The sequence below is a fragment of the Desulfovirgula thermocuniculi DSM 16036 genome (genome assembly GCF_000429345.1).
GTDB lineage: Bacteria > Bacillota > Desulfotomaculia > Desulfotomaculales > Desulfovirgulaceae > Desulfovirgula > Desulfovirgula thermocuniculi.
In genome coordinates this window covers 1-54,918 of the sequence record NZ_AUBR01000008.1, presented here as the reverse complement: position 1 = coordinate 54,918, position 54,918 = coordinate 1, and the positions used below count along the sequence as shown (strand labels likewise).

Sequence of the window (54,918 nt, the reverse complement as noted above, 5' to 3'; positions counted from 1 at the left end):
ATCGCTCTGTCGAAGAACTTCTTTGCTTTTGGACTGCTTTTCCAGTAATCTCTGCAGGCCTCGAGCACAGCAATAAACGAATCTCTCCCGGGAAAGCGCTCAGCAGAAAGGTGGTGGAGTCTGAAGTGGACCTCTACGGGCCTCCCTGAATTAGGAAGCCCCGCATCCAGAGAGTTCTGGATCACCTCACGGGCCAGCGATCCCCAGGGATTTCCCTTGAAGGTCTCGATGCCCGCATCGTTGAGGCCGTATTCCTGTCCGTAGTCGTTCAGAGGAAAATTCCACCCTATCATGCCTCTCCCCTTTCTTAAAATTTTGAGGGGTCTGATGGGCAGTCCGGCTGAGAAGAGCCGGCCGAATGGTCGAACAATCCTTAAAACAAAACATCCCCTTAATTAGTAGGCAGACTTATCAACAGCGCAGCATTAAGGTGTTTTCTTCCAGCACACCTCACCAGACACTTCTTCTCTTAGGAGCACAGATTCCTGCTTGGGGAAAGGAAGGCCTCCCTACCTGCCGCAACAGCCAGGCTCTCAGCCTGCTGCCGCCATCTGCTCGAAGCCCAAAATCTCAGCTGCAACATAACGTATTGTATCGGCCACCGCCAAGACGATATCGCTGTTCATTCTTTCCGGCGGATTCGAATTTCTGAGCCCAGACCAGCCGACAAGAATACCCCTCACTCCCCTGATGTCCCTCATGCAGTCCTCAAAATCCCTGAGGTAGCCCATCAGCTTGTAGGCTCCGTCTGCAAGGTACTGCCTTGATGCAGAGCGCTTTACTTCGATGATGCAGAATCTCCTCTCCCGCCCCTGCGTCCAGTCGAGCACAATATCGGGCCTCCTGAGGGAGAAGCTCAATCCGCAGCTCTCCAGAAGCGCTCCGTACCTGCTGGCCTGCGCCATCTCTGGAGGAAGGCGCTGGTAGTAAACCCTCAGCAGGTCTCCTCCGCGTTCGTATTCCGCAACAGTCCTGCTGGCGCCGCCGATCAGGCCGACCCTGACAGTCCTCCAGCCGCTGGACTCAGCAGCCTCCAGGACCTCAAACAGCACATAGAGCTCATACAGCACATCCCAGCTGAGCGGCTCAAGAAAGCGCCGCTTCAGCACCTCCCTGAGGAATCCCCTGCTGTTCCTGAAAGCCCTGAGAAAGAGCTTTGCCGTCTCAGCAAGTTCTGAGTACCAGCGCCCCCTAGCCCTCTCTGCACGGTCAACTGCATCCCACGTTACGCTGTGGAGATCCCCCATCTGCTTCAAATATACATTTCTCAGCAACCGGACCGCTTTGCTGCCGATCCTCCGCACATCATCAGCCCATGTTCTGCACTCCTCTCTTGTGAGTCCCTCATGCTCCAGCGTGGCCCCTGCTGTGCCCCGGGCCAGCTCAGCGATTCTCACCAGCAGAAACTTCAGAAGCCGATTCTCAGGAAGATCAAACCGAGAGGATCGGCTCCAGACGGCAAGCATGCAGGGATCCCCTCCCGCAGCTGACTGCAGCTTTACTGTCGCTCCCGGGTCAAACCTGCCCCTTACGGTTCCCCTGAAGATGGACCTTTCCCTAACGCTGGTCTTGGAGAGGCTGTACAGGATCTTCGGTGCCGTACTGTCCAGGAAGCGCTCAACCGCCGGATCCAGAAGAAAGTGAATGGTGGACAGAAGCCTCAGGTCCTCCTTTGACAGGTTCAGGACGGCTGCGCAGAGCTCATCCGCCTCGGCCAGCCTGGCATTTCTCCCAACAAACCTCCACAGCTTCTCGGAGGTGCGCTCGAGAACTTCCCTGTGGCATTCGGCAGTCCAGCAGTCACTCGTTTTCAAAACCCTCCTCCTCTCCCTCTCCGCCATCTGCAGAATCTGCTGCAGCATGACTCCAGGAGGCAAGCCGCTTCAGGCTTATGCCGAACATGCTTGAAACAGCTTTTTTTAGGGACTCTCTCTGGTCGCCGCCCAAAAGAGCTGCGGCCTCCCGGCAGAACGAAGCTATGCGTGCTTCTGAAAGCCCTTCAAGCTGGGGCAGAATAAGTGCGACCAGGCCCGAAACTGCGCCATCCATCCCCCGCCGCTCAAGGTACTCTGCGAGATCCCTAAGCAGAGCGGGCCCCAGAGGTACAGGGGAGACCTTCACGATGTGCCTGAGAAAATTCCTCACGGAGGAATCTGAAGCTGTCTCATCAATGAGCTCATTCAGAAGGCCCTCTTCCGGAATCGGTACCTCCACAAAAGCAAAGCGCCGCATGAAGGCATGCGACAGAGCAAACAGTGCATTTTTGTCATAGGTGTTCATGGTTGCCAGCACTCTCCAGTTGCGGCCTATCCAGTACACTGCCTCCGCGCTGTCGAAATAGCTGGTGCGGGCATCGGTGAAGTCAATCCTGTATGGTCTTCCTCTCTCATCCTTGTACGGCAGAACAGCCGGCTTCCTGGAGAGAATGGTCAGCACCTCACCGAAGGCTTTGTCGGCATCTGCGCGGTTTATCTCACCAATCACCAGCCAGGCATTCCTGCGGATGCTCTGAAGCACTATGCCCTCTGCAAACCTTGTGGATCCGCCCCCTTCAAGCATGTAGCCGCCCACCGTATCGAACGTGGTCCAGTCTGAGGTGGCGGTGCTCATTATGTAGTCCGAAATATAATTCAGCCGCACAGCTTCCCTGCAGGCATTCTCAGCGAGCGTTGTCTTCCCCGTCCCGGGAGGTCCCGCAAGAATGATGTGCTTTCCGATGTTGATCAGGGCCTGCATGCTCAGCACAGTCTCCCTGTTCATTTTCAGTGGTCCGATTATATTCTCCACTTCCGGCTCCCACTGCTCAGCAGCCGCTTCCTCTCCTGCGCCAGCAGCCGGTCCCTCTCCATACCTCACCATCATCGGAACAAGAATTTCTGTAGCATCCTTTGCCCTGTTCATGAACTCCTCCCCAAAGACGCGGCGGAGTTCGTCTTCAAGCTCCGGAAAATAGTCGAGTATGGCTCTCACCAGCGTGACCGCTTTTTCCTCCGGAATCAGTTGATTGGCCTGGTTGGGCTCCCATTTGGTCATGGGGCCGATCAGCATGATGTTGAAGCAGTTTCTGTACGGAACCAGATCCTCCCGGGTGAGCGCGCGCGGAAGGACGAGCTCAACCGCCACCTTAATGCGGAAGTACCTCGGATTGTTCTGATCATATCCCTGATCGTAGGGCGGCTGTTTAATCGTGCACACAGCCCTCAGTCCCGGATCCCAGGGAGGCCTGTCGCCGCCGAAGGCAAGAAAAACAACGTCTCCCGCTCTCATTTCAGATTCCAGCTGACGTAGCCCCCCAATGACTACCTCCGGCTCACCCCTTAGAACCGCCTCAACAATTTCACCCTCCCTTGTCCTGACCGAAAAGTAGTTTCTCCGTCCTGCAGGGGCTTCAGCCGCAGTGAGCTCTTCCGGAAGATCTACAGGCCTGACGATAAACTCCCCACTCTCAGTTTCTTCCGATATGAGGCCGAGGCCGAGGCACCTGTTTATGCCTCTGCCGACATTTTCAATTATTCCTATTGGAATTTTCCGCCTCATTGCCGCGCGGGCAGCCTCTATGTCGCTGATGGCTCTTCTGTCGCCCGGCTTCCCAGGCGGCTTCATGATTATCTTCTCAAATTCCCCCCTCTCTCTGTCAGACCAGACAATCTGCTCACCGTAGTTTTCACCCCTCTCCGTCGCCAGATATGAGAGCATGCAGTCCCATCCTCTGGGCTTGTAAAAGCCTCTTATCAGGTCGTGCAGGCGGTGCTGCGCCGGTACAAGGTCGTCCGCCGGAAGTCCCGAATTATCGGAGCCCTTTATGGCTTCTCTGCCTCTCAGGACCTGATTTTTCAATTTTTGAAATTTCCTCAGCAAACCAAGATGTACAGGATCCTGAGGCAGGTTGAATTCCGGCAAATTCCTTCCCCCTCCCCAGCGGCGGAATTTCTCAGCGCATATCGAAAAGGAACAATTCGGGTCGATTTCCGGAACCCCCGATGGGTATGCTACCTACTTCTGCCGGCCGCCTTCCATCCTGCTTCCGCCGGAACCACACACCAGCTTCTTCTGAAGAAGCCTCCTTTTTACCTCCTCCGCAATCGGCACATCAGCTGGAGCAAAATCAATTCCGTCCAGCTCAGACGGCAGCACCCACCTAATCTGCCTGTGCTCAGCCGGCCTCAAACTGCCGCCCAGCCACTCCGCAAAATACCCCGTCAGCCTTACGGAAATGTGTTCATACTCAAATTCAGATGCACATATGCAGTCTCCCACCGAAATGTCAATAGAAAACTCCTCCCGCATCTCCCGCACCAGGCATTCTTCTGGAGTTTCACCAGCTTCTACTTTCCCGCCGGGAAACTCCCACTTGAGGGGAAGCTTATCGTCCTCCCTCCTCTGCGCAATCAGGACCCTGCCGTTCTTGACGATCACAGCTGCCGCTACTTCCACCATCCTCACGAACCGCCCTTTCACATAAAGAAGCTGTCCAGGTACCCAACCTCTGCACCACATCCGCCGGGGGCGTTCAGGGCCTGCATACCCTGCAGGCTTCATACCCAGCCCCCAATGCTTCTTCCCGCGTCGCAAAGTAGACCCGGTTGCCGGGGGCGATTTTGGCCGCCCACTCGCAGTCCGGGCGGTGGAACTTCTTCGAGTTCATGTTGCCGACGTAGTGAATATTGCTGCCCCCCTGGCCCGCCTTCCCCTGGTTCCCCTGGGCCGGCAGGCCCCACAGGCCCCTGCCCTGCTCCCTGGCCTCCCGCTGGAGCTTCGCGAAGAGATCCGCGTACTTCACGTTGGGCGGCACGGTCAGCACCTGGGCGTAGCCCTCGAGGAGCAGCCGGGCGTTGAACATCTTCGCCCGCACTTCGGCCTCCGAGCCGTCCCGGGGCTCCGCCAGCCACACGTAGGCCAGAAGCCGCCCGTACTGGTCCCGCTCCTGGACGTCCAGCTCAAGCCACACCGTGCGCCCATTGATGCTTTTGGCGGTGAAGGACGCGGCTTCGCGGCCGTACGGCTCCTCGCCGACGGTCGGGTGGTGCGTCTCCGGCGTGTCCACACCGATGAAGCGGACCCTTTCGGTGCGCCCATCGCCGAGGCGCACGACCACGGTATCGCCGTCCACGGCCTCAACAACGGTGGCAGGGATGAGGGAGGGCGCACCCTGGTGGGAGGGCTGGGTCTTTCCTTGGGGCTCTTGGATCTGCTGGGAGGGCCGAGGCTCTCCCTGTGGTTCCTGGGCCTGCTGGGAGGCGGCAGGTAGACTGGGTGCTGCAGGTGCGGAGCTGCCGAGTGTACCGCCGCAGCCGGCCGTTAAAAGGGCGAGGACCAGAAGGAGGACGGCAGGCATACCGCGCAACCTCTGTTCCTTTAAAAATGCCACTTTTACACCACCTTTTCAGGAAAACGCCTCTACCCCTGCCTAGAGCCCAGTACATAAGCTCAGAAAACACCCCGGTTTCAGTTGCCTAACTCAGCAGTTTCAGCTCCACATCCCCTAAAATCCGAGAGCGCAGTTATCAGGATTATACCCCTTAAGTTCAGCAGAGCCGGTGCTGGAGGGAACTGAATCGCCAGAATTGCCCCCTCTTTGGGCTCATTTTTCTGCCCAACCTACCCCCCACATGTTAGATGCCACCTCTCTGACCGCGCTGTAGAATCCCGGATTCCTGACAACGTTTACTGCTTTTAAGTAGCCCTTCAGCCCCTCCTTAACGGTGATGGCCGCCGGATCCGCATCGTACGGCACCACCATAACGCTGAGCGGATCGATATAAACCACATGCCGGAAGTCATCCCCCATTGCGCCCCTATACTTTTCATCGGCGGTATCGAAATCGTAGCAACTCCTCTCCGAACCCGCGCGGGCGCGGCACAGCACAAAGGCATCCGGTCGGGGCATATTGGGTATCACTATAAGATCGCCCGGGGCAATCTCTGTGAGCGGCTTAAGAATGCTGTACCGCTTCGCCGCTTCCTCCTCAGTGATAGTTTCGCCCCAGACCCGCTGTGCCGAGGAAATGTAGTTGCCCACCCACTGGTAAAGCGGCTGCCGGAGATCAGTTCCCGATATTCCCCAGCCCTGACGCACCGCTCCTTCTCTAATGCTGGCCCAGAGAGCGTCAAAAACAGGGTCCTGCTCCCTGTACTGCCTGATGACGTAACACATAACTGCTTCGGGAACCAGTCTTGTTACCACGCCCGCGCCCACTGCCGCACTTTGGCTCACCGTATCCTGGACCGCCAGCAGAATCGAGGCAACATCTATTCCGTTGCCTTCGAGGAAGCCTGCGGCGGGCGGCCCGAGATAGTCCACTATGCCCCGGCAGAATGTGTGCTCAGACTGGTACAGGTGCCAGTCCCGGTACCCAGGCCCCGTGTAGGTGAAGATCCGTGAGACGAACTCACCGAGCAGAGGTTTACTTACGGGGTGCTTCACTCCTCCCTCCAACCAGGTCCGGCAGATGTGGCGGTAGCTCGCGGCGACAGCCAGCGCCTCCTCCTGGTCACGCTCGTAGGCGCTCCCGAAGAGGTGCCGGCAGATATCTGCAAAGAAGTGAAAAACTTCGTGCACATAAGTTTTGGCTACGGCTACCGTGGCCAGGGCGCAAAGGTCTGCTCTCCTTATCCGCCACCCGCTGTGCAACAGAGAAAGGATGTGGTGCCAGAACAAGCTACCGATGCGCTCCCAGTAGAGGGTGATGATACCCGGGCTCTTCATTCGGCGGTAAGTACCAAGAACTTCCTCACCCTCTGCGGCTACTGCCTCCGGATGCGGCTCCATCCGAGTGATGGCCGCCACAGCATGCTCAGGCAGGTATATCGGCGCTCCTTCAGGAATGCCGAAAGGCTCATCTGTACTTTCAATCCTTTCCCCGACGCCGTACTCCACCATCTTCAGTATTCTGGAAGAAACGAGGCTCAGAAGGTCATGCACGGATATTCCCCCTCCTCCAACACCGCAGGCCCGCAGTCGGCCGCCTTCTGAATGAGCGGCACCTCTAAACCTCAAGCAGGGCAGACGAATAGAACGATTTTGTCCGGCGGCAGGCACTCCACTGCACCGGTGCGACTCCAGAGGCTGGCAGAACCGCTTAAGGGGCTGCCCGCGCGGGTAGACTTCTTCCACCCCTAAGACCACGCCGGTGCCGCCGAATTCTCCTGCCGGGCGGGCTACCCCGCCCTTGAAGACGCCAGAGGGTTTTCCGAAGAAAATGAGCGGCAGGGTGCAGTCCATGAACCTGAGCGCGGTTACGATCCATGCATCCTGCGGACCGCCTCCCAGAGTCAGCTTTCCAGAGGGTGTGCAACATCGCTGCGGCTGTCAACAGTAAAGCCGCAGAGAGGCAAACCTTTCTCATCATCCCGTACTCCCACCCGCCAGGCTGCAGGCCCTCGGGGGACCAATCCGGCATTTCCCGGATCATTTTTCTACACTCTTCCACCATTTCCTTCTAATAAATCAAAATAATGTCCGTTAATGACCACATGCAGATTTTGCGGGCAACAAAAATCCCGGGAGGTCCGGGCTCCCGGGAATGCTGGTTTCAGAAGCTCAAAAGTTGATGGCGGCACGCCGGCGGGCCGGCCGGGCACTGCACGCACACCGCAAGGCCGACGCAAGCCGGGTGCGGCACGCCCGCCCGCTTGGCCGCCGCAGGTGGGCACCGCGCGCCCGCCTGCCGCGGAGCCTCCTCAGCCGGCCGGCGCTACCGCTCACCTTCCACGATCCTCTTCATGTCCTCCACGTCCAGGTTCGACTGCCTGGCCACCACCAGGGTGAGCAGGGTGATGGACTTCTGCAGCTCCTTGATCAGCGGCTCCAACCGCACCAGCAGGTACCCGGCCACCACCATCGGGAAGCCGTAGTTGGCGGCCAGCCTGAAGAGATCCTCCACCGCCGTCACCTCCCAAATTCTTGTGAAAAAATGGCGGGTGGGGGAGAAAACCCGCCCACCCGCCCGGCGCGGGGGTAAGCTTAAGACGACACTTCGAAGAGCACGTTGGTCGTGCGGTCGACGATGCTGGCATCCACCTTGCCCACCAGGCCCCCACCGTTGGTCACGAAGACGTTTTTGGCAATGATCAGGTCCATCACTCCCTGCACGTCGGCCGCGGTCAGGTTGTTGCGCGGGTTGTCCAGGCTTAAAGTGACGATGCTGCCGGCCTCGTTCCTGAAGCGCATGCGCAGGGTTTGGGTGGTTGTTACAGCCATCCCCTTCACACCTCCTCTACCCGAAAATTACCTGCTCCGGCGCACTACGGCTGCTTACTAACTTAGGCTTGGATCAGGCGGTCGTTCTTGATGTGGTGGATGGCGCTTAAAGCGTACTCCTGCAGGCCGGCCAGGGCCTGGGCCACGTCGAAGAGGTCCTGGTCCTGGGCATCGGTGCGCAGGTTCGTGAGGTTCCTGTTGCGGTAGACGGGGTTGCCCTCGCTGTCCACGCCGGTCTGGAGCACCAGGCGCAGGACGGCGCCGGACGGCACGCGGACCACAGCCATGCTTTCCACCTCCTGGAAGGTTTTTACCGGGCGGAGCCGGACCGGGACGGCCCCGCCCAAAAAGCAAAAAGACCGGGCAGCATTCCCGGTCGGGCAGAGTATAGCACTTTTCTCTACCCGCAGGCAAGCCCCATCCCACACTTTTCCCGGCGACGGCAATCCACCGCCCCTGCGCCCTAGCGTGGCCCCCACACCGGGCGCCGGCCGCAGGCACCCCCAGGGGCGGCGGCTGCCGCCACAGCCGGCGTCGCGGAGCGAAGCGGAGCGTCGCCGGCCCCGCCGCGGCCACCCGGGCAGGGCGCGGCCGCTCCGCCGCCTTTTGCCGGTAAAACGGCCGCGCTCTGCCCGGGCCCTCCGGGTGAGGCGGCACGCAGCCGCCCTGCCGCCAAGCCGCGGCGGCCGCCGCCCCACCGCGTGCGGCGGCCCGAGACGCAAAAAAAGCCGGGCTAGCGCCCGGCCCCGGCACGGCGGCGCGGCTGCTGGCGGCGGGCCTCCCCGCCCCCGCGGGCCGCCGCACGCTCAACGCGCTCCGCCACAACGAACATGGCCACCATGAGCACGTGCTTGCATGCTCTCCCACCGCCACGCTCGTAATCCGGGCACGTGCAGCGGTGGACCAGCTGATCATCCGCCACAAAAAGCTCCACTGCGTAGGGGGTCTTTGCCTCCACATGCCCCACCACCGCGCGCAGGTAGCCCTTCCGGCGGGACACAACCCGCACCGCATACTGGCGGGCAAGCAGCCCCTGCACCGCACGGCCAAAGCGCACCTCGTCCGCACCCGCGAAAAGCTCACGCAGCATGAAAAAACACCTCCACAAACGTTTTTTACCGGGCCTGCTGCCGCGCCCGGCAGTGCGGGCATACCGGCGCGTGGGCCGGAGCCCAAGGCCGCCCGGCCCGCCGCGCCCCGAGGCGGTGTGCCGGTTTGCGGCGGGCCCTGCACGGTGAGGCCAGCCGAGGTTGGCGCGGCGAGGCCCGGGCGCCGCGAGGAATAGCGGAGCGGGGCGGCCGGGTGGTGCGCAGGCAAACGTTGGGCAGGGAGTTTTGCGGCTTCCACATCGGCGCCCGCGCCCGGCGGGGGGCAGGAGCCCCACGAGCATATGCCGCAGCGGCTTGGCCTTGGGCGGAGGTCCCGAGGACGTCCACCGCACAGGCCGCGAGCTTTGGTGGGCTTTTCTTCAGGGCAAGGTGCTGCGGCGCAAGCGGCACACCGACGAGAGCGCCGGTAAAATGGTGTTGAGCGGGCGGCGAGGGCTTTTTTGGGGTCCAGGGGGGCACTGCGCCCCCCTGGCGGGGGTGCGGGGGCGGAGCCCCCGGGACGCTCGGCGCTGCGCCTGCGGCCGGAGCGGTGCACTGCGGGAAGGAGGCGGGCGCAGGCGGTTTACCGCCCCGCGGTATGGGGGCGGGCGGGGAAATGGAAAGGCCGGGCAGAACACCCGGCCCATTGCGCTTCTTGAAGGTTTTCTCCGGCCCTACCGGCCCACCACCTCCTCCCACCTGCCGCTACCGCACCCGCGGCCTGACGGTGCGAACAGTCGTACGCCCACGACCTCCCCGCCTCTGCAGGTGTAGCAGAGGGACGTATATACCTTCCCGCACTTCAGGCACCTCCACCGGCGCCTGCCCCCGTTCAGGCAGGCCACTTCCAGCGGGCACCCGCACCCCGGGCACTCCAGTCTCACTAAAACTTCCACTCCCTCACCACCCGGCCGGGCGGCTCCTCACCGCCGTCCTCTTCAATGACGATCAGCTCTTCTTCGCCGCCCTGCCCGCCCCGTGGGGGCTTTCCTCTTCCTTTTTTGAGGTAATCAAAGATGGTCGCCTGGGCGGGGGTAATGACCACCATTACTGCTTCGTTTGGTTTAAATTGGCGCAGCTCCAAAAGGTTTTCGTCGGTCAGCTCGATGTCGGAGAGCACCAGCGTTATGGACTGGTCCCAGTCCTCCGCGCGCACGCGGTTGGTGATCAGGATCTTCTGCACTCTGGCTGTAAAATCGGCCTTCCTCAAAATGATAACCTCCTCACGGTTATTTCGGCCCTCTCCTCCGACCTGGGGGCGGCGCGCTTTTCCGCCTTTATGCGCACCACCTGGCCGTCGTCCCGCCAGGCCACGCCGTTTAGGGCGTCGGCGATCGACTTTACATAGTTGTCCAGGTCGCCGCCGGGGCCGGCCAGGTACACCTTCACCGAGAGGGCCACCGGCCCCTCGTACGGCGCACGGAAGGCTTTCCTGGCCAGCGCGGCCACCTTTGCCTCGTAGTCCCGGCACCGCCTGGGGATGTAGACGGCGCCGTTTTTACCGACCCGCGGCCGCGCCTTTGGCACCGGCCTGCCGGGCACGGTCAGCGTGGGCACCGACGATCCCCTCCTCCGCGAGCCTCGCCAAAACCTTCTTTGCCGCATCGTGCTTTGCGCCCACCCTCCTGGCGGCGGCATAGAGACTCGCCCCGCCCTCTATGAGCTTTACCAGCCGGTACAGCCGGCGCGGGCCCCAGCTCCTGAACCTGCGGTTTGCCGCCAGCCAGGCACAAAGGCGCTCCAGCAGCTCCCCGTCCGCCCGCCGGGCCGCTTCCCGGGCCGCCGGCGCCCTGCCCGCCGCTCCTTGGCGCGGCTCCTCCGGCTCACGGGCCAGCCCTTCCTTTGCCCACAGCTCCGCCAGGCGGTCTTCGAGCACTTCGCCCGTAAGCACGTCCACCTTTATGATGGGCCTTCCCCCCGCCGCGGCGGCCGCGGCGCGGTGTGCGTTCTCCCCCATACATCCCTCCCCTTTCTAGCTGAGGTAGAGGCTCCTCAAAAGCTTTCTCTTTTCCTCCTCGTCCTGGCCCCAGTCGGAGGCGCCACGCGCGCGCCCCTGCCGGCGCCCGGACTCAGCTCGTGCGGCCCGCTCCGGGGCGGTCACGCCGGCCTGGCGCCTAAGGATTCCCCCCACGTAGGCCAGGGTGCGCTTGTCCTGGAGTACCGCCCGGGCCAGAGCCTCGCGCACCATTTCCGGACCGTACCCCGCCAGCCAGTTATCCAGCTGGTTAGTCTCAATTGGCGAGAGGGCCCGGCCGAACTCGGCTTCAAAGAGTTTTTGGATTTGCTCCCTGCCGTCATTGACCACTACACCTACACCAAGATCAATATTCTTATCATTATTCTTGGGCGCTCCGGAAGCCGCGCCGTTTCTGGGCTCAGGGCCTTTCCCGGGTACTCTGAGAGAACTAGTCTGGTACTCTGAGAGTACTGGGCCTGGTACATTTTCCGTACTAGAGGAGGCGGGAAGCCGCGCCGCGCCTGGCTTTCCCTCCGGTACACTTTCTGTACTGGCGGCTGGCCCAGCTGGTACACTTTCTGTACCAGCGGCACACTGGTACCTGTCCCAGTTTACGACCCGGGCCCTGATGCCCTTAAAGGCGGCCGCCTCCAGGCTGAGATAGCCGTGCTCCTCCAGGTAGCGCAGCGCCCGGGAGATGGTGCTCCTGCTCATTTTGGTGCCGGGCCGGCCGAGCTCCCGCTGGATCTCGCTGTAGGATAGATACAGCTCCCCGGGCGCAAGCCCGTCCGCGGGGAAAGGGCTGGCCTTCAGCAGGCAGTATATCCACAGCTTGAAGGCCAGATCCGGCATTTTGAAGTGGCCGTTGTCGGCAAGCTGGCGCCACAGCTTGATCCAGCCCGGCATGCCCCTCCTCCTTTTCTACCCGGGCAGCGGCGAGCCCGCGCAGGCGGGCCAGATCCTGAGCTGCCCGTCTTTTGACAGTGTCTCAAACCACCTGACGAACTGGGCGAAGCGCTCTGCCTTCCAGATGGGCAGCGCGGAGTCCACCGAATCTGCACCCGCGTCATGGGCGCGCCGCAGCTTGCGGAAGGTGCCTGCCCGGCCGTAGTGGAACCTTTTCCCGTGGCGGTGGGCAAGAGCCGCCCAGTGGGGAGCCGTGGCTTTGAAGGCGTCGGTGCCGCCCATAAAGATGCCGGCAAAGAGGTGGATTACCGGTTCAACGTCGGACAGGCCCATTCCATCCTGCACAGCCAGAAACCAGGGCCAGCTTTCCGGCAACCTCTCCAGCCATTTAATTGAGAACTCAAGGCTCCCAAGGCCTCCGGCAACCACGTCCGGGGCTACCGCCAGGTATGGTGTGCCCGCCCGGTATGCCCGTTCAAGCCGGCGCAGGAAACGGTCCCCGTCGAAGGCCCGCCCGGCCAGCCAGTCCCGGAAAGCCCCGTTGTCGAACCCCCACCTCTCGCCAGTGTATGGTTGCGGGGTTTTGGTGACGAACATGCGGCCCCACCCCAGCTTCTGCAGTGCCGCCAGGTGCCGCCTGTCGCCGGTTTCCCCCACGAGCACGTGCATGCCCTCACCAACGCAGGACAAAAGCCACCAGGTGGCCGGTCAGGTAGATCACGGCCAGGGCCAGGACGAGGTAAGCCGCCGCCAGCTCCGCCGGGCCGTCCGGAGCCTCCAGCCACTCCTCCGCCCAAGTGGCCGGCTTGTCCACCGCCTTAAGGCGCCCGCGGGCCCAGGTAGCCAGCCTCCCTGCCGCCCCGGCGCCCCACCCGGCGGGACCAGATCCGCCCCCCGGGTGGCCGCGCTGTGCACCCGCCCTCATTCCGCCACCAGCCTCAGCTGCCGCCCGAACCTGTCCCCGGCGATCTTCTCTAAGGCCCGGGCCCGGCGGAAGATGGCCGCTGCCCGGGGCTTTAAGTGCCGCGTGGCAACTTCTAAGTCCTCTTCGTCCTGGATGAGGAAGTAGCCCCCGCTGTGCGGCTCCGTGCAGCTCCCTACGGGCACCCCGCGGTTGACCACCAGGCTGTAGATGATCTCCCGCACTTCCCGCTCGCTCATACCGGCCAGCTCGGCCAGCTTACGCTTGTGGATGGCCCTTTTGTGGCCGGCAGGAAGGCACTCCAGCACGACCCGCTCGCGCTCGCTCAGTCCTGCCCAGTCCGCCAATTTAATACCTCCTCCCAAACGAGTAAATCTGTCGTGTTCTGGGGCTTGAAAAAGACCTCCAGATCGTTCCTGGAGGGTGAGGGCTCAGTTAATTAATAAAGCCCCGTACAACTGCAGAAACTTATATGTTTTTGGCTCAAAAAACTGAAGATAAACGTCTTTGGTGGGCGGACAGCCAATTAAAAGATTTAAAATACTTTCAAAAGGAGGTTTTTTATCTATGGCATACGTAAAAATTTTAAATGAAGTCAGGCAACACGATGACCAGGACTGGTGCCTCTGCTTCCAGGAATGCACCTACCACTACAGCCCCACCTGTTCAGAGGAAGGGTACAGGTTCATCTGGCGCCGCCCCGACGGCTCACTGCAGCCGGCCAGGGGCCAGGCAAGAATTCCTTCCGTAATCTGCATTTTTGAGCTTTTATGCAAGGCCTACAGGGAAGGCTGGCTTTCCAAGAAGTCGCTGGAAGAGGGCATAAGCATGCTCAATGATGTACTAAATAAAACGTGCTCAAGCATTGGAACACGCCCCTCAAGTGAATAGAAGCCACCCGCTTTCACCGGCAGAAGGCCCGGAACCGCACGCACCGGCTGGCTGAGGCGTCGGGCCGGCAGGCCGCCCGCTCCGGGGTCGGGGAAATCCTCCGCCAGGAGCGGGCGCCTCCTGTGCCCGCGGGGTGAAAACCTGCACCCCACCCGACCTCAGCCTGCCACTCCTGTCTTCCAGCCTAAAGGAGCCGCTTCCTGGCAGCCCCCGGAGCACCGCCGGCGCCGCCCGGCAGGGCCACACCCTCCCCGCCCTTCCTGCGCCCCTCCCCTGCGCCCTCCTCCCTGACTGCACTGGCCTCCGGCACATCCGCCGCAGTGCCCCCGAGGAGGTCAATTTCTCCCCGGCAGGCCTGCCGCAGGCCGGCAAGTTCCCCCTGGCCGGAATCCTCATCGATGCCCATCTCCTCCACCGGGGTAAGGGCCACGTCGAAGGCCCTCCGCAGGGCGAACACCTCCGCCGTCTTGGTCAGCATGGCCCTGGGGTGGGTCTTCCAGGCCCCCCTGGGCTCCTGGGCGTACTCGTTCATGTACACTCGGTAGCGGAAAGGGCGGCTCATGTCCTTCCTGTACACGGCGCACTCCGCCCACTCGCCAAGCTCATCTTTGCCCAGCGTCACCTCAATGCCGTCCAGGAGCCCGGTGGAGTGCGCGATGTGCAGCAGGCCGTCCCTGGTGATGTAGGCATCGTACCTTTTAGTCCACTGCCCGGTTACTTCATCTTTAGCGTTTTTGGCAATGAGGACCACATGCCGCAGAAGCGGGTCGAGGCCGTACTTCTGGCATATGGCCAGGGCCAGCGCCACGTCGTCATCGGGGATGCCGGCGTAGATCTTGCGGCGCGCCAGCTCCCCGGCGCTCGCCGTAACCCGGGCCGGGGCGGGCACCGCCCCTAAGTCCTGCAGCCTGTCCAGAGCCACTTCCCTCACCTCCTTTTGCAGTACGGCGTCTTCGCGACCTCGTTTTTGGGCCGCCACTGGACGCCGAGGGCGGTGCGGTGAACGTCCCATTCCGCGCCGCACCGGCGGCAGTACGCTACGGCGCGGCTGAGGGTGCGGCCGAATTCCCTCGGCAGTGCAAAGTCGTGGGTGTACTTCACGGTGTCACCTCCCCCTAGTGCCCGCCGCGGCGGTTTCCGCCGCACGGTCAGCCGCCAGGTGCTCTTTTAAGAGCCGGTAGCACCACCCGCAGAGCACGATGTTCAGCAGGTAGTAAAACTCGCCCGGCTCAAGGTAAATCCTGCAGTTGGCGCAGGTCATGCTCCTTCCCCCTCCTTTTTGCTGTTGACCACTCCCTGGTGACCGCCGGGGCCAGTATCCTGGCCGTCCGGCTAATGAACTCGTCCGCCTCCTCACGGCATATGCCCACCACCTCCCGCCGGATCGTCTCAAGCCCCTCCCTCGTGCGCCGCGCCGTCACCCGCACCAGCACCACCTGCACCGCACCCGACCTCCCCCTGCCGCCCCGCCTGCTCGGTATTTTCGTAACTCGCGGCCAAAAAAATTTCGTCCATAGAGAGGCCCAGGGCCCTGCAGATCCTGGCCACGGTCTCCGTGGTCCCGGTGGCCAGGCCCCGCTCGATGTCGCTTATGTACTGCGTGCTGAGCCCCGTCGCCGAGGCCAGCTCGCGCTGGGTCATCCCGAGCCTCTGCCTGGCCTCCCTCACGCGGCCGCCGAACTCCACTCCCCAGCCACCTCCGCTGACGATTTATGCTTACATTGTACAATTATACCGAGCAGGGCGCAAATACGAAATCTTCGTATTGTGTCCGCTTTTCTCGTAAACAAACGTTCGTTCGCCGCAGATCTCCCCCGCACGCCGTTTTGGCCGCGGGCGCCCCCTGCGGTATACTATCCGTAACAAGCGGAACGGGGGGAGCACCACGATGACCATCGGGGAAAACATCAGGAAGCTGCGCGAGGAGAGGGGCTTGAACCAGCGCGAGCTGGCCAGGCTGGCCGGGGTGTCCCACTCGTACGTCTCCGACGTGGAAAGGGGCGACGTCACCCCCAGCTTAAAGTTCCTGGAGAAAGTGGCGGCGGCCCTCGGCGTGAGCGTGTCCAGCCTCATCAGCAGGCGCAGTGCCCAGTGGGAGGTCATCGAGGTGCCCGTCGTCGGCTCCGTGCCGGCGGGCGGCCCGGTCATTGAAGAGGAGAACCTCCTGGGCCACATGCCGCTGCCCAAGGAGTTCGTCAAAGGGAGGTGCTTTGCGCTCAAGGTCAGCGGCGACAGCATGCAGGACGTGGGCATAGAAGACGGGGACTACGTCCTGGTGGAGATGACGCACGAGGCCAAAAACGGCCAGACCGTGGTGGCCAGGATAAGAAACGAGGTGACCATCAAGCGGTTCTACCGCATCGACGGCCAGGTGCGCTTAGAACCTGCCAACCCCAAATACCGCGCCCTCACACCCAGCGAGCTGGAGATCATCGGCGTCGTCAGGAAGGTCATCAAGGACGTACGCTAGGGTGAGGGGGGTTGCAAGCGGTGAGAGCCGTCATCTACGCCCGCTACTCCAGCGACAACCAGCGGGAGGAATCCATCACGGCCCAGGTGCGGGCCTGCGAGGAGTACGCCCGGCGGCGGGGCTACACGGTGGTGAAGGTTTACACCGACGAGGCCCGCTCGGCCACCACCGACGACCGGCCGGGGTTCTTGAAGATGGTCGAGGAGATCAAGAGCGGCCTTGTGCAGGCGGATGTGCTCTTGGTGCATAAGCTGGACCGCTTCGCCCGCAACCGCTACGACAGCGCGTTCTACAAGCGCGAGCTGCGCCGGGCCGGCGTGCGCGTGGAGTCGGTGCTGGAGCACCTGGACGACAGCCCGGAGTCCATTTTAATGGAGTCGATCATAGAGGGCATGGCGGAATATTACAGCCGCAACCTGGCCCGGGAAGTGATGAAGGGGATGAGGGAAACGGCACTGCAGGGAAAGCACACGGGAGGGAGGCCGCCGCTGGGTTACGACGTGAACAGCGAGGGCAGGTATGTAATCAACGAGGTGGAGGCCCGGGCAGTAAGGCTCATTTTCGAAATGTACAGCCAGGGGCACAGCTACGGTGAAATTATAGATTACCTGAACTCCCGCGGGTATAGGACAAAAAGCGGACGGCCGTTCGGCAAAAACAGCCTCTACGAAATCCTCCGGAACAAGAAGTACACCGGCACCTACATCTTCAACCGCAGTGCGGCCAAAAGGGACGGTCGCAGGAACAACCACCTCAGCAAGTCCCGGGACGAAATCATCGAAATTCCCGGCGCCATACCCGCAATTATAGACCATGAAACGTTTGCCCGGGTGCAGGAGCGCATGGACGAAAACCGCACCGGCCCGGGGCGCTTCAAGGCAAAGGTAGTCTACCTGCTCTCGGGCCTTATCTGGTGCGGGGAATGCGGCCACCGCATGAACGGCGATTCCTCCGCCTACCTGACCAAGAAGAGCAGGCAGCACAGGAAAAGGTATTACTACGCCTGCAACTACGGGAACAGGACCGGGCAGTGCTCCAACGAGAAAGTCAGCAAGGAGCTCTTGGAAGCCTTTGTTTTAGCCCAGCTGGAAGTGCAGATCTTTAACGAAGAGGTCATACCGCGCCTGGCAGAAAAAATCGTCCACTACCACCGCCTGCAGCAGGAAGATTATGCTGGGGAACTGCGGCACCTGGAAAGAGAACTGGCAGACGCACAGAGAAAAATCGATAATCTGGTAGAGGCGCTGGCCGCCGGCGGGGTTACCGTACACCCCGTCTTGGAAAAGATTAAAGCCCTTGAGGCAAAAAAGGCCCTTCTGGAAGGACAATTCCATGAACTGCGGATCAAAGCAGAAGCAAACACTGTCACTTTAGAAGCGGTCACAAAATACCTGAAGGAAAACATGCGCCTTCTTAAAAACAAAAACCTGGACGCCTGCAAGAGGCTGGTCCAGGAATTCGTAGAAAAAGTAATCGTGACCAGGGAAAAAATTGAAGTGGTCTTTAAAATAACTGTGGATTTGAATGGTGGAGGCGGGGGGATTCGAACCCACCGTCCGAGAGAACAGCCACAGGAGCTTCTCCGAGCGCAGGCTGTGCTTTAGCTTTCGCCCCTTTGGCGGCCACAGCCAGCCTCCGCGGGGGCTAGCCCGGTTGCCGTCCCGCTGCCGGCCGGGCACCGGCCAGCGGCCAGCCCGTTAAGTCGACACCCTGTCCAGCGCCACGGGCCCGGCGCCGGCAGGATGTGGCCGCTTAATTAAGCAGCCAGAGCGTATTCTTCGTTGGCAGTTATTTTTTTCCCCACCGTTTTACGGGCAGATGGGAACCCCGGCTCGCTACTCCTGCCACCGCTTCCCCCGTCGAAACCTTTCGCCCCCATGCTATATTTTGCCCCGCAGGGCCCGCTCGATTTCCCGGCGGGCGTCCCGCGCGGCTATGTCTTCCCGCTTGTCAATGGCTTTCTTGCCCCGCGCCAGGGCCAGCTCCACCTTGGCCTTACCCCGCTCGTTAAAGTACACCTTCAACGGCACGAGGGTGAGACCCTTTTCACGGCTCTTGCCCAAAAGGCGCATGATTTCCCTTTTGTGCATGAGGAGCTTCCTGGTACGCTTGGGCTCGTGGTTAAAGCGGTTCCCCTGGTCGTAGGGGCTGATGTGCATGTTGTACAGGAACAGCTCGCCGTTTTCCACGCGGGCGTAGCTGTCCTGCAGGTTGGCCCGTCCGGCCCGCAGGGACTTCACCTCGGTGCCGGTAAGGACGATGCCCGCTTCGTAGGTTTCCAGGATGTGATAGTCATGGCGGGCCCGCCTGTTGACCGTGACCACCTTACCCACCATGACCACCCCTTTTCCGCCGATAAACTAAGCCCGCACCGCCTGTGGTGGGGCTTACACCGTGCCTAAGTAAATTATAGCAGACTGGCCCGCGCCGTCAAGGGCCCTGCGCCCGGGCCGCCGCCGTTTTTTGCCCGGCGCCCGGCTCCCGCCCGCCCGCGCCCCCCCGCTCACGATAAATCGCAGAGCTCGCCGCCGGTGATGGCCAGCAACTGCTCCACCGTCACCGGGGCGGCTGAGCGGGGGCTGCCGGCGGCAATGTACACGCAGGGAAATCTCTTCATGCTCACGTCAATGAGCACGCGCACGGGCCGCTTTAAGGCAAAGGGGCACACGCCGCCGGGCGGGAAGCCGGTGACCTCTTCAATGGTCCGGGCGTCGGCCAGCTTCACCTTGCCCTTTACCCCCAGGTGGGCCTTTAGCTTGGACTGGCTTACCTTCACGTCGCCGCTGGTGACCACCATGACCATCTGGCCGCCCACCTCAAAGAGCACCGACTTGGCAATCTGCCCCACCTCCACCCCCACGGCGCGGGCGGCCAGCTCCGCCGTGTGGGTGCTCTCGTCAAACTCGCGCACCTCAATGTTAAAGGGGAAGCGGGCGAGAAAAGCCCGCACCCTCTCCACCGGGTTCTCCAACGCCATAAGCCTCCCGCCAAGAGTTCTTAAAAACGCCTGCCCTGCTGCCCTACACCTTGAGACCCTTTTCCACCTTGTCCAGGTGCTCAAACATGGCCCGCCGGGCGTCCCCGTCCCGGCCCTCCCGGATGGCCTGGTAGATGGCGCGGTGCTCGTTTAAGAGGCGCTGCGGGGTGCCGGGAGTGCGGTAGAGCTCCATGCGGGCCTTGCGCAGCACCTTTTGCATGGTGCCGGCAATGGTGTTCATGAGCTCCACCACCAGGGAGTTGTGGGTGGCTACGGCCACGGCGTAGTGGAACTTCCAGTCGGCCTTTTCCCCCAGGTTGCCGGCCCGAATGTCCGCCTCCATTTCCGCCAGGGCCTCCTCCATCCTGGCCAGGTCCTCGGGAGTGTGCCTTAAGGAGGCCAGGCCGGCGGACTCCACCTCCAGGATGCGGCGGAGCTCCATGAGCTCTTTCGTGGTGTTTTTGTCCATCAGGAGCGCCAGGGCCAGCATTTCCGTAAAGGCCTGGGGCTCCACGCGGCGGATGAAGGCCCCCTCGCCCGGCTTCACCTCCAGGATGCCCAGGGCCTCCAGGGCGCGAAAGGCCTCCCGCACCGCCGAGCGGCCTACCTGGAGCTTTTCCGCCAGCTCCTTTTCCGAAACCAGCTTGTCGCCGGGAGCCAGCACCCCTTCGGCAATCAGCTGCTTGACCTGCTCGACGATCTCCTCGTAAATTTTCTTGTTCCTCACCGGCTTCAGCTCGTACACGGCCCGCCCACCGCCGCTCCGCAAAATACTACAGGGGCTTTAGTTCCCCCACGTCCAGGCTGATGTCCAGGGCCCTGGCCGAGTGGGTGAGGGCGCCCAGGGAAATGAAGTCCACGCCCGTTTTGGCCACCTCCACGATGTTTTGCTCGGTGATGCCGCCGGAGGCCTCCAGGAGGGCGCGCCCGGCGGCCATCTCCACGGCCCTGGCGATTGTCTGGACGTCCATGTTGTCCAGCATGATTACGTCCGCCCCGGCGGCCAGCGCCTCTTCCACCCCGGCCAGGTCCTCCACCTCCACCTCCACCTTCATGGTGTGGGGGATGCTCGCCCTGGCCAGCTCCACCGCCCGGGTGATGCTGCCGGCAATCTTGATGTGGTTGTCCTTAATTAACACGGCGTCAAAGAGGCCGAAGCGGTGGTTCTGGCCTCCGCCCACGCGCACGGCGTACTTTTCCAGGAGACGCAGGCCCGGTGTGGTCTTGCGGGTGTCCACGATCTTTGCCTTGTAGCCGCGGATGAGGTCCACCAGCCGGGCGGTGTAGGTGGCAATGCCCGACATGCGCTGCAGGAAGTTCAAGGCCACCCGCTCGCCGCTCAATATGGCCCGCGCGTCGCCCTCCACCCGCGCCAGGAGCTGGCCGGCCTGCACCCTCTCCCCCTCGCGCACCCGCTGCTGGAAGGAGATGCCCGGGGAGAGGCGCCGGAACACCGCCTGGGCCACCGGCAGGCCGGCCACCACGCCGGGCTCCTTGGCCCTGATGAAGCCGATGGTGGTGTGCCCGGGAGGCACAATGCTGTTGGTGGTGATGTCCCCCGTGCCGATGTCCTCTTTTAAAACCCTGTCGATGAGCTCTTCCAGCAGGATAACGTTGAGCATGGGCTAAACTCCCCTTATGTTTATGGCGGTTTTTAGCGGCGCAGGATAATGTGCTTTAGCCATATGTCCCGCGGCGCCGGGTAATCAAGGCGGTAGTGCCCTCCCCGACTCTCCGTGCGCAAAAGGGCCGCCTGGGCCACCAGTTGGCCGACCAGGAGCATGTTGCGCAGCTCCATTTCCTCCACGCCCGCCGCCTGGTGCTTCTCCAGGAAAGACCACTGCGCGAAAAAGGAGAGAGCCTCCTCCAGCCCCCGGGCGTCGCGCACGGGGCCCACGTGCCTGGACATGACGCGCTTTAAGCGGCGGCGCAGGTCCCCGACGTCCAAAGGCGGGGCCTCCTCCAGCTCCCGGCAGGAAAACTCGGGCCGCCGCGCGGGCCCCGCGGGGCTCCCGGCCACCCTCTCCACGATGCGCCCGCCGAAGACCAGACCGTCTAAAAGCGAGTTGCTGGCCAGCCTGTTTGCCCCGTGCACCCCCTGGCAGGCCACCTCGCCGCAGGCGTACAGGCCTTCGATGCTCGTCTCCCCGTGGAGGTTGGTCTTCACGCCCCCCATCATGTAGTGGGCGGCGGGGGCCACCGGCAGGAGGTCCTTGGTGATGTCCAGGCCGTAGGCGGCGCAGGTCCTGGTGATGTTGGGAAAGCGCTGGCGCACCGCTTCCGGGTCGAGGTGGGAGAGGTCGAGGTAGACGTGGGGGACCCCCGTCTGCTCCATCTCCGCCAGGATGGCCCTCACCACCACGTCCCGGGGCGCCAGCTCGGCCAGCCGGTGGTAACGGGGCATAAAGCGCTCTCCGCGGGCGTTGCGCAAGATAGCCCCCTCGCCCCGCACGGCCTCGGAAATGAGAAAAGGGGGCGCCCCCGGCAGGCTCAGGACGGTGGGGTGAAACTGCACGAACTCCATGTCCATGAGCTCTGCCCCCGCGCGGTAGGCCATGGCCATGCCGTCGCCCGTGGCCACCTCCGGGTTGGTGCTAACCTCGAAAAGCTGGCCCAGCCCGCCGGTAGCCAGCACCACCGCCCGGCCCCAGAATACTTTTAGCCGTTCGCCGGCCAGGGCCAGCACGCCGTAGCACCTGCCCTCGTGCACCAGGAGGTCCACGGCAAAGTGGTTTTCCCTAACCTCCACGCCGGGGAGTTGCCTCACCGCCAGGGAGAGAACCCGCTGGATCTCCGCCCCGGTGGCGTCCCCGGCGGCGTGCAGGATGCGCCGCCGGCTGTGGGCCCCTTCCCGGGTGAGGGCGAGCCTGCCGTTCTCGCGGTCAAACCTCGCCCCCATCTCCATCAGCTCCCGGACGCGCTCCGGCCCCTCGTTCACCAGCACCCGCACCGCGTCCCGGTCGCAGAGCCCCGCCCCGGCGGCAATGGTGTCCTGGTAGTGCAGCTCCGGCGAATCGGAGCTGCCCAGGGCGGCGGCAATCCCCCCCTGGGCCCGGTCGGTGCTGCTGTCCTCCACGCCGTGCTTGGTCAGCACCACCACCCGCCAGCCGCGGCGGCCGGCGGCGTGGGCTGTGTAAAGCCCGGCGATACCGCTCCCAAGCACCACCAGGTCCCAGCTCTCCTGGGGCAGCCGCCGGCTGTCAAAGTTCACCAGGTAGCGCCCGCTCACCCCTTACCCCCTCCCGGGTTCAGCTCAGCTCCAGCATGCGCGCAAGGGCGCGCAGGGCCCCCTCGCGGATCTCCGGCGGCACGGTGACGCGCGGCTCCAGGGTCAGCAGGGAGCGGTGCACCTTTTCCAGGGTGGTGGCCTTCATGTTGGGGCAGATGAGCTTGGGGGAGGCCAGGTAAAAGCTCTTGCCCGGGCACTGCTTCCGGAACTGGTGGAGGATGCCCTCCTCGGTGCCGATGATGAACTCCCGGGCCTCGCTCTCCCGGGCGTAGCGGATCATGCCCGTGGTGCTGGCCACCGCGTCGGCCAGCTCCACCACCTCCGGGCGGCACTCGGGGTGCACCAGCACCAGGGCCCCGGGGTGGGCCTTCTTGGCCTCCAGGACTTCCTCCCTGGTCAGCCTGTCGTGGGTGCTGCAGTAGCCGCCCCAGAGGATGAGGTCCCTCCCCGTCTTCTTGGCCACGTAGCGGCCCAGGTTCTGGTCGGGAATGAAGAGGATGGGCCGATCCTTAGGGAGGGAAGAAACGACCTTCACGGCATTGGCGCTGGTGCAGCAGACGTCGCTTTCCGCCTTGACGGCCGCCGAGGTGTTCACGTAGCACACCACAATGGCCCCGGGGATCTCCTTCTTGGTCTCCCGCAGGTCCTCCACGGTAACCATGTCGGCCATGGGGCAGCCGGCCTTGATCTCCGGCAAAAGAACGATTTTATCCGGGGAGAGGATGGCCGCGCTCTCGGCCATGAAGTGCACGCCGCAGAAGACGATCACCTCGGCGTCCGTCTTGGCCGCCTGCTGGGAAAGGCCGAGGGAGTCCCCTACGTAGTCGGCCACTTCCTGCACCTCCGGGCGCTGGTAGACGTGGCTCAGGATGACCGCCCGGCGCTCCCTTTTCAGTTGTTTGATTTCCTCCGTCAGGCGCCTGATCTTTTCCTCTCTTTCTTTTTCTTCCATGGCTCCCTCCAGAATGCCCGGGGCCGGACTTTATTGAGGATATTCTACCCCCCGCTTTTTTTGCTTGTCAAGGCAACCCCTGTGCACTTGGTCCGGCCCCCGTGCGCCTGGGCAAGGGCCCCTACCCCGCCTGGCCGTGCTCCTCGGCGCGCCGCACCTCCAGCACGCGGTTGTGCTCGTCCACCAGCACCACCGTGGGGGAAAAGTCGGCGGCCTCCGCGGGGGTCATGAGGGCGTAGGCAATGATGATCACCTTGTCGCCGGGCTGCACCAGCCGGGCCGCGGCGCCGTTCAAGCAGATGGTGCCGGAGTTACGCGGCCCCTTGATGACGTAGGTCTCAAAGCGCTCCCCGTTGTTCAGGTTGACCAGCTGCACCTTCTCGTGGGGCAGGATGCCGGAAGCCTCCAGAAGGGCCTCGTCAATGGTAATGCTGCCCATGTAGTGCAGGTTGGCCTCGGTAACCGTGGCGCGGTGGATCTTGGCCTTAAAAAGCGTGATAAACACTCAAACCCACCCCCTCTAGAATATCCCCGCGGCGTCTCCCAAAACGGTGTTGTCGATCAGGCGGGCAGGACCTATGCGCACGGCCAGGGCCAGGAGGGCCGGCCCTTCCACGCGCTCCAGGGGCTCTAAATTGGGCAGACTCCTGACCTCCACGTACTCGATTTCTATCCCCGGCGACTCCCCGAGTACGCCCCGCACCAGCTCCACGATCTTCTCCGCCTGCCGCTCGCCGGCCTTATAGACCTCCTCGGCGGCCCGCAGGCTGCGGGGGATGGCGGCGGCCAGCTGCCTCTCCCGGGGGCTTAAGTACACGTTGCGGGAGCTCATGGCCAGGCCGTCCTCTTCCCGCACCGTGGGCAGGACCACCACCTCCAGGTCCATGTTGAGGTCCCGCACCATTTTCTTGATCACCAGCGCCTGCTGGGCGTCCTTCTGGCCGAAATAGGCCCTGTCCGGTTGCACGATGTTAAAGAGCTTGGCCACCACCGTGGTCACGCCCCGGAAGTGCCCCGGGCGGAAAACCCCGCAGAGGCACTCGGTGATCCCCTGCACCTCCACGTAGGTGGCATAGCCCGGCGGGTACATCTCCTCCACGGAGGGGTAAAAGATGGCGTCCACGCCCGCGCCCTCGGCCAGCTCCCTGTCCCGCTGGAAGTCCCGCGGGTAGCGCTGGTAGTCCTCCCGCGGGCCAAACTGCAGGGGGTTGACGAAGATGCTCACCACCACCACGCCGCACTCCTCCCGGGCGCGGCGCATGAGGGACAGGTGGCCTTCGTGGAAGTAGCCCATGGTGGGCACAAAGCCCACGGTCTTCCCCTCGGCGCGGGCCCGGCGCACGAAATCGCGCACCTCTTTTACGGTGTGCAGGATAACCACGTCGGCACCTCCTTGCCGGCACCTTCTTTCAGCACCCTCCGTAATTCCCTTGCCTGCTCCTCCCCGATGGAGCCCTTTTCCAGGGCCACGCGCACGGTGTACAGGCCCAGCAGGCGGTACACCTGCGCCTCCAGGTCCCCCACCCCCTCCAGCGGCCCGAGGTGGCCGGCCACGGTGCCCGCGTCCCCCCTGGCAATGGGGCCGGTGAGGGCCTGCGCCGGGCCCAGGGCGCGGATGTTGTTCACGGTGCCCTGCACCAGGGGGTACAGCGCCTCAAAGGCCTCCCGCGGCGAAAGCCCGAAGCGCGCGTATATGTTGGCAGCCAGGTGCATGAGGGAAACCAGGTAGTTGGAGGCGATGCAGGCCGCCGCGTGGTAGAGCACTTTGTCTTGCGCGCGGATGACAAAGGGCTTCCCCCCCAGGTCCTCCGCCACCTGCCGCGCCAGGGGCAGGGCCTCCTCGTCCCCCTCCAGGGCAAAGTACGAGCCGGGGAGGTTCCGCCTGGCCGCTTCCACGTCGGCAAAGGACTGCAGGGGGTGGATGGACACCGCCAGGGCGCCGGCCTCCCGCGCGCCTTTCAGCTCCCCGGAGGGATGGGCGCCGCTGGTGTGGGCCACCACCTGGCCGGCCCTAAAGCCGCCCTTTTCGGCAATGGCCCGCGACACGGGGGCAATTTCGCGGTCCGGCGTGGTGATGAAGACCAGGTCTGCCGCGCGGGCCGCCTCTTCCGGGCGCTCGTAAGCGGGGCAGCCGGCGGCTTCGGCCAGCCTTTTGGCCGAGGCGTAGCTCCTGCTGGCCACCCCGGCCACCGGGTAGCCCCTCTCTTTCAGGAGCAGCGCCAGGGCGCTGCCCACCTTCCCGCAGCCCACGACGGCTATGGCCGGCTTGGGCATATCTCTCACCCCGCAAAATTAAAAAGGCCTTCCGGAAATGCCCGAAAGGCCTGCTTATCCCGTGCCCGTCTCGGTCCTCTCCGGATCCAAGCGGAAAAGCTATGTTTAGCTGTGCTGCTGCACTTTAGCAGGGAGCGGTGTGGTTCTCTCAAAAAGATACCACCCGCGTCAGCTTCATTTTACCACAGAGGCAAGGGGAAAACAAGCGCTCACGCTATCTTTTTATGATTTGCGCGCCCGCACGCGCCTGCGTTAAAAGCCCTCACCTTAACCTCGCCTCCGGGGCCAAGATCAAAAAAGCTCTTCGCCGAGAGCTTACGCCTTTCACCAGGCTCTTGACAAGGCATCTCGTCTTCCCCAAACAAAGCCGCCCCGCTCATGCTCAATTTGCCCTCCCCTCCGGCAGGGAGCGGGGCCGGCGGCGGCGAATAGGCAGGATTATGGAGAGAGCAAAGATTGCCGCAGGCGAGAAAAGCATCCCCGTGGCCGCCCTTTCCTTCATCCAGCTCCTGGTGCTGCTGCCGGCCTACTGCCTTCCTGCCGTGCTGCCGGTGGTGGAGAAGGAGTGGGGTATCTCCCACGCCTCCGCCGGGATGATGGTGGCCGCCTTTCAGGCCGGCTATATTGCCGCCGCCCTGGTGGCCCTGCCTCTCACCGACCGCTACGACGCCCGCTACGCGCTGGCCGGGGGAGCGGTGCTCTCCGCCGCCGCCCATTTCCTCTTCCCCCTCCTGGCGCGCGACCTGGTTTCGGGCACGCTGCTGCGGGCCCTGGCAGGGGCCGGCCTGGGGGGGATCTACATGCCCGGGATCAAGATCATCTCCCTGGCCCCCGCCCGGCGCGGGCGGGCGGTGGGCATATACGTCTCCTCCTACCTCCTGGGCACCTCCCTCTCCTTTGCCCTTACCGGGGCGCTTACCGCGCTGTGGCCCTGGCGGCCCGTTTACCTCTCCCTGGCCGCGGCGGGCATCCCGGCGGCGGCCCTCTCGCTCCTGCTCTGGAGGAGGCCGGGGGAGGTCTTTGCCCCCATTCCGCCCCGCTCCCCCGCTGCGCATGTCCCGCCCGTGCCGCCCCACGCGCCGGCCGCCGTTCTTATCATCTTCGCCTACGCCGCGCACATGTGGGAAATGTACGGCTTGCGCTCCTGGCTTTCCCCCTTCCTGACCGCCGTGCTGCAGGAACGCGCGGCCCGGGCCAATTCCCTGGCCGCCAGCCTGACCGCCCTCTCGGTGCTGCTCGGGGCCCCCTCCACCGCCCTGGCCGGCTGGATCTCCGACCGGCTGGGGCGCGCCGTTACCGCCGCGGCCCTGCTGTGCGCCAGCGCCGCCTGCTCCCTGGTCTTCGGTTGGCTCTACGGCGGCCCCCTGTGGCTCCTCCTGGCCGTGGGGGCGCTCTACAGCCTGGTGGTGACGGCGGACTCGCCGGTGTTCTCCACCGCCCTGGCGGAAGTTTCGCCCCGGGAGCGCCTGGGGCGTCTCATGGCCTGGCAGACCCTGGCGGGCTACCTCCTGGCCACCGCCGCTCCCCCCGCCTTCGGGCTGCTCCTGGACCTCTTCCCCGGGCCGCGGGGGTGGGCGGCCGCCTTTTCCTCCCTGGGGCTGGTGGCCCTGGTCGGCGCAGGCTTCATGATTTACCTCCACCGCCGCGAGCAAAAGGGCAGGCCTGCCTTGAAGGCCGGATCCCCCACCAACCCGGCCCCCCGGCAAACCGGAAATTTTGGGCGGGACCCGTCCTGCCCGCCGACGTGTACCCCCCTGAAATCCTCTCAAGTGCGGGAGCACCAAGAAAGCCATGCAGGTGACCACCCTGACCGCCGAAAAAACGCTGGTGATTAAAGCCTCCCTCACCTGGCGGGGCGGAAAGGAACCGCCGGAGGAGGGAGCCCTTATCTGCCTGCGGGGAGGGAGGGTAGCGGCCCTGGCGCCCCCGCGCGCCGGGAAGAGCACTCCCGCGCCGGCATCTCCCTGCCCCCTGGGCGGGACCTCCTGCCCGCACCCCTGCCGGGCGCAGCCGTCCGTTTTAGAGCTCCCCGGCTGCACCGTGCTCCCGGGGCTGGTGGACTGCCACGTGCACCTGGGCCTGGGAAATGGGGAAGGCCTGCCGCAGATCTTGGCCGCCTACCCCGCGCGGGGCATTTTGGCCGTGCGGGACGGGGGCGATGCCGCGGGCCTGGGGCTGGCCGCCGCCCGCCGCGTGGCTGGCGGGGATCTGGAGGGGCCGCTGGTGGTGGCTTGCGGGAGGGCCCTTTTCAAAAAAGGGGGATACGGGTCGTTTCTGGGCAGGGGGTTGGAACCGGCGGAGCTGGAGGAAGCCGTGGGCGCGCTGGTCCGCGAAGGGGCGCGGCAAATCAAGGTGCTGGTCTCGGGCCTCGTCAGCTTTAAAGAGTACGGGCGGGTGGGCCCGCCGCAGTTCGGCCCGGAGGAGCTAAGGCGCATCGTCACCTGCGCCAGGCGCCACGGCTTAAAGGTCATGGCCCACGCCAGCGGGGAGGAGGCGGTGCGCCTGGCCGTGGAAGCGGGGGTGGACTCCGTGGAGCACGGCTACTTCCTCACGCGGGAGCTGCTTTGGCGCATGGCCGAAAAGGGCGTGGCCTGGGTGCCCACGGTGATCCCGGTGGCGGCGCAGCTAAAAGAGGGCCTGCGGGAAAAGCACGGCCCGCGGGAGCGCGGGGTCATCGCCCGCACCGTGAGCCGCCAGCTGGAGATGATCGCCCTGGCCCGCGAGGCGGGCGTCAAGCTGGGGGTGGGCACGGACGCCGGCGCCGCCGGCGTGGCGCACGGCCGGAGTTTCCTCGAGGAGATCCTGCTCTACCGGGAAGCCGGCCTCTCCCCCGCGGACGTCCTCACGGCGGCCACGGCAGGCGGTGCGGAGGTCCTGGGGCTGGAGCACTTTCTGGGACGCCTTGCGCCGGGCCGCCCGGCTTATCTTTTGGCCGTGGAGGGCAACCCCTGGGAGGATCTGGAGGCGCTGGGGAGGGTGAAATACGTCATCCGGCCGGTAATCAAGGAATCCTACCCTGGCTTTGAGGGTGTGGAGGGCAAGCATCAAGCAACCGTTTGGTTTAACGAAATCTCCCGGTAGCATTGACCTTGTCGGACCCCCGTTTTTTAAAGGGGCGTTTTTTTACAGGGGGCACACGCCCGAGGTGTCGAGGCCGCACAAAAGATCCCTCACCTTCCCGCGCCCGGGCACGACCAGGTCCGGGGCCAGGTCGGCCAGGGGGACCAGCACGAAAGCCCGCTCGTGCATCCGCGGGTGGGGCACGGCGAGGTCCGGCTCGTCAACGACCAGGTCGCCGTAAAGGAGGAGGTCTAAGTCAATGACCCGCGGCCCCCAGCGCACGCCCCGCACGCGGCCCAGGCGCCGCTCGATTTCCAGGCAGGCGGCCAGCAGCTCCCGGGGCGAAAGGGCGGTATCTATTTCCGCCACGGTGTTTACAAACCAGTCCTGGTCCGTATAGCCCACCGGCGCGGTGCGGTAGAGGGGGGCTACGCGCAGGAGCGCGACCCCGGGGGTTTTTCCCAGCTCCTCCAGGGCGCGCAGGATGCCGGCCTTCTTGTCACCCATATTTGAGCCCAGCCCAATGTAGGCCCTCTCCACGGTCCCCCGCCCCCTAAGGCTTCCTGGCGCGCCGGATCTCCGCGGCCATGCAGGCGAAGTGGCCCGGCACGGGGGCGCAGGGCTTTTCCACGCGCACGGCCACCTCCTCCACCGGGAAGGAGGCCAGGAGGGCGCCGGCTATTTTTTCCGCCAGGGCCTCGATGAGCCGGCAGGGGCTGCCCGTGACCACCTCTTCCACCACCCGGTACGCCCTGGCGTAATCCACCGCCCGGGAGGGGTCGTCGGCGGTCCCGGCGGGAGAAAGGTCCAGGTAAAGCTCCACGTCTACGCGGAAGCGCTGGCCCAGCTGGCGCTCCTGGGGCAGCACGCCGTGGTAGCCGAAAAACTCCATGCCCTTTAAGATGAGACGGTCGCGCCGCTCAGGGCACACCCTGCGCCCCCCCTTCGCCGCACGACGGCGTCGGTCATGCGGGCCACCCGCACCATCTCCTTCACGTCGTGCACGCGCACGATGTCCGCACCCGCGGCAATGCCCAGGGCCACGGTGGCCGCCGTGCCCTCCAGCCGCTGGTCCACCGGCAGGTCCAGGGTCTTGCCGATGACCGACTTGCGTGAGGTGCCCAGGAGCACGGGCAGCCCCAGGCAGGACAGCTCCTCCAGCCGCGCCAGCACCTCCAGGTTCTGCTCCACGGTCTTGCCGAAGCCGATCCCCGGGTCGATGATAATCTTTTCGCGGGGGATGCCCGCCGCCTCGGCCAGGGCAATGCTCTCCCGGAAGAAGCACACTATGTCCCCCATGAGGTCACGGTACTCCGTGCCTTTTTGATTGTGCATGAGCACCACCGGGGCCCGGTAGCGCGCCACCACACCCGCCATCTCCGGGTCGGCCCGCAGCGCCCACTGATCGTTGATGAGGTGGGCGCCGCACTCCAGGGCCCGGCGAGCCACCTCGGCCTTGGTGGTGTCCACGGAAATGGGCACGGGGATCTCCGCCACCAGCATCTCCAGCACCGGCATGACCCGGCGCAGCTCCTCCTCTAAAGGCACCGGCGTGTACCCCGGGCGGGTGGACTCCCCGCCGAGGTCGATGATGTCGGCCCCTTCCTCCACCATCTGGTGGGCGCGCTCCACGGCTCTGGCCGGGTCGCTAAATTTGCCCCCGTCGGAAAAGGAGTCGGGGGTGACGTTGAGGATGCCCATGATCAGCGTCCTCTCTCCCAGCACCAGCTCCCTGCCCCGGCAGTCCAGGCGCCGCACTTTACGGCCCTCCAGGTTGGTGAGCACGCGGCGGATCTCCTCGGCCAGCGCGGCCAGCCCGAAAGGCTGCGCCTTCAGCTTGGCCACCAGGGACTCCAGCTGCTTTAAGGTGCCCATGAGGATCACATCGGTGGCCTCCACCGCGCCCTCGATCACCCCCCGGTGCACGGCAGCTTCCCCGCCCCTGGCCAGCATCTCCTGCTTAAGGATGTTGGCCTGGCGGGGGGTCAGGCCGCTGATCTTGAGCACCCGGTGCACGGCCTTGGGCGCCATGAGGCCGACGCCCACGCGGTCGGCTCCTACGGCGGCTATCTCCGCGCGGGCCTGCGCCAGGTTCTTCACCTCCAGGTTGCGCACCACGAAACCCAAGGTAAACCTCCTCCCTTTCAATAAACCAGCGGCTCCCGGGCCTTTTCCATGCGCTCCGCCTTGTAGCAGTCGCCCCGCGCGCGGCAAAAAGCGCAGGGGCGGGCCAGGTCGTCGGCCCGGCACAAAACGCGCCCCAGGAGGCCCCCCTCCTCGTCCCCGCGGCGGTGGGCGGCAATGGCGCGGGTAATTACCTTCACCTCCCGGAAATTAAAACCGGCCCGCTCCAGGATGGGCCTCGCCAGGAGGGCGCCCGCGGCGGCGTGGTCCTCGCCGCAGTCGTACTGCCGGAAGCGCCCGATGTCGTGCAGGAGCCCGGCGGCGTAGACCACTTCCCTAACTGACTGGCGTCCCGCACAGCCGCACTCGCGGGCCAGGTCGTCCAGGCCCCCTCCCTCCACCAGGATGATGTAGCTGATGCGGGCCACGTCCAGCATGTGCTGGAAATCGTGGCGGCAAAAAGGCCTGTCCACCTCCCGGGCGGCGTTTTCCGCCAAGCAGCGGCGGTAAAGCCTGTCCTGCAGGATTCGCCCCACCCGGCGCAAGGCGCCTCACTCCCCGGCCTGCCGACAGCGGTCCGCCTCAGCCTCGCCGTCCCTGGCCCGCGTACAGCAAGGGTAGGGCTTTCCCTCCTCGTCCACGCGGTAAAAGTTCTGGCTGCCGCACTGCGGGCAGGCCAGCTGGCAACCCGGCGGCCCCTGGGAGCAGGGCGCGTCCCAGCGGTGGCCGCAGTCCCGGCAGAGGAAGTGGCGCTCCACCAGGCGGAAGTGCCCTCCCTCCACGCGGAGGGCCTTGCCACCCACCAGCGCTTCGGCAATCTTCGCGCGGGCGGCGGTCAAAATGCGGTGGAAGGTGGGGCGTGAGATGCCCATCCGCTCCGCGCAGGCCTCCTGCTCTAGGCCCAAGAGGTCCTTTAAGCGCACGGCTTCCAGTTCTTCGACGGTGAGGCACACCTCTTGGAGCTCCCTCTGGGGAACCCCCGCCGGTTTGAACAGGGTCAGCCGGGGGATGAACTCCACCCAGCGGCACTTCGGTGGCCTGGACATTTTGTTTTACGCCTCCCGTGACAAAACTACACCACGATTATAAACGCTGGCGCAAAAAAGTGTCAATGAAATGGAGCGGTGGCGGGGGGAAGAGGAAAACCGCCGGAGAAAAAGAAAGAGAAATTAAAAAACGGCACGGGGGCATCACAAGAACATGCCGGAAGAAGAGGTCTTGCGCGAGCTGGCCCAGTTGCTGGGGCTTCCCTGGCCCCTGCCCGCTGAGGAAGTCCGACCTCCGGCAAAAGGACGGGCCTCCGACCCCCTGCGGGAAAAGGTGCGGGCCATTTACCGGGAAATGGGGCGCCACCTCCTCTGCCCGGAGCTGGACATCCGCTTCTACCGGGGCGGCGACCTGCAGCAGGTGGACCTGGAGGCGGGCTCCCTCCTCCTGGAGATCTACCTCCCGGACGAGGCGTACAACTCCTGCCTCCTCCTCTCGCTGCTCACCGCGCTGGTTAACGGCCGGCTCCTTTACCTCGGCCAGCCGGGGACGGGAAAGACCAGCGCCGCCCTCCTGGTGGGGCAGCTGGTCTTTGGCCTTTCTCTGGAGGAACTCCGGCGCGGCATGGTGCACGGCCACCCGCAGCTTACCGTGGCCGACCTGGTGGGAAATTTGCGCCCGGAAAAGCTCATGCGCGGGGAAAAGGAGGTGGACCCCCGGCTCATCCTCACCTCCCCCGTCAAGATCATCGACGAGCTAAACCGCATCCCCTCCAAAACCCAGGCGGCCATTTTAAGCATGGTGGCCGACAACTATGCCGAGGTTTTCAACGTGCTGCTGCCCTACCGGCCCGGGCCCTACTACTTTACGGCCAACACCGTCGACCCGGGCACCTATGCCGTCATCCCGCCGCTCCTGGACCGCATCGACGCCGCCGTCAAGGCCACTTCCTTTAATGCCGAGATGGTGGACCTGCTGCCCGCCGCGGAAGCAGAAGTGGAGGCCGGGGAACTGGCCCTCACCCCCGAGGAGCGCGAGGCCATCCGGGAGCAAATCACTGCCCTGCCTCTCGCCCCCGAGGCGCTGGCGGCCATCAGCGCGGTCAAGGCCCACCTCTCCAACTGCCTGCGCGCCAGCACGGAGCCCGAGCACCAGACGAAAAACTACGCCTTAAGCCAGGGCATTCTGCCCAGCAGCCTGTGCGCCGAGTGCCAGCTGGACACCGCGCGGGCCCTGTGCGCCCAGACGGAAAACGGCCTCGAGCCGCGCACCTTAAAGGCGCTGAAGCTCTACGGGCGCGCCCTGGCCTGGTTCAGGGGCAAGGAACGCGTGGAGGTGGAGGACCTGGAGCAGATCTTCCCCTACCTGACGCAGCACAAGATCCTTCCTTCCCCCCTGGCCTTCCGGCGCAAGGAAGAGGTGAGCTACCGCGCCGACCGCGTGAGCTGGCTGCGCCGCCTGTTCGTGCAGGCCTACCGCGACGAGCAGGTGCAAGCGGAAACCTGGGTGGCCCGCTACGGCTACCACCCCTTCAAGCGGGCCCTGGCGGCGGTCGGCGAAAGTCGCCCGGCACAGGAGAAGCTGGAAATTGTCCGCCAGGCCGTGCGCGAAATAGCCAACGGCTACCACCCGGCGCAGCGGGATAAGCTGGTGCTGCTCCTGTACCTGGCGGGCCTCTTGCGGGAGGCGGAAAAAAATGAGGGAACTCTGGCGGCTCTTGCAGACGCCTTGCGCGCCTGAGGTGGAGGTGCTGGCCGCAAAGCCCTGCCGCGAAGGTCTGGCGCACCTGGCCGGGGTGGCCACGGCGGGGGACGCGCGGCAGGTGGTGGAAACGGCCCTCCTGCCGCTCCTCAGGGCGGCCCTGGCCGCGGGCTGGACGAGGGAAAGGGCGGCGCGGGAACTGGCCGCACCTTTTTTAACGCTCTGCGCCCGGGCCGTAGCCGCCGGCGAGTACCGGCCGCAGGCGCCGGGGCCAAAGGGGCTGGAGGCGCTCCTGCCGGGCCTCCGGCCCAGGCGGGACCTGGCCTACTACTTTGATACCCTCCTGCCGGGCTGCGCCGAAGCGGTGGCCCGCCTGGGCTGGGAGCGCTTTGCCCACCCCCTCTACAGGTTGGCCAGGGCCCTGTGCCTGCAGGGCAGGCGCCCGGAGGAGTGGCTGTCGCCGCTGGTGGAGTGGCGGGAACTCACCGCCGTTTACGGCCTGGAGGTGCTGCTGCGCTGGTGGCAACTGGATGCGCGCTTCAGCCCCCCGGCAAGGCGCCTGGAGGCCACGGCCTGGTGGGCGGCCCACCCCCTGCCCCGGGTAACCGGCCTGCTGGCGGCGCTGCTGGAAAGAGAAGGCGACCCGGACGTTTGCCGGGAGCTGGTGCGTCTGCTGGCCCAAAGGCCCGGCGGTGAGGCCCACCTCCTGGAGCGCCTGAAGAAGGACCGCCGCCCCTTTGTCCTGGCCGCCGTCTTAGACGCCCTCCTGGCAAAAGCCCCGGCCCAGGACCTCTGGGCGGCCTGCCGGGAAAACGGCCACCTGGCCCCCTACTGGCCGCGCCTTGCCTCCCCTGCGCAGCCGCCCCCCGCCGCCCCGCCCAGGACCCTCTTTACCTTCCACACCCGGGGCAAGGTCTACGCCGCCCCCTGGGCGGAAAACGGCATGGTCTTTGTGGCCTGCTGCGACCGCAAGCTTTACGCCCTGGATGCCCGCACGGGAAGCCTCCTGTGGGAATTCACCGCAGGGGAGGAAATATATGCGGGCCCCTGCGGCTGGCGGGGCATGGTTTACTTCGGCTGCCATGACGGTAAGGTTTACGCCCTGGAAATGCGCGCGGGAAAAAAGATCTGGGACTTCGCCACGGAGGGGGTGATCTTCTCCTCCCCGGTGGTGGCAGGAGGGACCCTCTTCGTGGGCTCGTACGACTGCCGGGTCTACGCCCTGGATGCCCGCACGGGGGCCCTGAAGTGGGCGGCGACCACGGGAGGAGGGATCAGGGCCGCTCCCGCCGTGGCCGGAGGGCGCGTCCTGGCGGGCTCCGAGGACTGGCGGGTTTACGCCTTTTGCGCCCAGACGGGTCGCCTGCTCTGGCAGGCAACCACCTCCGGCCCCGTGCGCTCCTCCCCGGTGGTGGCGGGGGAAACGGTATACGCCGGCACCGCCGACGGGCGCCTCTACGCCCTGGACCTGGAAACGGGGGTGGTGCGCTGGGTGTTCAGAACCCGCGGCGCCCTGGACGCCCCACCCTGCTACCACCAGGGCATCCTCTACGTGGCCTCCCGCGGCAGAAAGGTCTGCGCCGTAGATGCCCTCACAGGCAGGGCGCATTGGGTCTTCCGCGCCCCGGACGAGGTCTGCGCCCCGCCGGTCATCTGCGGCCAGACCCTCTTCGTGGCGGCCAGGAGCGGGCACCTCTACGCCCTCTCCGCCGTCACCGGACGCTGTTCCTGGCATTTCCACGCCGGGGGCCACGTCTACGCCGCGCTGCGCCTGGCCGACGGCGTCCTCTACGTGGGCACCCACAACCACCGGCTGCTAGCCCTGGAGGTCGATCCCTTCCCCGCGGAGCAAAGGGCGCGGGAGGACCTCCTGCGCCTGCGGGACCTCCTGGAAGAGGGAGAAGAGGCATGAGCGAGCGCGAGGCATTCGTGGACGCCTGCTGGGAAGAGGCCAAAAAGCCCTGGGGCTTCGTGCAGCTGCGGCGGCCCGTGGTTTACTGGGATCCCGAAGCGGCCAGGCAGGCCATGGGTACGCAGCTGGCCTTCTTTAACTTCGTGGAAAAAAACACCCTGGTAAACTACCCGGCCCTGGAGGCGCGGGGGGCAGGCGAGTACCTGGTGGAGCTCTTGAGCCACGAAATAGGCCACCACATGGCCATACCGGCCGACCCGCCCTCCGACGCCCTGCTGCTGCACGCCGCCTACCGCGGCCTGGGCCTTTATGAGCTGCCGGAGGACGACGAGAGGCTGGCGCGGGGCCACCGGGAGGCCGTCTTTTGGGTCAACCTCTTTGCCGACGTCATCGTCAACACCGTGCTTTACCGCGCGGGCCTGCGCATGGTCCCCTTTTACCAGAAGCTCACGGCGGGCGAGGGCAGCCCCCTCTGGCGGCTGTACCTGCGCACCCTGGAGCTGCTTTGGGAGCTGCCCCCGGAAACGCTGGCCAGCGCCCTAAGTACGCGCCTCGAGCGGGACGCGCGGCGGCTGGCGGAGGTCTTCCGCCACCTGCGGGGCAAGCGCGACTGGCCCGAGGGCATGGCCCTCTTCGCCAGGATATGCCACCCCTACTGGCCCGCCGGCGAGGGCCCCTGGCTCTCCCTCCTGGACTACCAGGGGCGCGCCAACTACCGCCGCGGCGGGCGCCCGGGGAGCGACCCCGGCCAGGGGGGCAGCCAGCACCCCGGCCCGCGCGGCCCGGCGCCCGTGAGGGAGGGCCCTTCCCGGCGGCGCACCTTGGACAAGCGGGAGGAGCGCCCGGAGGAGGAGGGGCCGGGCGGCCTGGCCGAGCACATCGACAGCCCCGCTGATTACCGCCGCCTCCTGCGGGGGCTGGGCTTTGCGGCAGCCGAAGAAGCCGAGGTCCGCTACTACCGGGACCTGGCGCGCAGGTTTGCCGTGCGCCCGGCTTCCGCGGAAGGGCAAAAGGGGGAGGAGCACCCGGAAGCCGCCGCCCGCTGGGAGCCCGGCGACCCCCCGGAGGAGCTGGACCTCCTGGCCACCCTCACCACCGGCGGCGTCATCCTGCCGGGCATCACCACCCTGCGGCGCGAGAGCGTCACCGCCGCCGCCCGGGGTAGGGGCCGGGAGGCGCCCTGGCTGGTGCTGGCACTGGATGCCAGCGGGAGCATGCCCAACCCCAAGCGCAAGCGCTCCTACGCCGTGCTGGCCGCCTTCATCCTGGCGGAGGCGGCCTTCGACGCGGGCGCACCGGTGGCGGCGGTGGTCTTCTCCGGCGACTACGAGAGCACCGGCTTCACCAGGGAGAGGGAGGCCGTAGCCTCCCTCCTGGTGCGCTATCCCGGGCGCGACACCTACTTCCCGGCGGCGGAGGTCCTGCGCCTCTGCCGCGCCGCCCCCAGGCCGCCCTACCTCTGCGTGATCAGCGACGCGGCGCTGCACAACGCCGGCGAGGCCCTGGAGGGGCTGGCGCAGGCCGCACGGGCCACCTGCGGCGGCACCCTTTACTTCATCTACCACCCCCGCCGCACCCCGCCCCCGGACATCCAGCGGCTCCTGGAAAAGGTGTCCGCCCTAGGCTACCGGGTGTGCGCCGTGACCGGGGAGGAGGACCTGCAGCGGCTGAGCCTGGCCACCGCCCGCGAGCTTTACGGGCAGGAATGAGGGGCCTCCGTGCCACGGCCAAGCGGTAAAAAGGCCCCGGGGCAAATTGCCCCGGGGCCTCGGTGTGTCCTGGGACCTGTCGTTTAGAAAAGGCCGATAACCTTGCCGGTGTTGACGTCCACGTCCACCCTGCGGAAGGCGGGATCGGAGCTGGTGCCGGGCATGAGGCTGATGGTGCCGGTGACCGGGCAGAGGAACTTGGCGCCGGAGAAGACCAGGATGTCGCGCACCGGCAGGACCCAGCCCTTGGGCACGCCCTTGAGGTCGGGGTTGTGGCTCAGGCTCAGGTGGGTCTTCACCATCATGGTCATGTAGTCCCGGAACTGCGGGTCGGACTCAAACCGCTTGGCCTTGGCCTCGGCTTCGGGCGTCCAGGTCACGCCGTCCGCGCCGTAGACCTCCCTGGCGATGATTTCCACGCGCTGGCGCAGCGGCATGTCCAGCGGGTAGAGGAACTTGAAGTCCACCTTCTCCTCGCAGGCGTCGATGACCGCGTCGGCCAGCTCCAGGGCCCCCTCGCCGCCGTAGCGCCAGTGGTTGGATACGGCGCAGCGGGCGCCGGCCTCCTCCACCAGCCGCTTCACCAGGGCAATCTCGTCCTTGGTGTCGGTGGGGAAGGAGTTGATGCAGACCACCGGGTTGATGCCGGCCTTCTTGACGATGCCCACGTGGTGCAGGAGGTTGGCAATGCCCTTCTCCAGGAGTTCCAGGTTCTCTTCGTAGTACTCCTTGGGGATGGGCCGCCCGGGCACCACCTTGGGGCCGCCGCCGTGCATCTTTAAGGCCCGGATGGTGGCCACCACCACGGAGACGTTGGGCACCAGGCCGCTCAGGCGGCACTTGACGTTCCAAAACTTCTCAAAGCCGATGTCGGCGCCGAAGCCGCTCTCCGTGACGTGGTAGTCGAACATCTTCAGGCCGATGCGGTCGGCAATGATGGAGGACTGGCCCACGGCAATGTTGGCGAAGGGCCCGGCGTGCACCAGCACGGGGTTGTACTCCACCGTGCACATGAGGGTGGGGTTGATGGTGTTGCGCATCCAGGCGCACATGGCGCCGGCCACTTCCAGGTCGGAGGTGGTTATCGGGTTGCCCTTCATGTCGTAGGCCACGGTGATCTTGCCCAGGCGCTCCCGCAGGTCCTTTAAGTCGTTGACGATGGCCAGGATGGCCATCAGCTCGGAGCTGACGGCAATCTGGAACTTGGACTGCATCATGTAGCCGTCCATCTTGCCGCCGATGCCGATGATGATGTTACGCAGGGCCTGGGCGCAAAAGTCGATCACCCAGCCCATCTCCACGTTGGTGGGGTCGATGTTCAGGCGGCGCAGGCCCCTCTGTGCCAGTTCCTCGTCGGTATAGTTGCGCTCGTGCTGCATGCGGGCGGTCAGCGCCACCATGGCCAGGTTGTGGGCGTTCATGATGTCGTTGATGTCCCCGGTGAGGCCCATGGAGAACTCGGTCATGGGGATGGCCAGGGCGTTGCCGCCACCGGCAGCCGTGCCCTTAATGTTCATGGTGGGGCCGCCGGAAGGCTGGCGGATGGCGCAGCCCACGTTCTTGCCCCGCTTGGCCAGGCCCTCCACCAGGCCCAGGGTAGTGGTGGTCTTGCCCTCGCCCAGCGGGGTGGGGGTAATGGCGGTGACGTTAATGTACTTGCCGTTGGGCCTGTTTTCCAGGCGCTTGATGATCTTCATGAAGTCCAGCTTACAAATGCGCCCGTAGGGGATGACCTCGTCCTTCTCCAGGCCGAGCCTCTCCCGCCATTCCTCGGGCGTGGGCATGTTCTTTTCCGCTTCCTCGGCTATCTGCCAGTCGGCCATTTTGGTAGGATCCCAGGGCATCTTCGCTCTTCCTCCCCCTTCTCTTGAAAATTTAAGCCTGCCTCACTCAAAACCCGGCCCAAAGCCGGGTTTTAGCCCCAAGTCTCAATTTTTTAGCTTTTTTCGCACCGCGCGCCCTGCATGACACGACTTGGCTCTGGTCGCTCTGTTAGCCCCGCTATTTCCTTTACTCCCCTTTTAGTTTGCCCTCCGCGCGGGAAAGGAAACGCTCCGTGTTGACGATGAAGCGCACGTGGGTGCCGCGGCCGATCTGCTCCTTTTCGTCGAAGGCCTCCACGCGGAAGACCAGCCTCCTGCCGTCAATTTCCACCAGCTCGGCGCGGGCGGTAACCTTCATGCCCACCGGGGTTGCCGCCAGGTGCTCCACGTCCACCTTAATGCCCACGGTCATCTGGCCCGGTTCCAGGAGCGGGTCCACCGCGGAGAGGGCCGCGTTTTCCATAAGCCCGATCATGGCCGGCGTGGCGAACACCCTGGCGCCGCCGCTGCCGTAAGCCAGGGCGGTGTTCCCCTCCGTGACCGCCGCGGTGGCCTCGCCCCGCAGGCCAACCTTTAGCGCCGCGCTCATCATTTTCCACCCCCACTACCGGGAGTTTAAATTCGGCAACTGCGCAAAGAATTCCTGCCGGGGAAAATGATTTTTATTGTATACATGTGCAAAAAATAAGGAGCGGTTATGGCTTCACCGCTCCTCCTCGTAAAGCCAGCGGTCGATGTCCCGGCGGTAGCTCAAAAGCTCCCCCTCGCCGAAAAAGAGGGCGATCTCCCGCCGGGCGCTTTCCTCCCCGTCCGAGCCGTGGATGACGTTGCGCCCGATGTCCAGGCCGTACGCGGCCCGGATGGTGCCCGGGGCCGCCTTCTGGGGGTCGGTGGCCCCCATCATCTCCCGCACCACGGACACGGCGTTCTTCCCCTCCAGGACCATGGCCACCACCGGACCGCTGGTGATGTACTCCACCAGGGGGGCAAAGAAGGGCTTGCCCCGGTGCTCGCCGTAGTGGGCTTCCGCCAGCTCGCGGGTCACCTGCATCATCTTCAGCCCGACGATTTTCAGGCCCCTCTTCTCAAAGCGGGAGATGATCTCCCCCACCAGGCCCCGCTGCACGCCGTCGGGCTTGACCATGACAAAGGTGCGCTCCAAAGCTCCATATCCCCCTTAAAAAAACGTTTTTGCTTATTTTTTCTCCTTTTCCCCGCCGTGTTCCTTTTCCCCGGCCTGCTTCATGAGGGCGGCAAACTCCTCCGCCTCCAGGGTCTCCTTTTCAAAGAGGGTGTTGGCCACCAGGTGCAGCGTGTCCATGTGCTTCTCCAAAAGCTCCCTGGCGCGGTTGTAGCAGCCCTCGATGATGCGCCGCACTTCCTTGTCGATGGCTGAGGCCACCTCTTCGCTGTAGTTGCGGTCGCGGGCCAGGTCGCGGCCCAAAAAGGGCGTGTCCGTCTTGCGCCCCAGGGTCATGGGGCCCAGCTCTTCGCTCATGCCGTACTCCATGACCATCTTGCGCACCATCTCCGTGGCCCGCTCCAGGTCGTTCTGGGCGCCGGTGCTGACCTCCTTCAGCACCAGCTCCTCGGCCACCCGCCCGGCCAGGAGCATGGTCACCTGGTCCAGGAGCATGGAGCGGGTCATGTAGTAGCGGTCCTCCTTGGGCAACAGCAGCGTGTAGCCGCCGGCCCGCCCGCGGGGGATGATGGACACCTTGTGCACCGGGTCGGTGTGGGGCAGGAGGTAGCCCACCACCGCGTGGCCAGCCTCGTGGTAGGAAACCAGCCGCTTCTCCTGGTCGCTGATGACCTTGGACTTCTTCTCCGGCCCGGCAATGACCCGCTCGATGGCCGCTTCCAGCTCCTGCATGGAGATCTGCGTCTTGTTGTTGCGGGCGGCCAAAAGGGCCGCCTCGTTGACCATGTTGGCCAGGTCGGCCCCCGTAAAGCCGGGGGTACGCCGGGCCAGCACGTCCAGGTCCACGTCCGGCGCAATGGGCTTGCCCCGCATGTGCACCTTCAAGATCTCTTTGCGCCCCACGATGTCCGGGATGTCCACCACCACCTGCCGGTCGAAGCGCCCCGGGCGCAAGAGGGCCGGGTCAAGGATGTCCGGGCGGTTGGTGGCGGCAATGATGATGATGCCCTCGTTGGGCGAGAAGCCGTCCATTTCCACCAGGAGCTGGTTTAACGTCTGCTCCCGCTCGTCGTGGCCGCCCCCCAGGCCGGCCCCCCGCTGGCGTCCCACGGCGTCAATCTCGTCAATGAAGACGATGCAGGGGGCGTTCTTCTTGGCCTGGTCGAAGAGGTCGCGCACGCGGGCGGCGCCCACGCCCACGAACATCTCCACGAAATCCGAGCCGCTGATGCTAAAAAAGGGTACGCCGGCTTCCCCGGCCACCGCCCGGGCGAGCAGCGTCTTCCCCGTGCCCGGCGGGCCGTAGAGGAGCACCCCTTTGGGGATGCGGGCGCCGAGGTCGATAAACTTCTTGGGGTTTTTCAGGTACTCCACGATCTCCTGCAGCTCTTCCTTGACCTCGTCAATGCCCGCCACGTCGGCAAAAGTCACCCGCTTCTTGTCGTCGGTGTGCAATCGGGCGCGGCTCTTACCGAAAGACATCACCCTGTTGCCCCCGCCCTGGGTCTGCTGCATCATGAAGAAGAAGAGCATCATGAAGATGAGCACGGGCAGCAGGCTGCTCAGGAGGTTGGCCCACCATCCCGGGGAAGGAGGCTCCTCGTTAACTATCTGTACCCCCTTCTCGAGGAGGAACTTGGACAGCTCCTGGTCGTTTTTCAGCCCCACCACCTGAAAGCGCGCGCCGCTCTTCGTCTCCCCGATGATGAGGTTGGTGTTTTGCCGCGCCTGCACGGTCACCTTTTGCACCTGGCCCTGGTTGACCGCCCGCACGAACTCATCGTAGCGCCACTGCTCCACGTTCACATGGGCGGGCTGCACGTATTTAATTAAAAAAACAATTACCATCACGATCAGCAGGTAGATGCTCAGGTTCTTGAGAACTTTGTTCAACAAGGACACTCCTCTCGGCACCATACCTCTAGCCATGAGAGTTATTTTAGCATACAAAAAGGCGCCTTTCAACGAGAAAATTCACCTTATCGCGCCATCTAATGCCTTTCCCTCTACCAACTGCAAAAAAAGACACCTCTGCGTGCGGGAGGTAACCTTCCAGGGCTCGGCAATGCGCACGCCGCCCACCCACAGGATCTGCCCGCCGCAAACCACCAGGGGAAGGCGGTCTCTCTCTGCGCGGGGAACGCCCTGGTTGATGAGGAACTTTTTCAACTTGGTGGCCCCGGGCAGCCCCAGGGGGTGAAAACGGTCCCCCTCGCAGCGGCGGCGGACCTCCAGGGCGCCCGGCGGCAGCAGGTCGTAGTCCAGGAGGGCTTCCCGCGGGGAAAGGTTTTTCGGCGGCGGGGCCTCGCCTACCGGCACCAGGCGGGCCACGACGGTACGGTCGATCTCCGGGATATAGGTCGCCCCCGGCACGGCCAGGGGGTAGCGGTAAAAAGGCACCCCCTCTTCCTCTTCGCCCGCCGCGGCAAAGCGCAGCTCCCCTCCCAGGCGGCGCACGCCGACCCGGCGGGGCAGCTCCACCAGCCTGCCCTCCCCTCCCTCCTCCAGCAGGCCCATCACGGCCTCCACCCGCTCAAAGGATAGCTCGCCGGGGGCGCCCGTGAGCCGGCGCCAGGCCTGGCGCACCACGCGGCGCGCCAGGGCGCGCGGCGCGGAGCGGAGCGCCCGGGCGTCCAGTGCCAGCGCACCTCCACCTGCGGCCCTTAAGGCCTCCTGCAGGAGGCGGGCCGCCTGCTCTTCCAGGTAGGCGTTTTCCTCGCGGCACAGCTCGGCCAGGTTGACCAGCGAGCGCACCAGCCGCGGGTTGTACTCCTTTTCCAGGTGGGGGATGAGTTCCAGGCGCAGGCGGTTGCGGGTGTAAACGGGCTTTTTGTTGGAGGGGTCCTCGCGCGCGGGCAGGGAAAACTGCCGGCAGTATGCCTCGATTTCCTTCCGGCGCACGCACAAGAGGGGCCTTATGTATATGCCGCGCACCGGCGGGATGCCCTTTAGCCCCGCCGGCCCGGCACCCCGCAGGAAGTTAAGGAGCACCGTTTCGGCCTGGTCGTCGGCGTGGTGGCCCAGGGCCACGCGGGAAGTGCCCTCCCTCCTGGCCAGCGCCTCCAGAAATTGATAGCGCGCCTCGCGCGCCGCTTCCTGCAGGGAAAGCCGTGTCTTTTCCCGGAAGGCGGGCACGTCAAACTCTTCCACAAAAGCCGCGAGCCCCAGGCTGCGGGCCAGGTCCTGCACGAAGAGGGCGTCGGCCCGCGCCTCTTCGCCGCGGATCATGTGGTTCAAGTGGGCCACGGCCAGGGAGATCCCCAGCTCCGCCCTAAGACGCCAGAGGAGGTGCAAAAGGGCCACCGAATCGGGGCCGCCGGAAACGGCCACCAGCACGCGGTCCCCTGGGGCAATCATCCCCTGCCTGCGAACAAACGCCAAAACCCTGGGGGCCAGATCCATCCCCGGCCCTCCTCGCGTTTTTTTAGAATTTCCATACCCGCCGCCCTTTTTCCTCCTCCGGCCCCGCTCTTTTTAAACCTTTTGCAGCCTGGCCACGACCACCGTCATGTCGTCGCCCTTCCCTTCCCCGGCCCTCGCCCGGGCCAGCTGCAGGAGCAGGTCGGCCATCTCCTGGGGGGAGAGGTTCCCCACGTCGCGCAGCACGCCCGCCAGCCAGCCTTCTTCATCCCCGGCCCCCCCGCCGGCCTCCAGCACGCCGTCGCTGGCCATCACCAGCACGTCCCCGGCGCAGAGGGCCCTGTGCTGCGAGGCCACCTCCAGGTCTCTGAGGACGCCCACCGGAAGGGAGGCGGCCCTGACGGCGGTCACCTTTTTGTTGCGCCAAAGGAAGCTCGGCGGCGCGCCGATCTTGATGAACTCCCCCTGGCCCGCGGCCAGGTCCAGGATGGCCATATCCAGGGTGGCAAAGGAATCCCCCGGCGAGCGCAGGATCATCAGGGCGTTTAAGGTCTTTACGGCCAGGGGCCAGTCCAGGCCCGCTTCCAGCAGCCGCTCCAGGAGGGAAACCACTTCGCCGCTCTGCCGGGCCGCCTCCGGGCCGCTGCCCATGCCGTCGCTGATGACCAGGGCGCAGCGCCCTTCCGGGAGCTGGAGGAAGGCGTAGCTGTCCCCGGAGACGGCGCTCCCGCCCCGGGCCGCCGCCGCCACGCCCACCTCCAGGGAAAATTTTAGCCCGGTGTAAAGGCGTACGGTGCAAGGATCCCGTGGGAGCCAGAAGGGGCATCCCTTAAAAGAGAGGTCGAAGTTTTCCCCGGTGAGCCTGCTCACCTGGGCGGCCAGCTCCCGGCAGATCTCTCGCCGCTCGCACCAGCGCCCCGTCACCACGATCTCCCTTTCTCTGCCGCCGGCAAAGCGCAGGTCGGCCACCGGCAGGCCGGCTTCTTTTAGCCGCCGCAGGAGGTACTGCCCGTCCTGCGGGGGATTGCCCGCGCCCAGGTCCAGTTCTGCCGCCAGCCCCTCCACCATCTCGGCTACACTCTTTAGCTGCTCGGCCACCACCAGGCGGCTCTCGGCCAATTTTTTCTGCCAGAAGTGGTTGAGCTTGTAGGCGTCGTAAAGGCAGGCGGCGTTAATGGCCAGCTCCTTGGGCCGGCAGCAGCGCTTCTTTATGGCGGGGGGCAGGTCCGCGGTATCCAGGTGGCCGTAAAGCTCCGCCTGGGTTAAAAGCTCCAGCATGTTGCGGTAGGTATGGAAGGCGTCCCACTCCCAGCAGGTGCGGTAGAGCCCGCAGCCGCGGCAAACCTTGGCGGCAATCTCGCCGAACAAAACCTGGAGGCCGGCCGACGGCTCTTCTCGCGCCGGCACTTCCTCCAGGCGGCGGGAGAGGTCGTGGAAAAGGGAAGACCAGCGCCGCAGGCGCCGCTCCGCAGCCGCGCGCCACCTGCCGGCCACCGCCGCCCCCTCACTGGTCCCTAAAAAGACGTCCACCAGCGAGCGGCTCAGGCTACCCACCAGCCGACCCGGGAGGAGGAAAAAAAGAAAAATGGCCAGTGCCGTTTCGGCCGTCACCGCCGCCAGGTGCCCGAAGTCGGCCAGGTAAAAGGAAAGGATGACGTTGCCCAGGCAGAAGCCCAGGGCCACCCCCGCCCGCCCCAGGCCGCGGCAGAGCCCGGCCAGGAGCCCGGCAAAGGAGTACACCCCCACCATGGCGGGCACCGCCGTATAAACGAGGCCTGGGACCACACCCACCACCGCTCCGGCGGCGGCCCCCAAGCCCAGCCCCCCCAGGAGCGCCCCCACCAGGATGACCGCGCGGCTTAAAACCCCCTTTACGGATACCATGCCCACGTGCAGCTCGCTGGTGCCGGCCACCACGCCCAGGAGCAGGACGACCACGGCAAAAAGCTCCTCGGCGGTGAGCGGCGCAAGCCCGGCCAGCTTGGGCAGGGAGGGAAGGGCCTGTAGGAAGACAAGGGTGCAGAGGGAGGCAAAACCGCCCTCAAAGAGCACCGCCGCGTACTGGTAGGGAGTGGCGTCGGCAAAAGAAAGCAGGCCCGCCTTGACCACCGCGGTGAGGGCGAAGACCAGCGCCGGCAGGACCAGGTGCGGCCTCCTCAGGCCCGCGGGTACGGCCTGCACCAGGAGCCAGGTAAAAAAGGCCGTGGCCAACGACGCGGCCAGGGAGAGGCCGGACTTTACCGTCGCCAGGCCCGCGCACGACCCCAGCAGGGCGGCCAGGCTGCCGGCGGGAAAAACGCGCGCCGCCGCGGCCACAAAGGCAAAGGGCAGGGGCGCCACCTCCCCCAGCAGCACGGCCCGCCCCAGGAAAAACCCGGCGCCAAAGAGCAAAAAACTGCGGCCGGTAAAAACACGTCCCCGCAGGAGGTCTTGCCAGGAGGGAGCGGGCGCGGTTTTCCTCGCCTTTTTTGCGCCCTGCTCCACCCGCCGGTACGGGTAAACTTCCTCCATTTCCTGGCGCATCCAGGCCACCCCTAAAAGCCAGTTCTCAATAGGACATTATAGCCCAAGGGGTGGGCAATGGATGTCATATTTGGTATATAATGACAGGTTTTCTTTCGACACCTCCTGCAGCCCTCAAAGCCAGGCCGTACATGATGTCCGTCTCGCTTACCTGTAGGTCCTTCATCTCCAGCCCCAGCATAATGCGGCGCACGATGCGCACCCCGGCCACGATGATGTCCGCCCGCTCCGGCTGGAGCCCCGGCAGGCGGCGCCGCTCCTCCAGGGGCGTGCGGGAGAGCAGCGCCAGCAGGCCCTCCACCTGCTCCAGGGAGAGTGTAAAGCCGTGCACCAGGGAAGGGTCGTAGGTTTTCAGCTTTTGCACCATGGCCGCGCAGGTGGTCACCGTGCCGCCCACGCCCACCAAGTGCCGCGGCGCGTGCGCCCTCACGGCCTGCAGCACCGGTTCCAGCACCCGCCCGATGGCCTCTTCGCCGTAGCCCCCCTCGGTCATGCGCACGGCCCCGGCGTTCACGCTGCGGCAAAAGAGGCTGCCGCCGCCCTCCCAGATGAACTCCGTGCTGCCGCCCCCCACGTCCACCACCACCAGGCCCCTTGGCTCCAGCGCGAGGCCCAGGCAGGCCCCTAGGTAGCTGTAGTAGGCCTCCTCCTCCCCGGAGAGCACCTCCACCTCCAGGCCCACCTCCCGGGCCGCCCGAAGGAACTCACCTTTATTGGCGGCGTCCCGCACGGCGCTGGTGGCCGCCGCCACCACGCGCTCCGCCCCAAAGCTACGCGCCCGCTCCAGGTACTCCTCCAGCACCCTTAAGGTGCGAGCAACGGCCTCCGGCCTGAGCCTCCTTTCCTCTATGCCTTCGCCCAGACGGGTGGTGCGCAGGTCCCGGTGCAGCACTTCCCTCACGCTGCCCTCCTCGCAGGCGGCCACCAGTAGGCGGGTAGAATTGGTGCCGATGTCTATTACGGCCACGCGCACGCCCCCAAACCTCCCTTTCCCTTGCCCAAATGAAAAAAGCATTCCCGTAGTGCTTTTCTGGCGGAGAATGCCTTCCACGCGGAAAACCCCTACTGGTTATCTTTCTTGACCGGTACCACCCGGGCCTCGCCGGGCTTCACCAGCCCCAGCCTCTCCCTGGCCACCTGCTCGATGTAGGCGTCCGACTGCACGAGGCTGAGCTGCTGCTTTAGCTCGGCGTTTTTTTGCTTGAGCTCGGCAATCTGCGCCTGGAGCTGGTCGAGGTCCCGCTGCATGGCGTCCAGGCGCTGGAACTGCGCCCAGAGGGTCACCAGCAGGTAACAGAGGACAACCACCAGCAAGAGCCCCGGGAGGCGCTTCCGGTTAAAGTGGAGGCGCCTGGCGCGGCGCGGGACCAGCCTTTCCCCCTTCCAGGGCCTGGAGGTACCCGAGATCATTTTCCTCCCCCCTGGGGGCTAATTATTCTCCGCCGCGGCGCTCCACTCCTGCCGGGAAAAAGCTCCTCACCTCCGGGGACACATCCTGGCCAGCGCCCGCCGCGCGGCGGAAAGCGGGGCCAGCGCCACCCGGGCTGCCGCACCGGCGCGGCGGGAAAAGGCGTGCAGCGCGCGGTAAAAGAATGTTCCGGCCACCCTGCCAGGACCGAGGCGATAGAGGGCCATCCCCAGCGCCAGGCCCAGGAGCACGTAAAAGCGCACCTCGCCGTAGTTAAAGTAGAGCAGCGCGGCAAAGACAAAGGCCAGAAGGAAGAGGCAGAAGAAAAGGTCCCCCGCAAAGCCGGCAGCCCCGCGCAGGCGCAAAAGGCGTATTAGCGCGCGGTAAAAATCGTAAAAAAGGCCTGCCGCCGCCCCCAGCGCCACTGTAAGGAGAAAGGCGCCCGCCTGCTCGCCAACGCTCACCCGCATACCCTCCCTGCGGCCTCTCACTTAATCAGCCTGGCCAGGAGGTTTCTGCCCCTCGTCCCGGCCCTGCCTTTTCCTTCTTGGAAGACCAGGCTGGCGAAATAACCCTCGGCGGACAAAACGCCCTTTTCCAGGTCGAGCCGCGTGATGTGCAGCCCCTCGCCCTTTAGCGTCAGCGCGCCAAGGGTGGTGTCCAGCACGATCTCCCTTTCGTCAAAGCTCTCCACGTGGCGCACGCCCTCCAGGTGCAGCTGCTTGCGGTCGAGCAGGGTAATCCTGTGAGACCCCTCCACCGGCCTCACCCCGCGCAAAGAGAACTCCTTACCCCTTATCTTTATGCGCGCGGCAGGCGGTCTTATGAAAAAAAGGGCGGCAGATTTTGCCGCCCGCTAATCCCACAGCTTCCTTATCTCGATATCCTTGAAGTAAAAGCGCAGGATGTCCTCCGGAGAACGGCCCTTTTCCGCCATCAGCCTGGCCCCCCACTGGCACATGCCCACCCCGTGCCCAAAGCCCTTACCGGCCAGCACCAGGGAACCGCCCTCCACGGCCACCTTGGTGAGCAACATGGAGCGCACCAGGTCGCTGCCCAGGGCCAGGCGCAGGGCCGGGCCGCTCACCGGCACGTCCCCCACCTTTAGCTCCTCCACCCGCCCCGAGGGACCCCGGCGCGTAACCGCCACCGCTGTCACCGGTCCCGGATCTCGGCCCGTGATCTTTTGCACCGCCGCACGTACCTTCTCCAGGGGTATGCGCCTTTCCCAGTAACGGTTTTCCGGCACCGTAATGGAGAGGCAGCCGTCCTTCACGCCTGCTTTCACATAGGGCGTGGGCTTTTCCGTGTAGGCCAGCCCCTCGGCCGCCGAGGCTGACACGCCGCCGTCGCAGGCGTTAAACCAAGCCTTGATGTACTCCCCGTTGTACAGGGCCACCTTACCCCTGGTGAGGTCCACCGCCCGGCGCACGTTGTCGTTAACGCGGGACGGGTCGTAGGCCTGAAACTCCTCCTTGCTGGTGGAGGCATCGGTGCCGTGCAGGTCCCGCACCTTCCCGCTCTTGATGTTCTCCATGGTGAAGGTGCGGGCCAAGATGGCCTGCGCCGCCAGGGCATTTACCGGCCAGGTGGGGTCCATTTCCGCGGCCACCACCCCGGCCACGTACTCCTCCAGCTTGATGTTTTTCCTTTCCCCGGTCTGGTTGACGTAAAGGCTGATGGTGGGCTCTTCCCTGCCGGCTGGGGGAGCCGGCTTGCGCGGGGGCATGAGCCGTGCACAGCCGGCGCACCACAGTATGCCCGAGGCAACCAGCAAAAGAGCCGCGCGGCTAACTGCCTTCTTCACCGTTTCCCCTCCGTATCGGCCTGTACTTGTTATGCTTATTTTGGCCCGGAGGGGAAAAAGTATGCCCTTCGCCCTGCAGGGTCCGGCTTTTCCACACCGGGGGATTTCCCTCTGTGCTCGCTACGGGCGGGCACAAGCCGCCCCCGGACTAAGCGTCCTCGCCTTCACCCTTGTAACCCCCTGCCGGCCCCGCGGCAGCTCACGGGGACCTCGCTCCCGGCGCCCTCACCCTCCTAGGTAGGTGCCCGCACGAGGTTACCGCCCCCCGCCTCTGCGGATAGCTCCCGCCACACAAGCAAGCTCACCACCCCCATAACTTTTTTTGCTTATAATACCATGTTATGGCAATACAGTCTACAGCCGCTTACGCCCAAAAATAACCATTATTTTTCTTTAGGTGCAAATAGCTCGTCCAAACAGAAAAAGGCCTGCGCGCAGGCCTTTTTCCTTGTTAAAGGCTCACTTGCCTCTCTATGTAATTTGCTGCTTTAAGAGGGATTCGCGGGCGCCTGGGCGACGGCATCCCGCAGGTTCTTGCCGGCCTTGAACACCGGTACGCGGGCCGCGGCAATCTCAATTTCCTCCCCCGTCTGCGGGTTGCGGCCCTTGCGGGCAGCCCTCTCCCGGATCTCAAAGGTCCCGAAGCCCACCAGCTGTACCTTGTCCCCCCGGGCCAGGGCCTCCTCAATGGCGGCAAAAACGGCGGTGACGGCTTTTTCGGCGTCTTTTTTGGTCAGGTCCGTCTTCTCGGCCACCTGCGATATCAGGTCTGCCTTATTCATAAGTACCCCCCTCAGAAGGTTTAGACATTTTTCCCATACTATTCGCTATTTTTACCGCGTTTCCTTCCTTCTCCTCCATTTTCTTGCTTTCTTCCCACCAGGCATCGAGCTGTTCCAGGGGAAAGGAGGCGAGGTCCCTCCCGGCCCGGCCTGCCTGCTCTTCCAGGTAGCGGAAGCGGCGGCGGAAGCGCCCGACGGCCCCCAAAAGGGCCACCTCCGCCTCCACGCCCACCAGGCGGCAGAGGTTGACGGCGGCAAAGAGGAGGTCGCCCAACTCCTTTTCCACGTCCCCGGACCGGCCGCCAGCAAGGGCCCGCCGCACCTCTTCCAGCTCTTCGCCCACCTTCTCCAGCGCCCCGCGGTAGTCCGGCCAGTCAAAGCCCACCCGCGCCGCCCTGGCCTGCACCTCCCTGGCCTGCATGAGGGCCGGCAGGTGCCGGGGCACTTCCTCCAGCCGGGAAGGTTCCCCTTTTTCCCGCGCCTTGATTTCCTCCCACCTGACCAGAACCTCCCGGCTGTCCCGCACCGTCTCCTCTCCGAAAACGTGGGGGTGACGGCGCAGCATCTTGGCCGTGATCCCCTTTACCACGGTGTTGGCATCGAAAAAGCCCTTCTCCCTGGCCAGCTGGCAGTGAAAAACCACCTGCAACAATAAGTCTCCCAATTCCTCACAAAGCTTATACATATCTTCCTGTTCGATGGCCTCGCACACCTCGTAGGCTTCCTCTATCAGGAAAGGCCGCAGGCTGCGGTGGGTCTGCTCCCGGTCCCAGGGGCAGCCGTTCGCGCCGCGCAGCCTGGCCATGACCTCCACGAGGGGGTCCAGCGGGTATCGGCAGGCGGTGCGTGCGGCCCCGCGGCAGGGAGGAAGGTAGAGGCTGGTGAGGTGATCAAACCAGTCCAGGTGGTCCAGCTCGCAGAGCGGGCACTCCTCGATGCGCTCCTCTCCCGGGACCCCCGCCGCCCTGACGACCGTTACCGGGTGGTCGGGCGGGTAGCACTCCAGCAGGGCCAGCTTGACGTCCGAGGCCACCAGGCGGTTGTACACCTGGTAAACAATGCTGGCCAGCTGCGGGAAGAGCACCTCTTCGCTTAAGGAGAGGCCGTCCACCAGGACCATGCCCGGCGAGACGCCCAGCCCGAGGGCGGCACAAACCGCGTCCACAAAGCTCATGGCGGGAACAACCTCCACCTTTACCCCCCGCCGGGGAGCTTCCTCTAGGAGCAGCCTGACCGCTTCCTCGGCCACCAGGGGATGGCCCGGCACGGCAAAAACCGGGGAGGATTTCTCTGCCTCCTCCAGGAGGAAGGAGGCCATGCGGCGGTAGACCTCCTCAAAGGTGCGACCCTGCTCGTAAAAGGAGTCCAGGGCCCGGAAGGCCACCCCCTTTTCTTTCAGCCAGGGCACCACCGGGTGGTGCTCCGTGCGCAGATAGACGGGCCTTTTTCCCTGCAACACCTCCCACGCGGCAACGGGCAGGTGGCCGGGGTTTCCCGGCCCCAAACCGACAACGGTAATAACCGCCTCCATAGGGCACCCGCCAGGCCGGGTGTTTCACCCCCTACAACAATCTTCGTCGTTTTCGGCCACAGTATTAATTATACCGGAAGGGATCGGGCAAAAAAAGACAGGCCAATAAAAAAGTGGCCGTTCGGCCACCCAACCTACTGCTCCATTTGCTTGGCCAGGAAGCTCGCCGCCGTCTCGGCCAGTTTCAGCTCCAGCTCGCCCATCTTCACGCCCGGCTCCTTGGAGGCCAAAATAACTGCGCCGATGGGGTCGCCCTCGCAGATGATGGGCGCGATCACCTCCGCCGAATACTTGCACTCTTCTTCTTCTGCGGTCAGGCACTCCTTGCAGTAAGGGCTATCGCCCGGGCTGTTAATGATCACCGCCTTGCGCTCCTCCATCACCTTTTCCACCGCCGGGCTGATGGGCTTGTTGAGGTACTCCTTCTTGGGCGCCCCGGACACGGCAATGATGGCATCGCGGTCGGCAATGCAGGCAATGTGTCCCAGCGCCTCGTGTAGGGAATCGGCGTACTCCTTGGCAAACTCGCCCAGCTCGCCGATGGGCGAATACTTCTTGAGGATCACTTCTCCTTCTCTATCGACAAAAATCTCCAAAGGATCCCCTTCGCGGATGCGGAGCGTCCTCCTGATTTCCTTGGGTATAACCACTCTTCCTAGATCGTCGATGCGCCGGACAATACCCGTTGCCTTCATGGCGGACCTTCCCTCCTTTTGGCCTTCGTCGTGGGCAATTTAATTTTCACTGATAGTATATAACCGAAGGGAGGCGGTTATTCATTTTTTTCCATAACGGTGTAGATTTTTGTAGGGCCGCGGGGGCGGAGAACTCTATTTAAATGGCTTACTTTTCACGTTAATAAGTGATACACTCATTTGCGTGGAGGTGGGAGGCATATGGAGTATCAAAATGTTACCCTCTCGCTGCCCAAGGAAGTGCTGCGCCGGGCAAAACACATCGCCATTGAGCGGGGTGTTTCGCTTTCCGGCCTTCTCACCCAGCTGCTGGAAGAACTCACGCGCAAGGAAGATGCGTACGGCCGGGCAAAGGAGCGGCATTTGGTCATGCTGGATACCTTTGACCTGGCAACGGAAGGAAACATTAACTGGGACAGGAGCGACCTCCATGAACGGTAAAAATAATGGCCGGCAGTTTGTCGACACCGACGTGCTCGTTTACGCCCACGACATCTTAGCCGGGGAAAGGCACGCCCGGACAAAAAGCCTGGTTGCCGCGCTCTGGGAAACGGGTAACGGCTGCCTCAGCGTGCAGGTGCTCCAGGAATTCTATGTGACGGTAACCCGAAAAGTCCGCCAGCCGCTTGCGCCGGAAACCGCCTCGCAACTTATCGAATACCTTTCGGCCTGGCGCGTGCACGCGCCTGACGCCGCCGATGTGCTGGAGGCCATTGCCATTCACCGGCGCTACGCCATATCTTTTTGGGACGCCATGATCATCCGCAGTGCCGAGGCATTGGGCTGCAAAATAACCTGGTCCGAAGACCTGAGCCCTTTCTAATCTAAGACAGCGCTTTGTCATGCCTGCCGCCCGCAGGCCTTTTTTGTCGCCGCTAAAAGAAGACCATGACGATGAGCAAAATTACGGCGGCCAGGGAAAGGGCCAGGTAGTCCTCCAACCTCTCCGTGGCAAAAAGCTCGCCGTCCTCAGGGTAGAGCACGTTATCACCTCGCATAAGATCGCTTTAAAATGTGCTTTGGCTCCAAAGCGAGCGACTTGAGCCGAGCGGGAAAACCAAACTTAGCGAGATTGAGGGCGGAGGCGGGGCCGAGGCCCGGATGGCCGAGGCCGGCCCGTGAGGCACGGATGCCGAATGGGCCGGAGACCCCAGCCGGAGCCCGAAAATCGAGCGCTAGTTTGGTCCGCGAGGTGAATGGAGCGAGCGGGAGCCAAAGCACGTTTGCAGCCAGCTTACCGCGGCACAAAAAGTATTACCGCCACCAGGGCCAGCACGGCCCGCAAGGCGGCCGCCACGGCGCCCACCAGGAGGGGCTTGCCCCCGGCGCGGCGCAGCTCGGCCAGGGAAATCTCCATGCCCTGCCCGGCCAGGCCGATGGCGAAAAACCAGCTGTAGAGGTGGCGGATGATGGTCAGCTCCCGCGAAGGGGGCGAGGTGGGGCCGAAAAAGCCAAAGGAGGTGAGGAAGACCACGGCCAGGAAGCCCAGCACGAAGACGGGGAACCTGTCCCAGAGGCCGGTGCTGATGTTTGCCTCTTCTTCCTCCGGCGGCAGGTTGCGGCTGGCGTAAATGGCCAGAAAGAGGACCACAAAGGGGAGGAAGAGGACGCGGGTTAAATTGTAAATTTCCCCGGTCTTGAGGCTCTCCGAGGGGCGGGCGGCCGTGCCGGGATCGAAAGTAAGGCACACTGCCAGCACCTGGCCGGAGTTCATGATGCCCGTGCCCGCCCAGACCCCGAACTGGTGGGGGCTCAAGCCCACTAGCGTGCCCACCAGGGGAAAGAGGAACAGGGCCACCAGGCCGAAGGAGAGGATGGTGGCAATGGAGTAGGCCACGTCCGTGCTCTTCGCCCGCACCGCCGGGGCGGTGGCAATAATGGCCGACACACCGCACACCGCCGTGCCGGCGGCCAGGGTGGCCGCGGCGGACGGGTCCATGCCCACCTTGCGGCCCAGCCAGAGGGTGAAGAGGAGCATGAAGACGAGGAAGCTTAAGATAAAGATTACCGCCGTCACGCCCAGCCTGGCCAGGTCGGCAATGCTGTAGAGGGAGCCCAGGAGGATTACCCCCACCTTGATGAAGAGGCGGGAGGTCTTCACCCCGGGCCGCGCCCAGGAAGGAATCCCCCAGATGTTGCCCACCGCCATGCCGAGCAAAATGCAAAACTTAGAGCTCTTGAACCCGAAAGATTTTAGGACCTAAGGGGTAAGCTTTACCCACTTCCTTAACCTGCTTTTTGTAACACATTTACTTAAAAGAAGAAAGGACTTCCTCCTCTTTGTGTCGAATTTAATCGAAAAACCCCAAAAAACCACAAAGGGAGGAGGAAGCCCTTACATGGTGTATATTCAACAGCCAACGCTTTTTCCCTTCGAGGTTTTTGTTCACTCCGGCTGCAGTCACCAGCACTTTTTTTCGGCCCTCCTTTCTATCGATGTCGAGCCAATAAGGAAAATGTTTCCTTTGTACCAAGGAACCGGCCGCCCA

63 protein-coding genes, 1 other RNA gene and 2 pseudogenes (1 of these 66 only partly in view) are annotated in these 54,918 nt (G+C 64.5%); 10 read left to right on the top strand and 56 right to left on the bottom strand.

The annotated features are described in order from the left end of the window. The 18 genes from G454_RS17580 to G454_RS0103400 all read right to left on the bottom strand — a co-directional run. A protein-coding gene (locus tag G454_RS17580; protein WP_051275827.1) for a hypothetical protein crosses the window boundary here: on the bottom strand, positions 1-293 show its 5' portion. The gene continues 1,594 nt to the left of window position 1, outside the view; 293 of the gene's 1,887 nt are visible here — the first part of the coding sequence; its start codon is at positions 291-293; its stop codon lies beyond the left edge, outside the window. 240 nt (positions 294-533) lie between these two features. Next, positions 534-1,862 (bottom strand): hypothetical protein, encoded by a 1,329-nt coding sequence (locus G454_RS0103470; RefSeq protein WP_156896648.1) that lies wholly within the window; start codon positions 1,860-1,862, stop codon positions 534-536. Further along, positions 1,801-3,900 (bottom strand): AAA family ATPase, encoded by a 2,100-nt coding sequence (locus G454_RS0103465; RefSeq protein WP_027717473.1) that lies wholly within the window; start codon positions 3,898-3,900, stop codon positions 1,801-1,803. Before G454_RS0103465 ends, G454_RS0103470 begins: the two co-directional genes overlap by 62 nt. A gap of 93 nt (positions 3,901-3,993) precedes the next feature. After that, positions 3,994-4,437, bottom strand: coding sequence for a (deoxy)nucleoside triphosphate pyrophosphohydrolase (locus G454_RS17575; RefSeq protein WP_051275825.1), 444 nt, complete (start codon positions 4,435-4,437; stop codon positions 3,994-3,996). A 73-nt stretch (positions 4,438-4,510) separates the two neighbouring features. Continuing rightward, on the bottom strand, positions 4,511-5,368 hold the full coding sequence (locus G454_RS17570; protein ID WP_051275823.1) for a thermonuclease family protein: 858 nt from the start codon (positions 5,366-5,368) through the stop codon (positions 4,511-4,513). Positions 5,369-5,581: 213 nt separating this feature from the next. After that, positions 5,582-6,922 (bottom strand): hypothetical protein, encoded by a 1,341-nt coding sequence (locus G454_RS0103450; RefSeq protein ID WP_027717472.1) that lies wholly within the window; start codon positions 6,920-6,922, stop codon positions 5,582-5,584. Positions 6,923-7,694: 772 nt separating this feature from the next. Then, positions 7,695-7,883: a YvrJ family protein gene (locus G454_RS0103445; protein ID WP_027717471.1), complete on the bottom strand. Its 189-nt coding sequence runs from the start codon at positions 7,881-7,883 to the stop codon at positions 7,695-7,697. A gap of 80 nt (positions 7,884-7,963) precedes the next feature. Next, positions 7,964-8,200: a DUF2922 domain-containing protein gene (locus G454_RS0103440; protein WP_027717470.1), complete on the bottom strand. Its 237-nt coding sequence runs from the start codon at positions 8,198-8,200 to the stop codon at positions 7,964-7,966. A 62-nt stretch (positions 8,201-8,262) separates the two neighbouring features. After that, complete coding sequence (locus tag G454_RS0103435) at positions 8,263-8,487, bottom strand: DUF1659 domain-containing protein (RefSeq protein WP_027717469.1); 225 nt, start codon at positions 8,485-8,487, stop codon at positions 8,263-8,265. A gap of 446 nt (positions 8,488-8,933) precedes the next feature. After that, the gene (locus G454_RS21760; protein ID WP_027717468.1) at positions 8,934-9,290 is read right to left on the bottom strand and encodes an SWIM zinc finger family protein; all 357 of its coding nucleotides are present in this window, start codon (positions 9,288-9,290) and stop codon (positions 8,934-8,936) included. Between the two features lie 672 nt (positions 9,291-9,962). Then, the gene (locus tag G454_RS21320; RefSeq protein ID WP_156896647.1) at positions 9,963-10,184 is read right to left on the bottom strand and encodes a hypothetical protein; all 222 of its coding nucleotides are present in this window, start codon (positions 10,182-10,184) and stop codon (positions 9,963-9,965) included. Continuing rightward, entirely contained in the window at positions 10,172-10,498 is a 327-nt protein-coding gene (locus G454_RS17560; protein WP_035106741.1) for a hypothetical protein, read from the bottom strand. Before G454_RS17560 ends, G454_RS21320 begins: the two co-directional genes overlap by 13 nt. Further along, positions 10,495-10,845, bottom strand: coding sequence for a RusA family crossover junction endodeoxyribonuclease (locus tag G454_RS0103420; protein ID WP_027717467.1), 351 nt, complete (start codon positions 10,843-10,845; stop codon positions 10,495-10,497). The genes G454_RS17560 and G454_RS0103420 overlap by 4 nt, the downstream gene beginning before the upstream one ends. Further along, positions 10,787-11,245 carry a hypothetical protein gene (locus tag G454_RS21315; RefSeq protein ID WP_156896646.1) on the bottom strand — a complete coding sequence of 153 codons (459 nt, stop codon included), beginning with the start codon at positions 11,243-11,245 and terminating at the stop codon, positions 10,787-10,789. The genes G454_RS0103420 and G454_RS21315 overlap by 59 nt, the downstream gene beginning before the upstream one ends. Before the next feature lie 15 nt (positions 11,246-11,260). Then, positions 11,261-12,151: a DnaD domain protein gene (locus G454_RS20245; RefSeq protein WP_051275819.1), complete on the bottom strand. Its 891-nt coding sequence runs from the start codon at positions 12,149-12,151 to the stop codon at positions 11,261-11,263. Positions 12,152-12,166: 15 nt separating this feature from the next. Next, positions 12,167-12,841 (bottom strand): hypothetical protein, encoded by a 675-nt coding sequence (locus tag G454_RS20240; protein WP_156896645.1) that lies wholly within the window; start codon positions 12,839-12,841, stop codon positions 12,167-12,169. Beyond that, positions 12,825-13,076 carry a hypothetical protein gene (locus G454_RS0103405; RefSeq protein WP_027717465.1) on the bottom strand — a complete coding sequence of 84 codons (252 nt, stop codon included), beginning with the start codon at positions 13,074-13,076 and terminating at the stop codon, positions 12,825-12,827. Before G454_RS0103405 ends, G454_RS20240 begins: the two co-directional genes overlap by 17 nt. Next, a complete protein-coding gene (locus G454_RS0103400; RefSeq protein WP_035106737.1) occupies positions 13,073-13,420 on the bottom strand; it encodes a hypothetical protein in 348 nt (115 codons plus the stop codon). The genes G454_RS0103405 and G454_RS0103400 overlap by 4 nt, the downstream gene beginning before the upstream one ends. A 220-nt stretch (positions 13,421-13,640) precedes the next feature. Here G454_RS0103400 and G454_RS17545 point away from each other — a divergent pair, with 220 nt between their 5' ends. Then, positions 13,641-13,964 (top strand): hypothetical protein, encoded by a 324-nt coding sequence (locus G454_RS17545; RefSeq protein WP_211229928.1) that lies wholly within the window; start codon positions 13,641-13,643, stop codon positions 13,962-13,964. A gap of 184 nt (positions 13,965-14,148) precedes the next feature. On the opposite strand, the gene G454_RS0103390 is transcribed toward G454_RS17545, so the two are convergent. Genes G454_RS0103390 through G454_RS17540 form a run of 5 tightly spaced genes read right to left on the bottom strand, consistent with a single transcriptional unit; the run spans position 14,149 to position 15,650 of the window. Continuing rightward, positions 14,149-14,886, bottom strand: a complete 738-nt coding sequence (locus G454_RS0103390; protein ID WP_027717463.1) for a recombinase RecT — start codon at positions 14,884-14,886, stop codon at positions 14,149-14,151. Between the two features lie 5 nt (positions 14,887-14,891). Beyond that, positions 14,892-15,065: a hypothetical protein gene (locus G454_RS21755; RefSeq protein ID WP_169719301.1), complete on the bottom strand. Its 174-nt coding sequence runs from the start codon at positions 15,063-15,065 to the stop codon at positions 14,892-14,894. A gap of 4 nt (positions 15,066-15,069) precedes the next feature. Continuing rightward, a complete protein-coding gene (locus G454_RS21310; RefSeq protein ID WP_156896644.1) occupies positions 15,070-15,225 on the bottom strand; it encodes a hypothetical protein in 156 nt (51 codons plus the stop codon). Next, complete coding sequence (locus tag G454_RS21305) at positions 15,194-15,406, bottom strand: hypothetical protein (protein WP_156896643.1); 213 nt, start codon at positions 15,404-15,406, stop codon at positions 15,194-15,196. Before G454_RS21305 ends, G454_RS21310 begins: the two co-directional genes overlap by 32 nt. Continuing rightward, positions 15,354-15,650, bottom strand: a complete 297-nt coding sequence (locus G454_RS17540; RefSeq protein ID WP_051275817.1) for a helix-turn-helix domain-containing protein — start codon at positions 15,648-15,650, stop codon at positions 15,354-15,356. The genes G454_RS21305 and G454_RS17540 overlap by 53 nt, the downstream gene beginning before the upstream one ends. A 202-nt stretch (positions 15,651-15,852) precedes the next feature. On the opposite strand from G454_RS17540, the gene G454_RS0103370 reads away from it, so the two are divergent. Both G454_RS0103370 and G454_RS22285 read left to right on the top strand, forming a co-directional pair. After that, on the top strand, positions 15,853-16,434 hold the full coding sequence (locus G454_RS0103370) for a LexA family protein (RefSeq protein WP_027717462.1): 582 nt from the start codon (positions 15,853-15,855) through the stop codon (positions 16,432-16,434). Between the two features lie 20 nt (positions 16,435-16,454). Then, positions 16,455-17,462: pseudogene (locus tag G454_RS22285) on the top strand (recombinase family protein); the annotation flags it as partial. 48 nt (positions 17,463-17,510) lie between these two features. Here the strand turns inward: G454_RS22285 and G454_RS22280 are convergent. From G454_RS22280 to G454_RS17530, 11 genes are all read right to left on the bottom strand, one after another. Further along, positions 17,511-17,768, bottom strand: a complete 258-nt coding sequence (locus tag G454_RS22280; RefSeq protein ID WP_245574301.1) for a hypothetical protein — start codon at positions 17,766-17,768, stop codon at positions 17,511-17,513. Positions 17,769-17,959: 191 nt separating this feature from the next. Then, positions 17,960-18,311: a transfer-messenger RNA gene (gene ssrA / locus G454_RS20780) on the bottom strand. A 3-nt stretch (positions 18,312-18,314) separates the two neighbouring features. Next, complete coding sequence (smpB, locus tag G454_RS0103360) at positions 18,315-18,767, bottom strand: SsrA-binding protein SmpB (protein WP_425387426.1); 453 nt, start codon at positions 18,765-18,767, stop codon at positions 18,315-18,317. Between the two features lie 170 nt (positions 18,768-18,937). Beyond that, positions 18,938-19,411, bottom strand: coding sequence for a YbaK/EbsC family protein (locus G454_RS0103355; RefSeq protein WP_027717460.1), 474 nt, complete (start codon positions 19,409-19,411; stop codon positions 18,938-18,940). Between the two features lie 43 nt (positions 19,412-19,454). Next, entirely contained in the window at positions 19,455-20,180 is a 726-nt protein-coding gene (locus G454_RS0103350; RefSeq protein ID WP_211229927.1) for a FadR/GntR family transcriptional regulator, read from the bottom strand. A gap of 4 nt (positions 20,181-20,184) precedes the next feature. Continuing rightward, complete coding sequence (gene nadC / locus G454_RS0103345) at positions 20,185-21,033, bottom strand: carboxylating nicotinate-nucleotide diphosphorylase (protein WP_027717458.1); 849 nt, start codon at positions 21,031-21,033, stop codon at positions 20,185-20,187. A gap of 32 nt (positions 21,034-21,065) precedes the next feature. Then, complete coding sequence (nadB, locus tag G454_RS0103340; protein ID WP_027717457.1) at positions 21,066-22,640, bottom strand: L-aspartate oxidase; 1,575 nt, start codon at positions 22,638-22,640, stop codon at positions 21,066-21,068. Between the two features lie 19 nt (positions 22,641-22,659). Beyond that, positions 22,660-23,592 carry a quinolinate synthase NadA gene (gene nadA, locus G454_RS0103335; protein WP_035106733.1) on the bottom strand — a complete coding sequence of 311 codons (933 nt, stop codon included), beginning with the start codon at positions 23,590-23,592 and terminating at the stop codon, positions 22,660-22,662. 121 nt (positions 23,593-23,713) lie between these two features. Next, entirely contained in the window at positions 23,714-24,097 is a 384-nt protein-coding gene (gene panD / locus G454_RS0103330; protein WP_027717455.1) for an aspartate 1-decarboxylase, read from the bottom strand. A 15-nt stretch (positions 24,098-24,112) separates the two neighbouring features. Beyond that, positions 24,113-24,973: a pantoate--beta-alanine ligase gene (panC, locus tag G454_RS0103325; RefSeq protein ID WP_027717454.1), complete on the bottom strand. Its 861-nt coding sequence runs from the start codon at positions 24,971-24,973 to the stop codon at positions 24,113-24,115. Continuing rightward, positions 24,952-25,866 carry a Rossmann-like and DUF2520 domain-containing protein gene (locus G454_RS17530; RefSeq protein ID WP_051275813.1) on the bottom strand — a complete coding sequence of 305 codons (915 nt, stop codon included), beginning with the start codon at positions 25,864-25,866 and terminating at the stop codon, positions 24,952-24,954. Before G454_RS17530 ends, panC begins: the two co-directional genes overlap by 22 nt. Before the next feature lie 440 nt (positions 25,867-26,306). On the opposite strand from G454_RS17530, the gene G454_RS17525 reads away from it, so the two are divergent. Next, entirely contained in the window at positions 26,307-27,701 is a 1,395-nt protein-coding gene (locus G454_RS17525) for an MFS transporter (protein ID WP_051275811.1), read from the top strand. Then, a complete protein-coding gene (locus tag G454_RS20235) occupies positions 27,658-28,947 on the top strand; it encodes a metal-dependent hydrolase family protein (RefSeq protein WP_051275809.1) in 1,290 nt (429 codons plus the stop codon). Before G454_RS17525 ends, G454_RS20235 begins: the two co-directional genes overlap by 44 nt. A gap of 42 nt (positions 28,948-28,989) precedes the next feature. On the opposite strand, the gene folK is transcribed toward G454_RS20235, so the two are convergent. The 5 genes and pseudogenes from folK to G454_RS17505 form a co-directional block, all read right to left on the bottom strand. Next, positions 28,990-29,466: a 2-amino-4-hydroxy-6-hydroxymethyldihydropteridine diphosphokinase gene (folK, locus tag G454_RS17515; RefSeq protein WP_035106731.1), complete on the bottom strand. Its 477-nt coding sequence runs from the start codon at positions 29,464-29,466 to the stop codon at positions 28,990-28,992. 13 nt (positions 29,467-29,479) lie between these two features. Continuing rightward, the gene (gene folB, locus G454_RS0103300; protein ID WP_027717453.1) at positions 29,480-29,857 is read right to left on the bottom strand and encodes a dihydroneopterin aldolase; all 378 of its coding nucleotides are present in this window, start codon (positions 29,855-29,857) and stop codon (positions 29,480-29,482) included. Beyond that, positions 29,824-31,044, bottom strand: coding sequence for a dihydropteroate synthase (gene folP / locus G454_RS17510; protein WP_245574303.1), 1,221 nt, complete (start codon positions 31,042-31,044; stop codon positions 29,824-29,826). Before folP ends, folB begins: the two co-directional genes overlap by 34 nt. A 26-nt stretch (positions 31,045-31,070) precedes the next feature. After that, positions 31,071-31,586, bottom strand: coding sequence for an HD domain-containing protein (locus G454_RS0103290; protein WP_245574302.1), 516 nt, complete (start codon positions 31,584-31,586; stop codon positions 31,071-31,073). Between the two features lie 183 nt (positions 31,587-31,769). Continuing rightward, positions 31,770-32,096 (bottom strand): annotated as a pseudogene (locus G454_RS17505) (DUF134 domain-containing protein); the annotation flags it as partial. Between the two features lie 154 nt (positions 32,097-32,250). Between G454_RS17505 and G454_RS0103280 the strand changes: the two are divergent. From G454_RS0103280 to G454_RS0103270, 3 genes are read left to right on the top strand one after another with little or no spacing between them, the layout of a single operon-like run. Beyond that, positions 32,251-33,777: an AAA family ATPase gene (locus tag G454_RS0103280; protein WP_027717451.1), complete on the top strand. Its 1,527-nt coding sequence runs from the start codon at positions 32,251-32,253 to the stop codon at positions 33,775-33,777. Continuing rightward, positions 33,734-35,650, top strand: a complete 1,917-nt coding sequence (locus tag G454_RS20230; protein WP_027717450.1) for an outer membrane protein assembly factor BamB family protein — start codon at positions 33,734-33,736, stop codon at positions 35,648-35,650. Before G454_RS0103280 ends, G454_RS20230 begins: the two co-directional genes overlap by 44 nt. Next, positions 35,647-37,359, top strand: a complete 1,713-nt coding sequence (locus G454_RS0103270) for a vWA domain-containing protein (RefSeq protein ID WP_027717449.1) — start codon at positions 35,647-35,649, stop codon at positions 37,357-37,359. Before G454_RS20230 ends, G454_RS0103270 begins: the two co-directional genes overlap by 4 nt. 83 nt (positions 37,360-37,442) lie before the next feature. On the opposite strand, the gene G454_RS0103265 is transcribed toward G454_RS0103270, so the two are convergent. From G454_RS0103265 to spoVT, 14 genes are all read right to left on the bottom strand, one after another. Then, positions 37,443-39,203, bottom strand: coding sequence for a formate--tetrahydrofolate ligase (locus G454_RS0103265; RefSeq protein WP_027717448.1), 1,761 nt, complete (start codon positions 39,201-39,203; stop codon positions 37,443-37,445). A 166-nt stretch (positions 39,204-39,369) separates the two neighbouring features. Beyond that, the gene (locus G454_RS0103260; protein WP_027717447.1) at positions 39,370-39,771 is read right to left on the bottom strand and encodes a thioesterase family protein; all 402 of its coding nucleotides are present in this window, start codon (positions 39,769-39,771) and stop codon (positions 39,370-39,372) included. Between the two features lie 114 nt (positions 39,772-39,885). Beyond that, entirely contained in the window at positions 39,886-40,344 is a 459-nt protein-coding gene (gene ndk, locus G454_RS0103255) for a nucleoside-diphosphate kinase (protein WP_027717446.1), read from the bottom strand. A gap of 33 nt (positions 40,345-40,377) precedes the next feature. Further along, positions 40,378-42,240 carry an ATP-dependent zinc metalloprotease FtsH gene (ftsH, locus tag G454_RS0103250; protein ID WP_211229930.1) on the bottom strand — a complete coding sequence of 621 codons (1,863 nt, stop codon included), beginning with the start codon at positions 42,238-42,240 and terminating at the stop codon, positions 40,378-40,380. Between the two features lie 57 nt (positions 42,241-42,297). Then, positions 42,298-43,725: a tRNA lysidine(34) synthetase TilS gene (gene tilS, locus G454_RS0103245; RefSeq protein ID WP_027717444.1), complete on the bottom strand. Its 1,428-nt coding sequence runs from the start codon at positions 43,723-43,725 to the stop codon at positions 42,298-42,300. A gap of 72 nt (positions 43,726-43,797) precedes the next feature. Continuing rightward, a complete protein-coding gene (gene spoIIE, locus G454_RS0103240; protein WP_027717443.1) occupies positions 43,798-46,206 on the bottom strand; it encodes a stage II sporulation protein E in 2,409 nt (802 codons plus the stop codon). Between the two features lie 64 nt (positions 46,207-46,270). Further along, the gene (locus G454_RS0103235) at positions 46,271-47,179 is read right to left on the bottom strand and encodes a Ppx/GppA phosphatase family protein (RefSeq protein WP_027717442.1); all 909 of its coding nucleotides are present in this window, start codon (positions 47,177-47,179) and stop codon (positions 46,271-46,273) included. Between the two features lie 89 nt (positions 47,180-47,268). After that, a complete protein-coding gene (locus G454_RS0103230) occupies positions 47,269-47,616 on the bottom strand; it encodes an FtsB family cell division protein (RefSeq protein ID WP_027717441.1) in 348 nt (115 codons plus the stop codon). A 66-nt stretch (positions 47,617-47,682) separates the two neighbouring features. Beyond that, a complete protein-coding gene (yabQ, locus tag G454_RS20225) occupies positions 47,683-48,078 on the bottom strand; it encodes a spore cortex biosynthesis protein YabQ (RefSeq protein ID WP_051275805.1) in 396 nt (131 codons plus the stop codon). Positions 48,079-48,101: 23 nt separating this feature from the next. After that, the gene (gene yabP, locus G454_RS0103220; RefSeq protein ID WP_211229925.1) at positions 48,102-48,383 is read right to left on the bottom strand and encodes a sporulation protein YabP; all 282 of its coding nucleotides are present in this window, start codon (positions 48,381-48,383) and stop codon (positions 48,102-48,104) included. A gap of 87 nt (positions 48,384-48,470) precedes the next feature. Then, a complete protein-coding gene (locus G454_RS0103215; protein ID WP_027717439.1) occupies positions 48,471-49,421 on the bottom strand; it encodes a SpoIID/LytB domain-containing protein in 951 nt (316 codons plus the stop codon). Between the two features lie 488 nt (positions 49,422-49,909). Continuing rightward, positions 49,910-50,203: an HU family DNA-binding protein gene (locus G454_RS0103210; protein WP_027717438.1), complete on the bottom strand. Its 294-nt coding sequence runs from the start codon at positions 50,201-50,203 to the stop codon at positions 49,910-49,912. Beyond that, a complete protein-coding gene (gene yabN / locus G454_RS17490; protein ID WP_084413218.1) occupies positions 50,196-51,734 on the bottom strand; it encodes a bifunctional methyltransferase/pyrophosphohydrolase YabN in 1,539 nt (512 codons plus the stop codon). Before yabN ends, G454_RS0103210 begins: the two co-directional genes overlap by 8 nt. 134 nt (positions 51,735-51,868) lie before the next feature. Beyond that, complete coding sequence (gene spoVT, locus G454_RS0103200) at positions 51,869-52,429, bottom strand: stage V sporulation protein T (protein ID WP_027717437.1); 561 nt, start codon at positions 52,427-52,429, stop codon at positions 51,869-51,871. A 201-nt stretch (positions 52,430-52,630) separates the two neighbouring features. On the opposite strand from spoVT, the gene G454_RS0103195 reads away from it, so the two are divergent. Both G454_RS0103195 and G454_RS17485 read left to right on the top strand, forming a co-directional pair. Then, positions 52,631-52,870 carry a DUF6364 family protein gene (locus tag G454_RS0103195; RefSeq protein WP_027717436.1) on the top strand — a complete coding sequence of 80 codons (240 nt, stop codon included), beginning with the start codon at positions 52,631-52,633 and terminating at the stop codon, positions 52,868-52,870. Beyond that, positions 52,860-53,252, top strand: coding sequence for a PIN domain-containing protein (locus G454_RS17485; protein WP_035106753.1), 393 nt, complete (start codon positions 52,860-52,862; stop codon positions 53,250-53,252). Before G454_RS0103195 ends, G454_RS17485 begins: the two co-directional genes overlap by 11 nt. Positions 53,253-53,304: 52 nt before the next feature. Here G454_RS17485 and G454_RS22555 read toward each other — a convergent pair whose 3' ends face one another. The 3 genes from G454_RS22555 to G454_RS22035 all read right to left on the bottom strand — a co-directional run. Beyond that, the gene (locus G454_RS22555; RefSeq protein WP_281168433.1) at positions 53,305-53,427 is read right to left on the bottom strand and encodes a hypothetical protein; all 123 of its coding nucleotides are present in this window, start codon (positions 53,425-53,427) and stop codon (positions 53,305-53,307) included. Positions 53,428-53,663: 236 nt separating this feature from the next. Beyond that, on the bottom strand, positions 53,664-54,590 hold the full coding sequence (locus G454_RS17480; protein ID WP_281168435.1) for a YeiH family protein: 927 nt from the start codon (positions 54,588-54,590) through the stop codon (positions 53,664-53,666). Between the two features lie 130 nt (positions 54,591-54,720). Continuing rightward, positions 54,721-54,918, bottom strand: a 198-nt coding sequence (locus tag G454_RS22035) for a hypothetical protein (RefSeq protein ID WP_211229924.1), incomplete at its 5' end; no start/stop codon positions are given.

Bases quoted from the DNA above. Each gene is read 5' to 3' on its own strand.
- G454_RS0103470 (WP_156896648.1), bottom strand. From the start codon at position 1,862: ATGCTGCAGCAGATTCTGCAGATGGCGGAGAGGGAGAGGAGGAGGGTT.
- G454_RS17575 (WP_051275825.1), bottom strand. From the start codon at position 4,437: ATGGTGGAAGTAGCGGCAGCTGTGATCGTCAAGAACGGCAGGGTCCTG.
- G454_RS0103440 (WP_027717470.1), bottom strand. From the start codon at position 8,200: ATGGCTGTAACAACCACCCAAACCCTGCGCATGCGCTTCAGGAACGAG.
- G454_RS0103435 (WP_027717469.1), bottom strand. From the start codon at position 8,487: ATGGCTGTGGTCCGCGTGCCGTCCGGCGCCGTCCTGCGCCTGGTGCTC.
- G454_RS21760 (WP_027717468.1), bottom strand. From the start codon at position 9,290: ATGCTGCGTGAGCTTTTCGCGGGTGCGGACGAGGTGCGCTTTGGCCGT.
- G454_RS21315 (WP_156896646.1), bottom strand. From the start codon at position 11,245: ATGGGGGAGAACGCACACCGCGCCGCGGCCGCCGCGGCGGGGGGAAGG.
- G454_RS20245 (WP_051275819.1), bottom strand. From the start codon at position 12,151: ATGCCGGGCTGGATCAAGCTGTGGCGCCAGCTTGCCGACAACGGCCAC.
- G454_RS0103405 (WP_027717465.1), bottom strand. From the start codon at position 13,076: ATGAGGGCGGGTGCACAGCGCGGCCACCCGGGGGGCGGATCTGGTCCC.
- G454_RS17545 (WP_211229928.1), top strand. From the start codon at position 13,641: ATGGCATACGTAAAAATTTTAAATGAAGTCAGGCAACACGATGACCAG.
- G454_RS21310 (WP_156896644.1), bottom strand. From the start codon at position 15,225: ATGACCTGCGCCAACTGCAGGATTTACCTTGAGCCGGGCGAGTTTTAC.
- G454_RS0103370 (WP_027717462.1), top strand. From the start codon at position 15,853: ATGACCATCGGGGAAAACATCAGGAAGCTGCGCGAGGAGAGGGGCTTG.
- G454_RS22280 (WP_245574301.1), bottom strand. From the start codon at position 17,768: ATGGAATTGTCCTTCCAGAAGGGCCTTTTTTGCCTCAAGGGCTTTAAT.
- G454_RS0103355 (WP_027717460.1), bottom strand. From the start codon at position 19,411: ATGGCGTTGGAGAACCCGGTGGAGAGGGTGCGGGCTTTTCTCGCCCGC.
- nadC (WP_027717458.1), bottom strand. From the start codon at position 21,033: ATGCTCAACGTTATCCTGCTGGAAGAGCTCATCGACAGGGTTTTAAAA.
- nadA (WP_035106733.1), bottom strand. From the start codon at position 23,592: ATGGAAGAAAAAGAAAGAGAGGAAAAGATCAGGCGCCTGACGGAGGAA.
- G454_RS17530 (WP_051275813.1), bottom strand. From the start codon at position 25,866: ATGCCCAAGCCGGCCATAGCCGTCGTGGGCTGCGGGAAGGTGGGCAGC.
- G454_RS17525 (WP_051275811.1), top strand. From the start codon at position 26,307: ATGGAGAGAGCAAAGATTGCCGCAGGCGAGAAAAGCATCCCCGTGGCC.
- G454_RS20235 (WP_051275809.1), top strand. From the start codon at position 27,658: ATGCAGGTGACCACCCTGACCGCCGAAAAAACGCTGGTGATTAAAGCC.
- G454_RS0103280 (WP_027717451.1), top strand. From the start codon at position 32,251: ATGCCGGAAGAAGAGGTCTTGCGCGAGCTGGCCCAGTTGCTGGGGCTT.
- G454_RS20230 (WP_027717450.1), top strand. From the start codon at position 33,734: ATGAGGGAACTCTGGCGGCTCTTGCAGACGCCTTGCGCGCCTGAGGTG.
- G454_RS0103270 (WP_027717449.1), top strand. From the start codon at position 35,647: ATGAGCGAGCGCGAGGCATTCGTGGACGCCTGCTGGGAAGAGGCCAAA.
- G454_RS0103265 (WP_027717448.1), bottom strand. From the start codon at position 39,203: ATGCCCTGGGATCCTACCAAAATGGCCGACTGGCAGATAGCCGAGGAA.
- G454_RS0103260 (WP_027717447.1), bottom strand. From the start codon at position 39,771: ATGAGCGCGGCGCTAAAGGTTGGCCTGCGGGGCGAGGCCACCGCGGCG.
- ftsH (WP_211229930.1), bottom strand. From the start codon at position 42,240: ATGGTGCCGAGAGGAGTGTCCTTGTTGAACAAAGTTCTCAAGAACCTG.
- tilS (WP_027717444.1), bottom strand. From the start codon at position 43,725: ATGGATCTGGCCCCCAGGGTTTTGGCGTTTGTTCGCAGGCAGGGGATG.
- spoIIE (WP_027717443.1), bottom strand. From the start codon at position 46,206: ATGCGCCAGGAAATGGAGGAAGTTTACCCGTACCGGCGGGTGGAGCAG.
- G454_RS0103230 (WP_027717441.1), bottom strand. From the start codon at position 47,616: ATGATCTCGGGTACCTCCAGGCCCTGGAAGGGGGAAAGGCTGGTCCCG.
- G454_RS0103210 (WP_027717438.1), bottom strand. From the start codon at position 50,203: ATGAATAAGGCAGACCTGATATCGCAGGTGGCCGAGAAGACGGACCTG.
- yabN (WP_084413218.1), bottom strand. From the start codon at position 51,734: ATGGAGGCGGTTATTACCGTTGTCGGTTTGGGGCCGGGAAACCCCGGC.
- spoVT (WP_027717437.1), bottom strand. From the start codon at position 52,429: ATGAAGGCAACGGGTATTGTCCGGCGCATCGACGATCTAGGAAGAGTG.
- G454_RS0103195 (WP_027717436.1), top strand. From the start codon at position 52,631: ATGGAGTATCAAAATGTTACCCTCTCGCTGCCCAAGGAAGTGCTGCGC.
- G454_RS17485 (WP_035106753.1), top strand. From the start codon at position 52,860: ATGAACGGTAAAAATAATGGCCGGCAGTTTGTCGACACCGACGTGCTC.
- G454_RS22555 (WP_281168433.1), bottom strand. From the start codon at position 53,427: ATGCGAGGTGATAACGTGCTCTACCCTGAGGACGGCGAGCTTTTTGCC.